Source organism: Streptomyces sp. NPDC056738 (assembly GCF_042790435.1).
Lineage (GTDB): Bacteria > Actinomycetota > Actinomycetes > Streptomycetales > Streptomycetaceae > Streptomyces.
In genome coordinates, this window is record NZ_JBHTZF010000013.1 from 221,635 (window position 1) to 279,305 (window position 57,671).

Annotated in this window: 46 protein-coding genes (2 of these 46 only partly in view); 24 read left to right on the forward strand and 22 right to left on the reverse strand. The window is 72.8% G+C overall.

Annotated elements, in window-relative coordinates:
• Positions 1-267 carry the end of a saccharopine dehydrogenase family protein gene (locus tag ACFRIC_RS31190; protein WP_382792660.1) on the forward strand. 765 nt of this gene lie to the left of the window's left edge, so only the last 267 of its 1,032 coding nucleotides appear in the window; its start codon lies off the left edge, out of view; it ends in the stop codon at positions 265-267.
• Positions 268-334: 67 nt separating this feature from the next.
• Positions 335-1,012, forward strand: coding sequence for a maleylpyruvate isomerase family mycothiol-dependent enzyme (locus tag ACFRIC_RS31195; protein ID WP_382792662.1), 678 nt, complete (start codon positions 335-337; stop codon positions 1,010-1,012).
• 27 nt (positions 1,013-1,039) lie between these two features.
• Here ACFRIC_RS31195 and ACFRIC_RS31200 read toward each other — a convergent pair whose 3' ends face one another.
• The gene (locus ACFRIC_RS31200) at positions 1,040-3,619 is read right to left on the reverse strand and encodes an N-acetylmuramoyl-L-alanine amidase (RefSeq protein ID WP_382792665.1); all 2,580 of its coding nucleotides are present in this window, start codon (positions 3,617-3,619) and stop codon (positions 1,040-1,042) included.
• Positions 3,620-3,778: 159 nt separating this feature from the next.
• Between ACFRIC_RS31200 and ACFRIC_RS31205 the strand changes: the two genes are divergently transcribed.
• Both ACFRIC_RS31205 and ACFRIC_RS31210 read left to right on the forward strand, forming a co-directional pair.
• Entirely contained in the window at positions 3,779-4,483 is a 705-nt protein-coding gene (locus tag ACFRIC_RS31205; RefSeq protein ID WP_382792669.1) for a copper homeostasis protein CutC, read from the forward strand.
• Positions 4,484-4,686: 203 nt separating this feature from the next.
• Entirely contained in the window at positions 4,687-5,901 is a 1,215-nt protein-coding gene (locus ACFRIC_RS31210; RefSeq protein ID WP_382792671.1) for a trypsin-like serine peptidase, read from the forward strand.
• 78 nt (positions 5,902-5,979) lie between these two features.
• Here the strand turns inward: ACFRIC_RS31210 and ACFRIC_RS31215 are convergent, their stop codons facing one another.
• Complete coding sequence (locus ACFRIC_RS31215) at positions 5,980-7,944, reverse strand: HelD family protein (RefSeq protein ID WP_382792887.1); 1,965 nt, start codon at positions 7,942-7,944, stop codon at positions 5,980-5,982.
• Positions 7,945-8,485: 541 nt separating this feature from the next.
• On the opposite strand from ACFRIC_RS31215, the gene ACFRIC_RS31220 reads away from it, so the two are divergent.
• Positions 8,486-8,680, forward strand: coding sequence for a hypothetical protein (locus ACFRIC_RS31220; RefSeq protein ID WP_382792674.1), 195 nt, complete (start codon positions 8,486-8,488; stop codon positions 8,678-8,680).
• A 148-nt stretch (positions 8,681-8,828) separates the two neighbouring features.
• On the opposite strand, the gene ACFRIC_RS31225 is transcribed toward ACFRIC_RS31220, so the two are convergent.
• Together ACFRIC_RS31225 and ACFRIC_RS31230 are read right to left on the reverse strand one after the other, a co-directional pair.
• Complete coding sequence (locus ACFRIC_RS31225; RefSeq protein WP_382792677.1) at positions 8,829-10,475, reverse strand: DNA repair helicase XPB; 1,647 nt, start codon at positions 10,473-10,475, stop codon at positions 8,829-8,831.
• A 75-nt stretch (positions 10,476-10,550) separates the two neighbouring features.
• Complete coding sequence (locus tag ACFRIC_RS31230; RefSeq protein WP_382792680.1) at positions 10,551-13,106, reverse strand: helicase-associated domain-containing protein; 2,556 nt, start codon at positions 13,104-13,106, stop codon at positions 10,551-10,553.
• 343 nt (positions 13,107-13,449) lie between these two features.
• Between ACFRIC_RS31230 and ACFRIC_RS31235 the strand changes: the two genes are divergently transcribed.
• Together ACFRIC_RS31235 and ACFRIC_RS31240 are read left to right on the forward strand one after the other, a co-directional pair.
• Entirely contained in the window at positions 13,450-14,454 is a 1,005-nt protein-coding gene (locus tag ACFRIC_RS31235) for a hypothetical protein (RefSeq protein ID WP_382792683.1), read from the forward strand.
• Positions 14,455-14,506: 52 nt separating this feature from the next.
• Positions 14,507-15,127 (forward strand): HAD family hydrolase, encoded by a 621-nt coding sequence (locus ACFRIC_RS31240; protein ID WP_382792685.1) that lies wholly within the window; start codon positions 14,507-14,509, stop codon positions 15,125-15,127.
• A 57-nt stretch (positions 15,128-15,184) separates the two neighbouring features.
• Here ACFRIC_RS31240 and ACFRIC_RS31245 read toward each other — a convergent pair whose 3' ends face one another.
• Complete coding sequence (locus ACFRIC_RS31245) at positions 15,185-15,436, reverse strand: hypothetical protein (RefSeq protein WP_382792688.1); 252 nt, start codon at positions 15,434-15,436, stop codon at positions 15,185-15,187.
• A 197-nt stretch (positions 15,437-15,633) separates the two neighbouring features.
• Here ACFRIC_RS31245 and ACFRIC_RS31250 point away from each other — a divergent pair, with 197 nt between their 5' ends.
• Entirely contained in the window at positions 15,634-16,017 is a 384-nt protein-coding gene (locus tag ACFRIC_RS31250) for a cold-shock protein (RefSeq protein WP_382792691.1), read from the forward strand.
• A gap of 40 nt (positions 16,018-16,057) precedes the next feature.
• On the opposite strand, the gene ACFRIC_RS31255 is transcribed toward ACFRIC_RS31250, so the two are convergent.
• The 4 genes from ACFRIC_RS31255 to ACFRIC_RS31270 all read right to left on the reverse strand — a co-directional run bounded on the left by ACFRIC_RS31255 (position 16,058) and on the right by ACFRIC_RS31270 (position 19,639).
• Positions 16,058-16,924, reverse strand: a complete 867-nt coding sequence (locus ACFRIC_RS31255) for a 1,4-dihydroxy-6-naphthoate synthase (RefSeq protein ID WP_382792694.1) — start codon at positions 16,922-16,924, stop codon at positions 16,058-16,060.
• A complete protein-coding gene (locus tag ACFRIC_RS31260) occupies positions 16,908-17,606 on the reverse strand; it encodes a futalosine hydrolase (RefSeq protein ID WP_382792890.1) in 699 nt (232 codons plus the stop codon). The genes ACFRIC_RS31255 and ACFRIC_RS31260 overlap by 17 nt, the downstream gene beginning before the upstream one ends.
• Positions 17,607-17,632: 26 nt before the next feature.
• Positions 17,633-18,139 carry a DUF2771 domain-containing protein gene (locus tag ACFRIC_RS31265; protein WP_382792697.1) on the reverse strand — a complete coding sequence of 169 codons (507 nt, stop codon included), beginning with the start codon at positions 18,137-18,139 and terminating at the stop codon, positions 17,633-17,635.
• A 75-nt stretch (positions 18,140-18,214) separates the two neighbouring features.
• Positions 18,215-19,639: an MFS transporter gene (locus tag ACFRIC_RS31270; protein ID WP_382792700.1), complete on the reverse strand. Its 1,425-nt coding sequence runs from the start codon at positions 19,637-19,639 to the stop codon at positions 18,215-18,217.
• Between the two features lie 409 nt (positions 19,640-20,048).
• Here ACFRIC_RS31270 and ACFRIC_RS31275 point away from each other — a divergent pair, with 409 nt between their 5' ends.
• The 4 genes from ACFRIC_RS31275 (at position 20,049) to ACFRIC_RS31290 (ending at position 27,273) form a co-directional block, all read left to right on the forward strand.
• Complete coding sequence (locus tag ACFRIC_RS31275; protein ID WP_382792704.1) at positions 20,049-20,975, forward strand: DUF3027 domain-containing protein; 927 nt, start codon at positions 20,049-20,051, stop codon at positions 20,973-20,975.
• A gap of 574 nt (positions 20,976-21,549) precedes the next feature.
• The gene (locus tag ACFRIC_RS31280; protein ID WP_382792706.1) at positions 21,550-24,711 is read left to right on the forward strand and encodes a sacsin N-terminal ATP-binding-like domain-containing protein; all 3,162 of its coding nucleotides are present in this window, start codon (positions 21,550-21,552) and stop codon (positions 24,709-24,711) included.
• Between the two features lie 337 nt (positions 24,712-25,048).
• On the forward strand, positions 25,049-25,852 hold the full coding sequence (locus ACFRIC_RS31285; RefSeq protein ID WP_382792709.1) for a hypothetical protein: 804 nt from the start codon (positions 25,049-25,051) through the stop codon (positions 25,850-25,852).
• A gap of 485 nt (positions 25,853-26,337) precedes the next feature.
• Positions 26,338-27,273 (forward strand): hypothetical protein, encoded by a 936-nt coding sequence (locus tag ACFRIC_RS31290; protein WP_382792711.1) that lies wholly within the window; start codon positions 26,338-26,340, stop codon positions 27,271-27,273.
• Between the two features lie 15 nt (positions 27,274-27,288).
• Here the strand turns inward: ACFRIC_RS31290 and ACFRIC_RS31295 are convergent, their stop codons facing one another.
• Positions 27,289-29,688, reverse strand: a complete 2,400-nt coding sequence (locus ACFRIC_RS31295; RefSeq protein ID WP_382792714.1) for a cation-translocating P-type ATPase — start codon at positions 29,686-29,688, stop codon at positions 27,289-27,291.
• Between the two features lie 110 nt (positions 29,689-29,798).
• Complete coding sequence (locus ACFRIC_RS31300; RefSeq protein WP_382792716.1) at positions 29,799-30,074, reverse strand: DUF2530 domain-containing protein; 276 nt, start codon at positions 30,072-30,074, stop codon at positions 29,799-29,801.
• A gap of 235 nt (positions 30,075-30,309) precedes the next feature.
• Between ACFRIC_RS31300 and ACFRIC_RS31305 the strand changes: the two genes are divergently transcribed.
• Positions 30,310-31,761 (forward strand): NCS2 family permease, encoded by a 1,452-nt coding sequence (locus ACFRIC_RS31305; protein WP_382792719.1) that lies wholly within the window; start codon positions 30,310-30,312, stop codon positions 31,759-31,761.
• Positions 31,762-31,812: 51 nt separating this feature from the next.
• Here the strand turns inward: ACFRIC_RS31305 and ACFRIC_RS31310 are convergent, their stop codons facing one another.
• Positions 31,813-31,995, reverse strand: a complete 183-nt coding sequence (locus tag ACFRIC_RS31310; RefSeq protein WP_037624226.1) for a hypothetical protein — start codon at positions 31,993-31,995, stop codon at positions 31,813-31,815.
• Between the two features lie 144 nt (positions 31,996-32,139).
• On the opposite strand from ACFRIC_RS31310, the gene ACFRIC_RS31315 reads away from it, so the two are divergent.
• The 3 genes from ACFRIC_RS31315 to thpR all read left to right on the forward strand — a co-directional run bounded on the left by ACFRIC_RS31315 (position 32,140) and on the right by thpR (position 35,021).
• The gene (locus ACFRIC_RS31315) at positions 32,140-32,577 is read left to right on the forward strand and encodes a MarR family winged helix-turn-helix transcriptional regulator (protein WP_103551027.1); all 438 of its coding nucleotides are present in this window, start codon (positions 32,140-32,142) and stop codon (positions 32,575-32,577) included.
• A 365-nt stretch (positions 32,578-32,942) separates the two neighbouring features.
• Entirely contained in the window at positions 32,943-34,304 is a 1,362-nt protein-coding gene (locus tag ACFRIC_RS31320; RefSeq protein ID WP_382792723.1) for an MFS transporter, read from the forward strand.
• A 126-nt stretch (positions 34,305-34,430) separates the two neighbouring features.
• A complete protein-coding gene (thpR, locus tag ACFRIC_RS31325; protein ID WP_382792726.1) occupies positions 34,431-35,021 on the forward strand; it encodes an RNA 2',3'-cyclic phosphodiesterase in 591 nt (196 codons plus the stop codon).
• 408 nt (positions 35,022-35,429) lie between these two features.
• On the opposite strand, the gene ACFRIC_RS31330 is transcribed toward thpR, so the two are convergent.
• Together ACFRIC_RS31330 and ACFRIC_RS31335 are read right to left on the reverse strand one after the other, a co-directional pair.
• Complete coding sequence (locus tag ACFRIC_RS31330) at positions 35,430-36,422, reverse strand: aldo/keto reductase (RefSeq protein ID WP_382792728.1); 993 nt, start codon at positions 36,420-36,422, stop codon at positions 35,430-35,432.
• Positions 36,423-36,501: 79 nt separating this feature from the next.
• Positions 36,502-37,185, reverse strand: a complete 684-nt coding sequence (locus tag ACFRIC_RS31335) for an SGNH/GDSL hydrolase family protein (protein ID WP_382792731.1) — start codon at positions 37,183-37,185, stop codon at positions 36,502-36,504.
• 176 nt (positions 37,186-37,361) lie between these two features.
• Here ACFRIC_RS31335 and ACFRIC_RS31340 point away from each other — a divergent pair, with 176 nt between their 5' ends.
• On the forward strand, positions 37,362-38,360 hold the full coding sequence (locus ACFRIC_RS31340) for a WD40 repeat domain-containing protein (protein ID WP_382792734.1): 999 nt from the start codon (positions 37,362-37,364) through the stop codon (positions 38,358-38,360).
• A gap of 73 nt (positions 38,361-38,433) precedes the next feature.
• On the opposite strand, the gene serC is transcribed toward ACFRIC_RS31340, so the two are convergent.
• The 7 genes from serC to ACFRIC_RS31375 form a co-directional block, all read right to left on the reverse strand.
• A complete protein-coding gene (serC, locus tag ACFRIC_RS31345) occupies positions 38,434-39,552 on the reverse strand; it encodes a phosphoserine transaminase (RefSeq protein ID WP_382792737.1) in 1,119 nt (372 codons plus the stop codon).
• Between the two features lie 146 nt (positions 39,553-39,698).
• Positions 39,699-40,922, reverse strand: coding sequence for a cytochrome P450 (locus ACFRIC_RS31350; RefSeq protein ID WP_382792739.1), 1,224 nt, complete (start codon positions 40,920-40,922; stop codon positions 39,699-39,701).
• Between the two features lie 112 nt (positions 40,923-41,034).
• Positions 41,035-42,255: a cytochrome P450 gene (locus ACFRIC_RS31355; RefSeq protein ID WP_382792742.1), complete on the reverse strand. Its 1,221-nt coding sequence runs from the start codon at positions 42,253-42,255 to the stop codon at positions 41,035-41,037.
• Positions 42,252-42,890, reverse strand: a complete 639-nt coding sequence (locus tag ACFRIC_RS31360; RefSeq protein WP_382792745.1) for an ATP/GTP-binding protein — start codon at positions 42,888-42,890, stop codon at positions 42,252-42,254. Before ACFRIC_RS31360 ends, ACFRIC_RS31355 begins: the two co-directional genes overlap by 4 nt.
• On the reverse strand, positions 42,871-43,227 hold the full coding sequence (locus ACFRIC_RS31365; protein WP_326787105.1) for a DUF742 domain-containing protein: 357 nt from the start codon (positions 43,225-43,227) through the stop codon (positions 42,871-42,873). Before ACFRIC_RS31365 ends, ACFRIC_RS31360 begins: the two co-directional genes overlap by 20 nt.
• Positions 43,224-43,631, reverse strand: coding sequence for a roadblock/LC7 domain-containing protein (locus tag ACFRIC_RS31370; RefSeq protein WP_382792748.1), 408 nt, complete (start codon positions 43,629-43,631; stop codon positions 43,224-43,226). Before ACFRIC_RS31370 ends, ACFRIC_RS31365 begins: the two co-directional genes overlap by 4 nt.
• The gene (locus ACFRIC_RS31375) at positions 43,628-45,418 is read right to left on the reverse strand and encodes an ATP-binding protein (RefSeq protein ID WP_382792751.1); all 1,791 of its coding nucleotides are present in this window, start codon (positions 45,416-45,418) and stop codon (positions 43,628-43,630) included. The genes ACFRIC_RS31370 and ACFRIC_RS31375 overlap by 4 nt, the downstream gene beginning before the upstream one ends.
• Positions 45,419-45,647: 229 nt before the next feature.
• Here ACFRIC_RS31375 and ACFRIC_RS31380 point away from each other — a divergent pair, with 229 nt between their 5' ends.
• The 3 genes from ACFRIC_RS31380 to ACFRIC_RS31390 all read left to right on the forward strand — a co-directional run bounded on the left by ACFRIC_RS31380 (position 45,648) and on the right by ACFRIC_RS31390 (position 50,992).
• On the forward strand, positions 45,648-48,728 hold the full coding sequence (locus ACFRIC_RS31380; RefSeq protein ID WP_382792754.1) for an FAD-binding and (Fe-S)-binding domain-containing protein: 3,081 nt from the start codon (positions 45,648-45,650) through the stop codon (positions 48,726-48,728).
• 46 nt (positions 48,729-48,774) lie between these two features.
• Positions 48,775-49,899: a lipid II:glycine glycyltransferase FemX gene (locus ACFRIC_RS31385; protein WP_382792757.1), complete on the forward strand. Its 1,125-nt coding sequence runs from the start codon at positions 48,775-48,777 to the stop codon at positions 49,897-49,899.
• Positions 49,900-50,035: 136 nt separating this feature from the next.
• Complete coding sequence (locus tag ACFRIC_RS31390; RefSeq protein WP_382792759.1) at positions 50,036-50,992, forward strand: DMT family transporter; 957 nt, start codon at positions 50,036-50,038, stop codon at positions 50,990-50,992.
• Between the two features lie 179 nt (positions 50,993-51,171).
• Here ACFRIC_RS31390 and ACFRIC_RS31395 read toward each other — a convergent pair whose 3' ends face one another.
• Positions 51,172-51,942 carry an SDR family oxidoreductase gene (locus tag ACFRIC_RS31395; RefSeq protein ID WP_382792762.1) on the reverse strand — a complete coding sequence of 257 codons (771 nt, stop codon included), beginning with the start codon at positions 51,940-51,942 and terminating at the stop codon, positions 51,172-51,174.
• A 150-nt stretch (positions 51,943-52,092) separates the two neighbouring features.
• On the opposite strand from ACFRIC_RS31395, the gene ACFRIC_RS31400 reads away from it, so the two are divergent.
• The 4 genes in view from ACFRIC_RS31400 to ACFRIC_RS31415 are tightly spaced (at most 8 nt apart) and all read left to right on the forward strand, a layout consistent with a single transcriptional unit that may run on beyond the window.
• Positions 52,093-52,887 (forward strand): TIGR03084 family metal-binding protein, encoded by a 795-nt coding sequence (locus tag ACFRIC_RS31400; RefSeq protein WP_382792765.1) that lies wholly within the window; start codon positions 52,093-52,095, stop codon positions 52,885-52,887.
• A complete protein-coding gene (locus tag ACFRIC_RS31405) occupies positions 52,884-54,596 on the forward strand; it encodes an acyclic terpene utilization AtuA family protein (RefSeq protein ID WP_382792767.1) in 1,713 nt (570 codons plus the stop codon). The genes ACFRIC_RS31400 and ACFRIC_RS31405 overlap by 4 nt, the downstream gene beginning before the upstream one ends.
• A complete protein-coding gene (locus ACFRIC_RS31410; RefSeq protein WP_382792770.1) occupies positions 54,593-56,191 on the forward strand; it encodes an acyl-CoA carboxylase subunit beta in 1,599 nt (532 codons plus the stop codon). The genes ACFRIC_RS31405 and ACFRIC_RS31410 overlap by 4 nt, the downstream gene beginning before the upstream one ends.
• 8 nt (positions 56,192-56,199) lie before the next feature.
• A protein-coding gene (locus ACFRIC_RS31415; protein ID WP_382792772.1) for an acetyl/propionyl/methylcrotonyl-CoA carboxylase subunit alpha crosses the window boundary here: on the forward strand, positions 56,200-57,671 show its 5' portion. Its footprint extends 409 nt past the window's final position; only the first 1,472 of its 1,881 coding nucleotides appear in the window; its start codon is at positions 56,200-56,202; its stop codon lies off the right edge, out of view.

Below are 57,671 nucleotides of genomic sequence, written 5' to 3' on the forward strand. Positions count from 1 at the left end.
GCCCCGCGCGCGGCCGACGAGCGCGGACGGTCGGAACAGACCTTCGTCGTCGACGTCGTGGTGCGCTCTGGTGAGGCCGAACGCCGGGCCGTGGCGCGGGGCCGGGACATCTACGCCGTCACCGCGCCGCTCGTGGTGGAGGCCCTCGACCGCATCCTCACCGGACGCACCCGGACGACCGGCGTGGCCTCCGCCGGCGCGATGTTCGACGCCCCGGACTTCCTCCGCGCACTGTCCCCGCACATCTCCGTCGAACTGCGCGGGTAGCGGGCGGACGCGCGCCGAGCCCCCGCGGACGCCGGAATTTCCGGACGGCGCCCCCTAGCGTGGAGTCATGATTCCTCAAGACGCACACGATGTACGGGACCCGGAACTGCCCGGTCTGCTCCTGCGCACCGAGCGCGACGCGCTGATCCCGCTGCTGCGGGCCCGCCCGGAGGACGACTTCTCCCGTCCGACGCCCGGGTGCCCGGCGTGGACGGTGCGGGACGTGCTGGCGCACTGCTCGGCCGTGCTCACCCGGGTCGTCGAGCGCCGTTTCGAACCGGGGGTGTTCGAGCCCGAGTCCAACGACCGCGACATCGCCGAGCGCGCCGACTGGCCGACGGAGCGGGTGATCGACGAGCTGGAACGCGGGATGACCGAGGCGGGCCCGGCGATCGCCCGGACCAGGGGCGCCCTCGACGCGGTCGCGCTCGGCGAGTGGATCCACGCCGGAGACGTGCGCGAGGCGTTCGGTGAACCCGGCGCCTACGAGGGCGAGGGACTACCGCACGCCCTCGCCCTCCTGGTGCGCCACAGCCGGGAGAGCGGCCGGGTGCCGCTGCACGCCGACGTCGACCAGCTCGACGACCCGCTGCTCCTGGGCGGCGTCCCCGGCGACCGCCCCCCGGCCCGGTACATCGGCGGCGCCGCGACCCTCGTACGGCTCTGCTCGGGCCGGCCGGTCCCCAAGACGACGGTCTACGAGCTGGTGGGGGCGCGGGAGGAGGAGCTCAACCTGTTCGGGTGACCCGGCCGGAGGCCGACTGGGCCCCGGCTATTTGAGATACACGAGCCCGTCGGCCGTGACCGTGGGACGGCCGCCGGTCCCGACGACCACGAGCTTCACCGTGTGCCTGGCGGCGGCGGTCCAGGTCGTCGCCCAGACGGCGTCGCGGTACTTCGTGGTCGTCGACCTCAGGTCCAGGGTGGTGGTCTTCCTGCCGTCCACGTACACGTACACCTGGCCCGAGGTCGCGGCGCGCGAGACCACCAGGGCCGCCGAGCGCCCGGTGAACGTCCAGGTCAGTGACGCGTTCTTCGCGGAGCTGCCGTACGACCCGCCGCCCAGGTAGCCGCTCGACGACTTGGACGTCCAGGAGCCGGACTTCGTGGCCGCGCTCTCCTGGAGGATCACGGGGGTGCCGCTCACCGAGGCCGAGCGGGCGTTGCCGGCCTTGTCGTACGCGGTCATCCTCCAGGTCGTGGCGGCACCGGACCTGGCGGTGAGGCTCGCGCTCGTGACCGTCGGACCGTACGTCCTGGCGATCGGGGAGGTCTGTCGGACCTCCTTGAGCCCCTTCGTGTCGGTGGCCTTCCACTTCAGGGTGACCGGGACGGCCGTGGTGCTCACCGTTCCGGTGCGCAGGGCGAGATTCGGCTTGGTGGAGAAGACGGGCGGGGTGGTGTCGGCGGGGGTGGTGGCCTTCGCCGTGGGGGAGGCCGTCGGCGCGGGGGTGGTGGCCTTCGTGGTCGGCGAGGCGGTCGCGGCGGGTGTCGTGGCCTTGGTGGTCGGCGTGGCCGTCGCGGCGGGGGTGGTGGCCTTGGCGGTGGGTGAGGTCGTCGCGGCGGGAGGGGTCGCGGTCGTCGTGGGCGGGGCGGTCGTGACGGGGGCCGTGAGGGTCGGGGTGGGCGACGCGGACTCGGCGGCGACGGCGACGACGGTGACGTCCTCGGTGACCGCCGTCCTGCCGGACTGGTGGACGCCCCGCACGGCGACCTTGTGGGTCCCCGGGGCCAGGCTCACCTCGGCGGAGGAGACGGTCCCCGCGGCGGTGGCCGCGGCCTCCCCGTCGACCAGGACGTCGTACCGGCCGACCAGCGCGGCCGGGGTGGTGGCCGACCACTTCACGGTGACGGGGGTGCCGGCGAGGACGGTGCCGCCGGGCGCGCCGGCGCCGGTGACCGAGTCCAGGGTGAGTCCCTCGACCGTCCCGCCCGCCCAGGCGCGGACCGTGGGCAGCAGGGCGTAGTAGGCGTCCCCCGGGCACACGGTGTTGTAGCCGTCGCGATGCCCGTGGATGACGGGGAAGGCCATCCGGGTCCCCGCCGTCCACGTCTGGCGGAAGTAGTTGGGACCGCTCGCGCCCGCGGTGAGGGTGGCGGTGCCCGTCGGGTCGACGCCGTACTGGCCGAGCTTCCACGCGGCGAGCCGGGCGACCGAGGTCATCGCCTCCCTGGAGGGCGCCACGTCGCTGTAGTCACCGATGATCGCGATGCCCGTGGTCTCGGAGTTGAAGCCGTAGGCGTGCGCGCCCATCACCGGCCGGTCGACGCCGCCCTTGCGGCCCTCGTAGATCGTGCCGCACTTGTCGACGAGGAAGTTGTAGCCGATGTCCTTCCAGGTCAACTGCTGCACGTCGTAGGCGTAGACGGCCCGGATGACGGCCGGGGCCTCGGCGCAGGTGTAGTCGTTGGAGGTGGCGGTGTGGTGCAGCACCACCGCCTTGATCCTCCCGCCCGGCAGATAGCCGGGGTCCTCCGGGCTGATGGACTCGTCGGCGCCCCAGCCCGCGCGCGAGGTGATCGGCGGGCGGGGCACGGTGGACTCGGGGGCCGGGGGAACGGTCGGGGTCGCGCTCGGCGAGGCCGGCTCCGGCGCCGATCCGGTCGGCGAAGGGCTCGCGCTCTCGGTGGACGGCCGCGTCTGCGACTCCGTGGGTACGGCGGAGGCCGTCGGGTCGGACGAGGGCCCGGAGGGCTCGGAGGTCAAGGACGGGGACGGGTCGGAGGACGAGGTCTGCGCGGGCTCGTCCGTCGCGGCCGGGTCGGCCGGGTCCGTCGGGTCGGCCGCCTCCGTCGGTCCGGCCGGGTCCGTCGTGCCGGTCGGTTCGGCCGGATCGGCCGGGTCCATGACGAACCCGGCGGGTTCCAGCCGGGAGGCCGCGTCGCCGCCCGGGTCGATCATGTCGAGTCTCAGGTCCGCGGGCAGCCGCCGCGACGGCGCGCCGGACATCCGCACCTGCACCCCGTCGGACGGGCCCACCCACGCCGGAGCGGTCCCGCCGCGGGACGCGCCCTCCTCGCCCTCGCCGCTGTCACCGTCCAGCCGAAGCCACTCGGACCACGCGTGGCGCGCGGTGTCCCGGGTCCGGACCTCGATCGCGCCAGCCACCCGTGCCGACGGCTCGGCCCAGGTGATGCCCAGCATGCTGAAGGGAGCGGTGCCCCGGCGGTCCAGCCGGGCGGAGGTGCCGCCGTCGGCCACCGTCAGCGCGGCGGTCGTCGTACGCGTCCGGATCGGCCTGGACACGCCGTCGCCCCCGCCGGTCCCGGCGCCGGTCCCCTGGACCAGCAGGGTTCCGCAGATCGCCGCGACCGTCACCACGGCCGCCGCACCCCACCCACGTCGTCGCACTGCCCCACCCCTCCACGCCGTCATCACATGATCTTCACATGCGAGGAGGTCATATGAAAGATCAACTACAGCGCCGGACGCGATCTTCTCGCGCCCCCGTCCCCGCCCGCGTACTCTTGGATTGGACTAGACCTATAGCGGCCCAAGGGAAGAGGTCCGATGACTGAGCGGAAGAGCGCGGTCCTGGAGGTGATCGCCCTCGGCGTGGAGGACGCGGTCGCCGCTCAGGCCGGCGGAGCGGACCGGCTGGAGCTGGTCACGGACATGGCGGCCGACGGGCTGACCCCGTCGGTGGAGACCTTCGCCGGGATCCGTGTTTCCGTCGACATCGCGCTGCGCGTGATGCTGCGCCTGTCCGACGGCTTCTCGGCGGGCGGCCCCGCGGGCGTCGACGCTCTCGTCCGGGCCGCGGGCGAACTGCGGGCCGCGGGCGCCGACGAGTTCGTGCTCGGCTTCCTCGACGAGCACGGCGGTCCCGACCTGGCCGCCGTCGAGCGGATCGTCGCCGAACTGGACGGCTGCCGCTGGACGTTCCACCGCGCGATCGACCGCGCCGCCGACCGGGACGCCCTGCGCAAGCAGCTCGCGGACCTGCCCGGCCTGGACGCCTATCTGACCGCCGGGTCCCCGGCGGGTGTCGACGACGGGCTCTCCGTCCTGGCCGCCGAGGCCGCCCGCCGCGGTGAGCCGGGGTACGAGCCGCGGATCATGGTCGGCGGCGGACTGCGCCTGGACCATCTGCCGGAGCTGCGCGCGGCGGGCCTCGACGCCTTCCACATCGGCGGCGCCGCACGTCCGGACGGATGGGCGGGGCCGGTCTCCGCGGAGTCGGTACGGCAGTGGCGGACCGCCGTCGACGCGTAGGCGGCCGCTTCTCCGGCCGGAGAGGTCACGGATCCATCTCCGCCTCGTAGTTGTTGTGTTGTGAGAGTCACGCGTCGATCACCGCGCGGCTTTTTGCGTGCATATTTGATCTGCCCCGATCGGCCGGGGCATGACAATCACACGTATGTGCGTGCCGGCGAACGCGGTGCGGCAGCACAGCAGCATCAGGGGGACAGGGCTTCATGCCATCCATACGCAGCCGCACGCTCGCGGGGGCGGCCGCCGTGATCGCGGCCGTCATGATCACCACCACGGCCTGTGACGGCAAGAAGGACGACGAGGGGGCCGCCGCGCGGCCCTCGTCGTCCGCCCAGGCCGACAAGGGCGTCGACACCGGCCAGGACGACGGCTCCGCCTCGCTCGGCGGCTACAAGCTGCCCGACGGCATTCCCACCGAACTCGGCGGCGCCGCCCTGGACAAGTGGAAGAACGGCGGGTGGCAGGACTACAGCGACTGGGCCTCCAAGGCGGAGGACTTCGCCAACCCCTACATCAAGGACTTCTGGTCGCCGGAGAAGATGGCCCGGGCCAAGGCCAGCATCCCCCTCGTCCGGGCGGGCAGCACCAGTTCGGGCTCGGGCAGCGGCGCCACCTCCTACCTGCCCGACGGCAAGGTCACGAAGCAGACCGCCGCCAAGGTCAGGGGCACCTATCACCACTACGCCCCGCCCGTCGGCAAGATGTTCTTCTCCTCGCCCCAGGGCAACATGGTCTGCTCGGCCGCCGTCGTCACCGACCCGGCGCACCCCGGCAAGTCCAACCTGGTGTGGACCGCGGGCCACTGCGTGCACGCGGGCAAGGGCGGCGGCTGGTACCGCAACATCGCCTTCGTCCCCTCGTACAACAACAGCGCGAGCCTGAGCAGCCGTCAGATAACCGACCCGCGCGCCACGTCGGTCTCCCCGTACGGCGTCTGGTGGGCCGACTGGGCCACCACCTCCTCCCAGTGGATGCAGGGCGGCGGCCACACGGGCAACGCGGCCTCCGGCTACGACTACGCCGTGCTCCACGTCAAGCCGGAGAGCGGCGGCAAGTCCCTTCAGGAGCGGCTCGGTTCGGCCCTGCCGGTGTGGTTCGGCGCCCCGGCCGCCAACAAGGTCAAGTCGATGAAGGTCCGCGGCTACCCGGCCGAGTCGCCCTACGACGGCTCGAAGATGTACGACTGCCACGGCGCCACCAAGCGGTTCGTGCTCGCGAGCAACGTCCCCGCCCAGTACATGATCGGCTGCACCATGAACGGCGGCGCGTCCGGCGGCCCCTGGTTCCTGAGCCACGACGGCCGGACCTACCTGGTCTCCAACAACTCCCTGAGCGACCGCAAGACGTTCATCACCGGGCCACGCCTCGGCGAGAACGCCAAGCAGGTCTACCTGGCGACCAGCCGGAAGTTCAAGTAGCCCCACACGTAGGGCGGTTCGCGGCCCCCGGCATCCGTGCCGGGGGCCGTCGGCGTCCGCGCCGGGGCCGCCGGGCGGTCAGCCGAGTTCGGCCGGGAGCGGCGCCGCGTGGGTCACGATCAGCCCCGAGACCGCCCGGGTGAGCGCCACGTACAGGCGGCGCAGCCCGGTGCGTTCGTCCGGCTCGCCGTCGACGACGGCACCCGGCTCGTCCAGCACCACGTAGTCGTACTCCAGGCCCTTGGCGAGGGAGGCCGGCACCAGCGTCAGCCGGGTCTCGGCCGTCGTCTCCTCGCCCGGACCGATGTACGTCCGCCCGGCCGCCGTCAGCGCCTCGGCGAGCACCGGGACCCGGGCGTCGGCGGCGATCAGTCCGACCGACCCCTCCCGGTCCAGCAGCTCCTCCACCGCGGCCAGGACGTCGGCGTCCGCCGTCCGCGCGCGCACCTCGAAGAAGCCCGGGTTCTCCCGCACCGAGGCGACCGGCGTGAGACCGGGCGCGATGTGCGGCAGCAGCCGGGACGCGTAGGTGATGACGTCCGTGGGGACACGGAAACCCGCGGTCAGCTCCTCGACGACCGCGTCGCCCTTGCCCAGATGTCCGAGGGCCTCCTCCCAGCTCCGGGTCGCCCACGGGGTCGTCCCCTGCGCCAGGTCCCCGAGCACGGTCGCCGACCCCGTCGTGCAGCGCCGGCCCACGGCGCGGTACTGCATCGGGGAGAGGTCCTGCGCCTCGTCCAGCACCACGTGCCCGAGGGAGTGCGTGCGCTGGACCAGATCGGTGGCCTCGTCGATCAGCACGGCGTCGGCGGGCGACCACTTCGCGCTCTTCACGCTGCGCACCGGCTTCGCCCAGAGGATCTCCTTCTGCTCGGCCTCGTCCAGCAGCCCCTCCGCGTGCGCGGCCAGGAACTCCGCGTCGCTCAGCAGCCGCAGCACCAGCTTCGCGGGGTCGACCTGCGGCCAGATCGCCTTCACGGCGGCCTTCACGGCGGGGTTGCGGGCGACGGCGTCCTGCACCCGGTCGTCCGGCGCCTCACCGGAGCGCTCCATCTGGACCAGCACGGCGTGCGCGATCCGCTGCGGAAGGGCCTGGTGGGCGGCGCCGTAGCGGATGTCCCGGTCGAGCAGCTCCCGGACGATCTCCTCCAGCTCGGACGCGGGAACGCGCCAGCGCCGCGACCCCCTGACCACCACCACGGGCTCGGTCGGGACGGTCACGTGCGAGCGCACGGCCCGCCGCAGCACCTCGGCCATCCGGGCGTCGCCCTTGATCACGGCCGCCGGGGCGTCGTCGCTCCCGCGCACCTCGACGTGCGCGACGAGGTCGTCGACGGTCGCCTGCTTGACCTCCAGCTCACCGAGCGCGGGGAGGACCTGCTCGATGTAGTGCAGGAAGGACTTGTTCGGCCCGATCACCAGGGTGCCGGTGCGGGCGAGGCGGTCCCGGTGCGCGTACAGCAGATAGGCGACCCGGTGCAGGCCGACGGCGGTCTTCCCGGTGCCGGGACCTCCCTGCACACAGACCGAACCGGACAGCCCGGACCGTACGATCTCGTCCTGCTCGGGCTGGATGGTCGCCACGATGTCGCGCATCGGGCCGACGCGCGGGCGCTCGATCTCCTGCTGGAGCAGCTTGCTGGTCGCCGCGGCCTCGGCCGGGTCGGAGAGGTGCTCGTCCTCGTACGCCGTGAGCTCGCCGCCGGTGTAGCCGAACCGCCGGCGCAGCCCGACGTCCATCGGGTCCTTCTTCGAGGCCCGGTAGAACGGCTGCGAGACCGGCGCGCGCCAGTCGATCACCATCGGGTCGCCGTCGGCGTCGTGGACATGCCGTCGCCCGATGTAGAACCGCTCGCCCTCGGCGCCCTCCGCCAGGTCGGAGCCCGGGGCGTGCAGATAGTCGAGCCGGCCGAAGAAGAGCGGGGTGTGGCTCAGATCGGCGAGGGCCTTGATGCGCTCGGCGATCTGGCGGTGCAGGACCTCGGCGTTTACCCAGTTCGCGGTGACGTCGCGGATGTCGAGGTTCTCCGCGTCCTCGCGCATCGCGCGGAGCGCCGAACGGGACCGGGTGAGGTGGGAGCGTTCGCGGGAGAGGGGATCGTCGGACTCGGAAGGGGCGCCGGACGGACCGTCGGACAGGGTGGACACGGGGAATTGCCTCCGGGAAACCTGCTGTGGGGGTGCTGCGGAAGTGCCGTGGTGCTTCTGGCGGTGCTGCGCGAGTGATGCAGATCGTGAATCGCCACGGATTCCGTCGGGATTCCGCAGGGAATCCCTGCGGAATCCGCGGTGATTCCGGGTGCCGTCCGGTTTCCGGCCGGGCGGCGGCACTCCGTCGAGGGAGGCGGGCAAGAGCGAAGATTCTAGGCGAAGGATGGATGCCGGGGCCAATGGTTTTTTCCGGCGCCCGCGCACCGCGTTCCTCCGGCGCCCCCGGACGTCTCAGGGTCGGGCCCGGGAATCCCTAGGGGGCGGGGTCCGTCGTGAGGTGTACGGCGGAGTGGCCGAGCCGTACCTGAGGGGTGGGCGAGGTTAGGCCCATGGACCGACGCCGTTCGGGTCGGGGTGGCCGCACCATGGAGATATGAGCGCAGCCACTTTCACCCCAGGTCCTGCCCATCCCGGGCCGGTCGCGCGTGGCGCGACGGCCGTCACCTCCATCCAGCACCGCCATCGCCTCGGCGACGCCCTGAAGGCCGTCAAGGTGTTCGGGCGCGCGGCCATCGGAGTCGTCCTGCTCGGCGAGTACGGCGAAGAAGCGGGCGTACGACGCCGCTGAGGTTTCTCCCCGGGCCCACCAGAACTCCGGTCCGGGCCCCTGACAGCGGGCCCGGCCCCGTCGTTCCACCGCCTCGGGGCTCCGCCCCGGGCCCCGCTCCTCAATCGCCCGAGGGGCTGAATCTTCCCCGGCCGGGGCTGGAAGACCGCTACTCGGTGTCTGTCAGTACCTCGTCGGCGTCCATGATCCGGTAGGCGTAGCCCTGTTCCGCCAGGAAGCGCTGGCGGTGGGCCGCGAAGTCCTGGTCGATCGTGTCGCGGGCGACCACGGAGTAGAAGTGGGCCTGGTGGCCGTCGGCCTTCGGGCGCAGGACGCGGCCCAGCCGCTGGGCCTCCTCCTGGCGGGAGCCGAAGGTTCCCGAGACCTGGATGGCCACCGTGGCCTCCGGCAGGTCGATGGAGAAGTTCGCGACCTTGGACACGACGAGCACGCTGATCTCGCCCTCACGGAAGGCGTCGAACAGCTTCTCCCGTTGCGCGTTGCTGGTCTCGCCCTTGATCACGGGCGCGTTCAGATGCTCGCCCAGCTCGTCGAGCTGGTCGATGTACTGGCCGATCACCAGGATCTGCTGGCCCGCGAACCTGCGGACCAGCGCCTCGGTCACCTTCCGCTTGGTCGCGGTGGTGGCGCAGAAGCGGTACTTCTCCTCGTTCTCGGCGGTGGCGTACGCGAGCCGTTCGGAGTCGGTGAGGTTCACCCGCACCTCGACACAGTCGGCCGGCGCGATGTAGCCCTGCGCCTCGATCTCCTTCCAGGGCGCGTCGAACCGCTTGGGCCCGATCAGCGAGAAGACGTCCGACTCGCGCCCGTCCTCGCGTACCAGCGTGGCGGTCAGCCCCAGCCGGCGCCGGGCCTGGAGGTCGGCGGTGAACTTGAACACCGGGGCGGGCAGCAGGTGCACCTCGTCGTAGAGGATCAGCCCCCAGTCGCGGGAGTCGAACAGCTCCAGGTGCGGGTAGACGCCCTTCCGCCGGGTCGTCAGCACCTGGTAGGTGGCGATGGTGACCGGACGGATCTCCTTGCGGGTGCCGCTGTACTCGCCGATCTCGTCCTCGGTCAGCGAGGTCCGCTTCACCAGCTCGTGCTTCCACTGCCGGGCGGAGACCGTGTTGGTGACGAGGATGAGCGTGGTCGCCTTGGCCTCCGCCATCGCACCGGCCCCGACGAGCGTCTTGCCCGCGCCGCAGGGCAGCACGACCACACCGGAGCCGCCGTGCCAGAAGTTCTCCACGGCCTGGCGCTGGTAGGGCCGCAGCGCCCAGCCGGTCTCGTCGAGCTCGATGGCGTGCGCCTCGCCGTCCACGTACCCGGCGAGGTCCTCGGCCGGCCAGCCCAGCTTCAGCAGGGTCTGCTTGATCTGACCGCGCTCGGAGGGGTGCACGGCCACGGTGTCCGGGTCGATCCGGTTGCCCACGAGCGGTGCGATCCGCTTGGAGCGCAGCACCTCCTCGAGGACGGGCCGGTCGGTGGTGGTCAGGACGAGCCCGTGGGCCGGGTGCTTGCTCAGCGTGAGGCGTCCGTAGCGGTCCATCGTCTCGGCGATGTCCACGAGCAGCGCGTGCGGGACCGGATAGCGGCTGAACTCCACCAGCGCGTCCACGACCTGCTCGGCGTCGTGCCCGGCGGCCCGCGCGTTCCACAGGCCGAGCGGGGTCACCCGGTAGGTGTGGATGTGCTCGGGCGCCCGCTCCAGCTCGGCGAAGGGGGCGATGGCCCGACGGCAGGCGTCGGCCAGATCGTGATCGACTTCCAGCAGCAGCGTTTTGTCGGACTGGACGATGAGGGGTCCGTTCACACCCGTCCCTTTCTGCGTGGCGGCACCCGGCGCGGATGCTCGGCCAAACGTCCAGTGTGCCCTACCGGTGGGCGGTCACGGCTGGTCGTCGGCGAGCTCCGCGACCCCCGTGACCCGGTGCAGCGGATACGTGCGGACCTCGTCCGCCGTGTGGTCGTACGCCGTCACGAAGCCGCCCTCGACCCGGATGGGGGCGATGACGCGCTGGCTGGCGGCGCCCTCGGCGTTCACGTAGCCGATCCACACCGCCTCGCCCGTCATGACGGCGGCCTGCATGGTCGCGAGGGTCTCGGCGGAGCTGGTGCGGGGCAGGGCGCCGTCACCGGGACGCCCGGCGGCCGGGTCCTCCTTGCGCGGGGCCGTGGAGGCGAGGTCCCCGGCGCGGATCGCGCGGATCGCGGCGCCGAGGAGCGTGGCGTCGGGGACCGGCGGGCCGTCCGGGACGGGCTCGGGCGCCGTGCGCGGCGGGGTGCGGTGGGCGTGCGCCCGGCTGATCAGCACATCGCCCTCCGCCGACTCGGCGGCCGGCGCGAAGCCCATCGTGCGCAGACCGGCGAGGAGCGTCGTCGGGTCGGTCTGCGCGACCAGCACCGTCGGCGCGATCCGCCGCGCCCCGAACTCCTGGGAGCGCTTGTCCGCGAGGATCTCGTTGAGCACCGCCTCGTCGTCGCAGCGGACGTACGCCGAGGCGGCCCCGATCCGCAGATGACCGTGCCGGCGGGCCATGTCGTCGATCAGGTAGGCGAGGGGCTGCGGGACCGGCGTACGGGAGTGGGCGGCGAGGAAGGCGTGCAGGTCGGACGCGGAGCGGCCCGCGTCGAGCGCCCGGCGCACCGAGGCCGGGGTGAAGCGGTAGACCGTGGCCCCGCCCTTGGACTCGACGTCCGCGAGCACCCCGAGCGTGTCCGCCAGCGGACGCTCCAGCGGGCCGGGCGCGACCGCCGTCAGGTCCGCCTGGAGCAGGACGTGGTCGAGCGGCTCGGGCAGCAGCGGCGCGAGGAGCGCGGCGGCCCGGGTCGCCGCCGCGGCCCGCTCGGCGGGGGAGGGCGTCACGGCGGCCGTCACGGCGGAGGCCGCGGGGAGGTGCCGCCTGTGCGCGGGAAGCTTGGCGCCCGGACCGTCCGGCTCCGCCGCCCGCGCGCCCGCGGAGGAGGGCAGGCCCAGCAGCGCCCGCCCCTGGGCGGACAGCGCGCCGCGGCCGGTCACCCCGAGCAGCTCCGCCTCGGAGAGCGTCCAGCGGGCCAGCCGGGCCCGCAGGTCCTCCGGTGAGGGCCGGGTGCCGCGCGAGGGCCGCTCCCAGTACAGCCGGGCCAGGAGCGAGTCCGGGTCGGGGGAGGCGCCCTCGGGAAGTTCGGCGAGCAGGGCGAGGACGCGGTGACGGACCTCGGGTGCCGCGGAGCGGTCGAGGTTCGGGCCGAGCGCCGAGAGCGTACGGTCCTTCGCGTCCCGCCCGCCGACGAGACCGGACGTGCGGGTCGCCGCGAGCCAGGCGGTGGCGAGCCGCGCCCAGCGCTCCGCCGCGGGCAGCTCCAGCCACGCGTCGTACACGGGCGTCGCCGCGTACCGTTCGTCCGCCTCGCCGTCCGAGGCCAGCAGGCCCGCCGCGTAGGCGAGTTCCACCCAGAACGCGGCGACCGGTTCGGGGACGTCGAGCGCCACCGCCGTCCGCTTCAGGTCCCGCACGCTCAGACCACCCGCGCGCAGCACGGCGGGGCCGCCCTCGTGCCAGTCCTTCAGCAGCTCCTCGACGGTCGCCAGCGTCGTGTACGCCTGGCCGGCCGCGGCGGCGTCCACAGCCTGTGGACGGTGGGCCGTCGCGGTCCCGACCGCGGGTGCCACCGGTTCGGTCACCCGGTGCGCGCGGCCCGCCCGCAGATGCAGGGCGACCTCCCGGGGCAGCACGACCGTGCCCGGCGCCGTCGGCAGCAGCAGCCCGCGTGCGATCAGCCAGCGCAAGTGCGCCGCGGGTTCGGCCGTCACCTGCCCGTACGGCGGACCCCACACCAGCCGGGACAGCACCTCCACCGCCTCGGCGGGTGCCTCGTCGAGCAGCGCCGACATCCGTCTCCGGTCGTCGAACAGGGCGCTCAGCGAGGCCACCGCCGACACGGAGTCGTGGGTGGACGCGAGCCCCGCCGCGGTCACGATCTCCTGGATGCGCCCCGGCGACATGCCCGCCGTGGCCTCGCCGACCGTCGGCCCGAGCCCCGTGGGGGACGGGTGCTGGGGGGAGGGGGCGAGCAGTTCACGTGCCGTGCGGACGAGCCGGAGCCGGTCGTCGGCCCCCCACAGGAGGGCCTGCTCGCGCAGCGTCCCGAGCGCGTGCGGGAAGGCCGCCGTGACCGCCGGGTCGGCGTCGTCGCCCGCCAGCAGCCCGAGCAGTTCGTCGTACGTCGCCGGTTCCCGCGCCACCGCCAGCGCCTCGGCCGTCTGGAGCGTGAAGCGGTCCAGGCGCTCCAGGGCGCGCACGACCGACGCCCGGGTGCCGGCCCGTGTGGCTAGCTGGGTGAGATCCGTGGGGACGGGGGTGATCAGGTCCGGCCGGGACCGCAGGAGGGCGGACAGCGAGGCGTCGTCCCGCGCGCGGAGTGCTTCCGCCAGGGACCGCGGGGCGGTCGTCTCGGGGCTCATCCTGTCAACGGTAGCGGGTGGCACGCCCGCCGGACCCGGCCCCCGGCCGCCGGACCGCCGGGCAACCACGCGATCCAGGACCTGTCCTCCCATTCCCGCCCACCCCGACACCCCGCCGGCCTCCCGGCGGCGGGCTCTTGGCGTCCGGCGCGCCTCCCGGCGGCGGGCTCCGGCGTCCGGCCCCGTCCCGCCTTCCCCCTCCCGGCTCCGACTCCCGCATCCCCCGGCGACACGGGGTGTCTCGCACGGCAGGCCGAGCCCCGGACCGGACGCTCCCGCGCCGGGGAGAACCGGTACCGTCTCCCCACGGGGTATCCAACGCACGCGCCCCGGAGGGGACTTCGTGGGGATCGAGAGCGACCAGCTTGTCTTCGACTACCTGAGCCGGGTCGGCGACCTGGCCCAGCAGCGCCAGTTGCCGTCGGCCACCCGCATGCGCCTGGTCACGGAACTGCGCGAGGAGATCGGCCGCCGCCGGGCCGGAACCGGCGCCGACACCCCCGCCGCGGTCCGCCGCATCCTCGACCGCCTCGGCACCCCGGACGAGATCGTCGCGGCGGCCGGACGGGGCACGGGCGGCGGGCCGGACACCCCGACCCGGGCCGCCGTGCCCTCCCCGCGCGCCGCCGAACCCGAGGAGCGCCCCAAGGGGCTGCGCCGCGTCGTCCCCCGCCCCCGCCCGGCCCAGGAGCGGCCCGCCGAGAGCACCGGCGCCGACGTGCCGTCCCCGCCCCATCTGGCGAGCGCGGCCGAACTGGGCGACAGCGCCACCCGGCCCGACTGGTGGCGCTCCACCGACAGCCCCTTCGGACTCGGCGACAGCGTGCCCGGGTTCGTCGGCGGCGTGGAGATCCCCGAACTGCTCAAGCCGCCGCCCGAGGACAAGGACGGCGGTCCCGGCAAGGAGACGGGCCCGGCCGAGGAGACGGCGGCACCGGACCCCGAGGACGAGCCGGCCGCCGAGGCCGCCACCGCGCGCCGCCCGCTCCGGCGGCTGCTCCCGCGCCTCGGCGGCTACACCAACCCGCTGCTCCTGCTCGCCGCCGCCCTCCTCGTCGCCGGCGCGGTCCTCGGCAACTGGTTCGCGCTCGGCCTCGGCTGGCTCATCGCCTACGGCTCGCGCCGGCTGAGCCAGGCGGAGTCGAAGTGGGCCGTCCTCGTCCTGCCGGGACTGTCCGCCACGGCCGGCATCCTCTGGCTCTGGGGCCGTTCGGACGGACGGTGGGGCGACCCCGTCGCCGCGGGCCACATGAAGGAGGCGATGGCCGAGACCTGGCCCTTCGTCGTCCGCGGCGCGGCGATCGCCTCGGCCCTGTACCTGGTCTGGCGCTCCCAGCGCAGGCGCTGACGCCCGGCCGCCGCGAAAAGGCGTGGACCGTCCTCCGGGAGGTCTGGGCACAATGGCGCATATGACCTCACCTGCGCTGACCGTCGGCTTCGACCTCGACATGACCCTGATCGACTCCCGCCCCGGGATCCACGCCTGCTTCGAGGCGATGGCGGCACGGACGGGGACGTACATCGACTCCGACCTGGTGGTCACGCGGCTCGGGCCCCCGCTGGAGCAGGAACTCGCCCACTGGTTCCCGGCCGAGGACATAGCGGCGACGGCCGACCTCTACCGCGCGATGTACCCCGAGTACGCGATCACCGGCTCGCTCGCGATGCCCGGCGCCCGCGAGGCCGTCGCGGCGGTCCGGGCGGCGGGCGGCCGCGCGGTCGTCGTGACGGCGAAGTGGGAGCCCAACGCCAGGCTGCACCTGGACCACCTCGGCATCGACGCGGACGACGTCGTCGGCAGCCTGTGGGCCGAACAGAAGGCGGTCGCGCTGCGCGAGCACGGCGCGAGCGTGTACGTCGGCGACCACACCGGCGACGTACGCGGAGCGCGTACGGCCCAGGCGTACAGCGTGGCCGTGGCGACCGGGCCGTGCGACGCGGAGGAACTGCGCGCGGCGGGCGCGGACGTCGTCCTCGGCGATCTCACGGAGTTCCCGGCCTGGCTGGAGAACCACCGCTGAGGGCACGCCGGACCCGGCAACGGCCGGAGACGCCGCTGCCGTGGGGAAAGGCCGCCGTCAGGAACGGGCGGCCCGGGCGCGGCGGCGGCCCTCGGCGGCGGACTGGAGCACGCCCGCGGCGGCCAGCAGGAATCCGACACCCATGAGCATGCTCAAGCCGAACATGTAGAACGGAAAAGGCTTCGTGCCGAGCAACAGCGGGGCCACGGTGACCAGTGTGGCCAACGCTCCGATGAAGAACACGATGGCACCGGCACGGATCAGCCCGTCACCGGCTTCGGCGGAATTCGCTTGGGTTTTGTCACGCACCCCACCAGGGTAGTTCCCTGCGCGAAGGAACAATCCGACGACGTCTTGTCACGAGCCGACGGACCATTAGCCTTGGTACCGGCGGGTCGGCGGACCCGCTGTAGTGCTATCCAGAGGCGTTTAACGGGCAGTTGCCCCTGCAACCACCCGAGCCGTTCCCCGAGAAGTTTCCGACGAGTACGAGGACGAGGACAGACGTGCCCACCGGCAAAGTCAAGTGGTTCAACACCGAGAAGGGCTTCGGCTTTCTCTCCCGTGACGACGGCGGCGACGTCTTCGTCCATTCCTCGGTCCTGCCCGCCGGAGTAGACGCCCTCAAGCCCGGCCAGCGTGTCGAGTTCGGCGTCGTCGCCGGTCAGCGTGGCGATCAGGCCCTCTCGGTGACCCTTCTGGAACCGACCCCGTCGGTCGCGGCCGCCCAGCGTCGCAAACCGGACGAACTGGCGTCCATCGTCCAGGACCTGACGACCCTGCTCGAGAACATCACACCCACCCTCGAACAGGGCCGCTACCCGGAAAAGACCTCCGGAAAGAAGATCGCCGGCCTGCTGCGCGCGGTCGCCGACCAGCTCGACGTGTGATCCCCGGGCGAGGACCTGATCCCCGGGCGAGGACCGGGGATCAGGGAAACGCCAGCGCGTCCGGTCCGAGGGGCGGCACCAGCCCCTCGGCCGCCGCACGGGTGAGCAGTCCGCGGACGGCCGCGTATCCGGGCTCGCCCAGATCGGCCGTGAACTCGTTGACGTACAGGCCGATGTGCTGGTCCGCGACGCCCGGGTCCATCTCCTGGGCGTGCTCCAGGACGTAGGCGCGGGAGGCCTCGGGGTCGTCCCAGGCGGCGCGGACGGAGGCGCGGGCGGCCTCGGCGAGCTCCAGGAGCCGCTCGGCCCCCAGCGACCGCCTGGCGATGATCGCGCCCAGCGGGATCGGCAGCCCGGTGGTCCGCTCCCAGTGCTCGCCCATGTCGGCGAGCTTGTGCAGCCCGTAGTCCTGGTACGTGAAACGCGCCTCGTGGATGACGAGCCCCGCGTCGACCTTCCCGTCCCGCACGGCCGGCATGATCTCGTGGAACGGCATGACCACGATCTCGCCGACCCCGCCGGGAACGGTCTCCGCCGCCCACAGCCGGAACAGCAGGTACGCCGTCGACCGCTCGCTCGGCACGGCGACCGTACGGCCCGTGAGGTCGGTGCCGCCGCCCTCCTTCGTCAGGACCAGCGGACCGCAGCCGCGCCCGAGCGCGCCGCCGCACGGCAGCAGCGCGTAGTCGTCGAGGACGTACGGCAGCACGGCGTACGACACCTTCAGCACGTCGAACTCGCCGCGCTCGGCCATGCCGTTGGTGATGTCGATGTCCGCGAAGGTCACGTCCAGCGCGGGCGCGCCCGGGACGCGGCCGTGCGCCCAGGCGTCGAAGACGAACGTGTCGTTGGGGCAGGGCGAGTAGGCGATCCGCAGGGCTTCGGCGGATTCAGGCAGTGCGCTCATGTGGGTTCCAACTCTCCAGGAGGGGCCCCAGCTTCCCGAATGCCTCGGTGAGGGCCCCGAGGGCTTCGCCGACGCGCCACGCGGCGCGGTCCCGCGGCCCGACGGGATTGGACACCGCGCGGACCTCCAGCACCGGCACGCCGTGCGCGCCGGCCGCCTCGGCCACCCCGAAACCCTCCATCGCCTCGGCGAGGGCGCGCGGGTGCCGGGCGCGCAGTTCGGCGGCGCGTGCCGCGCTGCCGGTCACCGTCGACACGGTGAGGACCGTGCCGGCGCGGGCTCCGGTGACGGCCGCGACCTCTCGTACGAGTGATCTTGGAGGCCGGTGGCTGACGGTCCCGAAGCCGAGCTCGGTGACCGGGAGGAACCCCTCCGGCGTCTCGGCGCCCAGGTCCGCCGCGACGATGTCGTCGGCCACCACGAGCGAGCCCACGGGCGCGCCGGGCTGGAACCCGCCGGCGATCCCCGCGCAGACGACGAGGCCGTAGGGCGCCCCGTCGAGGGCGGCGGCGGTCAGTGCGGCGGAGACGGAGGCGGCGGCGAGGGCGGGGCCGACACCGGCGGCGAGCAGATCGAGCCCGCCGGCCCGGTGGAGCGTCGCCCCCGGAAGCCGTATCTCCCGCGCCGTGCCGGACGACGCCGCGGCCACCGCTTCCCGCTCCGCGGAGACGGCGGTGGCCACGAGCACCCTCGGCCCGGCGGCGGCGATCAGTTGTCCGTGTCCTTCTTGAACTTGAACGTCCACAGGCCCTTGACCGTCTTGTCGCCCTCCTTGATGGAGACGAGCGTCGAGGTGCCGGTGGCGCCGTACTGCTGGTTGAAGAAGACGCTGCCCGGAATGGTCATGTACGTCTTCGTGGAGTAGTCGGGCAGAAGCTGCTGCCCGTTCATGAGGATCGTCCAGCCGCTGTCCGCGATCTTCGGGTCCACGCCGAACCGCACGGTCTCGTCCGGGTCGACGGTGATGGACTTGACGTCCTTGGACCGCAGGCAGTCCGTCAGGTCCGCGGTCTTCACGGGGTCGCCGTCGTTGTAGCAGTCGGTCTCGGTGCTCACCGACTTGTCGCCGACCGTGACGGTGGCCAGCGGGGTCGGCTTGTCGCAGGCGGACAGGGCGAGGAGTCCGGCGGAAACGGCGCCGACAGTGGCGACGGCGCGGCGACGGCGCGCAGCGCCTTGTCCATTGGCGGCTCTGCCGCGGGGCAGGGAGGTCATGACCGAAGGCTATCGGGCACGCCCACCGGTGCCCCCACGTGGGGTGCGGCGTGCCGTGTGTGGCCCCCGCGCGGCTCAGGAGACCCGGTTGCGGGCCGATCCCCCGCGGCGGGCCACCAGGAGCAGTCCCCGCACGGTCGTCAGCCATCCCACGGCGACGATCCCGGCCGCCACGGAGAGGCCGAGCGGGCCGTTGAGGGGCATCGCGATACCGATGGCTCCGCCGAGCACCCAGGCCATCTGGAGCAGTGTCTCGGAGCGCGCGAACGCCGAATTCCGGACAAGTTCGGGGACGTCGCGCTGGATCAGCGCGTCCAGGGACAGCTTGGCGAGGGCCTGCGCGAAGCCGGCGACCGCCGCGAGGCACGCGATCATCAGGGTGCCGAAGAAGAGCGCCGCCGTGATCGCGGCGGCCACCACGACCGCCACCACCGTGACGATGATGATCTCCGGGGCGCGCTGCTTCAGCCAGGCGCCGACGGCCGTGCCGAGCGCGTTGCCCACGCCCGCCGAGACGACCACCAGGCCGAGCGAGACCGCCGCGCTCTTGCCGGTGAGCGGGTGCTCGCGCAGCAGGAAGGCGAGGAAGAAGATCAGGAAGCCGGACAGGCAGCGCAGCGAGGCGTTGGCGCCGAGCGCGTGGGTGACCGCCGTGCCCACCGTCCGCAGTCCCGGGCGCGGGGGTTTCTTCAGATGCGGACCGTGCAGATGTTCCGCGTCGGCGGCGAGCAGCGCCGTGTCCTCGCCCTTGGCGGAGTCGACCTTGGGCGGCAGCGAGAACGACAGGAAGGTGCCCAGGATGAAGATCGTGAAGGCGCCGTAGAGCGGATAGCGCGCGCCCGCCGACTGGAGCAGGACGGCGATGGGTCCGGCCACACCGGTGGCCAGGAGCCCGCCCAGAGTCACCCGGGAATTGGCCTTGACCAGGGAGAACGTGGGTGGCAGGAGCCGGGGTACGACGGCGCTGCGCACCACGCCGTACGCCTTGGAGGCGACGAGCACGCCGAGCGCGGCGGGATACAGCTCGAAGGTGCCGGTGACGACGGCGCTCGCCAGGATCAGCGCGAGCATCGCCCGGGCGAGCATCGAGCCCGCCATCGCGGCCCGCCGGCCGTGCGGCAGCCGGTCGAGCAGCGGGCCGATCACGGGGGCGAGGACGGCGAAGGGCGCCATGGTGATGCCCAGGTAGAGGGCGACCCTGCTGCGGGCCTCGTCGGTCGGCACGGAGAAGAACACCGTGGACGCCAGCGCCACCGTGATCATGACGTCGCCCGCGCCGTTCACCGCGTGCAGTTCGATCAGTTTCCCGAGGCCCGACTCGCCCGCCCCGTGCGCGTGCGTGGCCTTGCGGATGCCGCGGGCGGTCCGCGACACGGGGAAGTGCAGGGCACGCCCCACCGCACGGACGGATCCGGTCACCCGGCCCGATCCGCCACTCCGGTTGCTCCCCTTGGCGCCACCGACACCGGTTGCTCCCTGGGGTGACCTTGCGGACGCCACTCCGTCATAGTGCCCCGAGTTCGGGGTGCGTAGTGCGGTTACCGCGCGTATGGGGGCCGAGTGGGGCCCATCGGACTGGGCGAGACGGGTGGGTGAGGGGGCGATGTCCGGCGCGCGGGGCCGCGGAGCGGGGGACTCCGGGGGGCGCGCAGCGCCAAAGATCCCGGCGCGGAGGACCGAAGACGGCCGCCGGTGTGGGCCCAGGGGCCGGGAGAAGGTAGCGTGCGTAACGCGCCTGCGGCGATTGTTCTCGGCCGCGCGCCTCTCGGCCATCCCGCAGAATGGATGGCGTAGGTGCGCCCGAGTGCGATCGGGCGCGGACGTCGACGCGGCCCACCGGTCCGCTCCGTCCGCACCCCCGCCGAGGACTGGCGCACCCGTGAGACGGCGTAGGAGAGAAGCGATACCTGTGAGCGCAGCGACAACGCGAAGCCGCACCCCGGACCGTCTGTGCGCCGAGGCCGTCGACCTCGCCCGCGCGGCAGCCGAGGAGGCCGCCTACCCCGGCATCGTGGGCGAGCATCTCGGGATGGTCTCCGAGGGGGACCGCGTTGTCACGCACTACTTCGAGTGCAAGGAACCCGGGTACCGCGGCTGGCGCTGGGCGTCGACCGTGGCCCGCGCCTCCCGGGCGAAGATCGTCACCCTCGACGAGACCGTGCTGCTGCCCGGCACGGACGCGCTGCTGGCCCCGGAGTGGGTGCCGTGGAGCGAGCGGCTGCGCCCCGGTGACATGGGTCCCGGGGACCTGCTCCCCACGGACGCCGAGGATCTCCGGCTGGAGCCGGGCTGGTCCGGCGAGGACGAGCCCGCGCCGAACTCCGCGGTCTCCGAGGACATGGCCGAGCTGGTCGAGGCGGAGGACGCCGAGGTGACCGCGGGCACGCCCGCGCATCTGCCGATGGCTCCGCGCCGGGGCTCGATCGCCTCCGTCGCCGAGGAGCTGGGGCTCCGCCGGGCCCGGGTGCTCTCCCGGTACGGGCTGCATGTCGCGGCCGACCGCTGGGAGGACTCGTTCGGCGCCAAGACCGCCATGGCGCAGGCCGCGCCCGCCACGTGCGTGAGCTGTGGCTTCCTGAACCGGATCGGGGGCTCGCTCGGGCAGGCGTTCGGTGTCTGCGCGAACGAGTTCTCGCCCGCGGACGGGCGTGTGGTGTCTCTCGCGTACGGGTGCGGGGGGCACTCCGAGGCCGCCGTCATGCCGACGCCGCCGCGGCCGCCGCTTCCCGTGATCGACGAGACCCAGGTGGACCCCTTCCCGCTCCGCCCGTCCCCCGACTCGGGCTCGGTCCCGTCGACGACGGACGATTCCCAGGCAGAACTGGGCCACTCGTAAACGTCCCCGGGCCCGGGTGACCGGGCCCACCCCTTCCCTTCCCCGGCACCCGCACCGCCCCCCTGCCCGGCACCCGCACCACCCCCCTGCCCGGCACCCGCACCGCCCCCGGCACGGCGCCCGCACTGTCCCCGGCCCGGGTGCCGAGGCAGGCAAGCCCAAGCCTCTCCTCGCCCCCTCCGCCCCTACCCGTCCCGTACCTGGGGCTCCGCCCCAGACCCCGCTCCTCAAACGCCGGAGGGGCTGAAAATCTCGCCGGCCGGGGCTGAAAGCTGACTGGCCGGGGCTGAAGGTTTTGGCGGGCCAGGGTTGGAGGCTTTGCCGGGCGGGGTTGGAACCGTCTGGTCACGCGCCCGCAGTCGGGATCCGGCGTGAGGGGACGTGGCGGTACATCAATGGCCGTCGCCACCGACGGTCACTCCTCACCCGACGGCGACGGGCTGATGTACCGGCGCGGCCCCGACCCACCCACCGGTCGACACCGCGACGGGACCCCCGCACGGCGCGCGGTACCTTCAAGCCGCGCGCCGGTGCAGCATTCGCGGTCGCGTCAGGCGAGAGGGAGAGTGAACCCGTGAGTAAGTTCGTGCGGCCGGCTGCCGAGGGTGCGGACCCGTTCGGCACGGCCCGCCTGCGCCGCGGAGTACTGGACGCCTGGGCGGCCAGCCCGGCCAGGTTCCGCGAGGACGCCAACGCCGAGGAGGACCTCGTCCTCGGCGGCTACCGCGACCGCCTCGTCGTGGAACTCGCCCAGAACGCCGCCGACGCCTCCGCCCGCGCCGGCACCCCGGGCCGCCTGCGCCTCACGCTCCGCGACGGCGTCCTGGTGGCGGCCAACACCGGCGCCCCCCTCGACGCCGTCGGCGTCGAGTCCCTCGCCACCCTCAGAGCCTCCGCGAAGCGGGACGCGCACGACACGGCCGTCGGCCGCTTCGGCGTCGGCTTCGCCGCGGTCCTCGCCGTCACCGACGAGCCCGCCGTCGTCGGCCGCCACGGCGGCGTCCGCTGGGCCCTCGCCGAGGCCCGCGACCTCGCCGCCGGCACCGCCGCCGACAGCCCCGGCCTCGGCGACGAGATCCGCCGACGGGACGGCCACGTACCGCTGCTGAGGCTCCCGTTCGCGGCCGAGGGCACCGCCCCGGACCCGTACGACACCGCCGTGATCCTCCCGCTGCGCGACACCGCCGCCGAGGACCTCGCCGAACGCCTCCTGCGGAACATCGACGACGCCCTCCTCCTGGCCCTCCCCGGCCTGGAGGAAGTGGTCGTGGAGATCGGCGACACCGAGGTCCGCACCCTGCGCCGGACCGCCGCCGAGCACGGCGCCGTCATCGACGACACCCGCGACGGCAGCACCCGCTACCGCACGGTCGCGGCGCACGGCCACCTCGACCCCGCCCTGCTCGCCGACCGCCCGGTCGAGGAGCGCCTGCGCCCGCACTGGTCCGTGACCTGGGCCGTCCCCGTGGACACCGAGGGAGCCCCGGGCCGCCCGAGGACCAGCCCCGTCGTGCACGCGCCGACGCCCAGCGACGAAGCCCTCGGCGTGCCCGCGCTCCTCATCGCCTCCTTCCCGCTCGACACCACCCGCCGCCACGCCGCCCCCGGCCCGCTGACGGACTTCCTGGTGGAGCGCGCGGCGGACGCGTACGCCGAACTCCTCGCCGCCTGGCGGCCGGTGGACACCGGGATCATCGACCTGGTGCCCGGCCCGCTCGGCAAGGGCGAGCTCGACGGAGCGCTGCGCCAGGCGATCCTGGACCGGCTGCCGCGCACCGCGTTCCTGCCGCCCGCCGCCCCGCCGGCCCGGCTGCCGGCCGTCGACACCCCCGAGGACTGGCCCGGGAGCAGCCCCGCGGAGGCCCCCGCCGCCCTGCGGCCGCGCGACGCCGAGGTGGTGGAGGGCGCGGGCGCCGAGACCGTCCGGGTGCTCGCCGAGGTGCTGACCGGCCTGCTGCCCGCCGGGCTCGAACGGCGTGTGGAGCTGCGCTCGCTGGGCGTCGCCCGGGTCCCGCTCACCGAGGCCGTGGACCGGCTGGCCGGTCTGGAGAAGGACCCGGAGTGGTGGCACCGCCTGTACGACAGCCTCGCCGGGGTCGACCCGGACCGGCTGTCGGGGCTCCCGGTGCCGCTGGCCGACGGCCGCACGACGATCGGCCCCCGCCAGATCCTGCTGCCCACCCCCGAGGGCTCCCTGGTGGCCCCCGGCACGCTCGCCAGGCTCGGCCTCAAGGTCGCGCACCCCGACGCGGCCCACCCCCTCCTGGAGAAGCTGGGCGCCCTGCCGGCCTCGCCCCGCGCGGTGCTCACGACGCCGCAGGTGCGGGCCGCGGTGGCCGCCTCGCTCGACGACGAGGGCGGCGCGTGGGACGAGGACACCCTGGACGCGGAGGAGCTCGCGGACACCGTCCTCGCGCTGGTCCGTGACGCCGCGCTCGAACCCGGCGACGAGCCCTGGCTGGGCGCGCTCGCGCTGCCGGACGACGAGGGCGAACTCGTGCCCGCCGGTGAACTCGTGCTGCCCGGCAGCGCGTTCGCCGGGATCATGCGCGAGGACGAACTGGCCTCCGTCGACTCCGAGTTGGCAGAGCGCTGGGGAGAGCAGCCGCTCGCCGCCTGTGGCGTGCTCGCGGGCTTCGCCCTGGTGCGCGCCACCGACATCGTGCTCGACCCGGACGAACTGGAGCCGCGCGAGGGGGACTTCGCCGAGCCCGACGACGCGGGTCTGCTGGACGCGGTGGACGTGTGGTGCGAGGACGTCCTGGACCGGCTGCCCGACTCGCCGGTGCCGCCGGTCGCGACCGAGATCGTGGCCGTACGGGACCTGGACCTGGTGGACGACGACCGGTGGCCGCAGGCCCTGGCGCTGCTGGCCAAGCCGCCGCTGCGGGACGCGATCATCCAGCAGGTGCGCGTCCTGCTCCCGGACGGCACGCACGAGATCGTCCGGCCGTACACGGCGTGGTGGCTGCGCGGACATCCGGTGCTCGACGGGCGCCGTCCGGCCGGTCTGCGGGCGGCCGGCGGGGATCCGCTGCTGCGCGGTCTGTACGACGAGGCCGACGCGACCGGCTTCGACGACGAGCAGGTCCTGCGGGCGCTCGGTGTCCGTACCTCCGTGGCCGCCCTGCTCGACGAGCCGGGCGGTGCGGCCGAGCTGCTCGACCGGCTCGCGGACCCCGGCCGTCCGGTCTCGGGCTCCCAACTGCACGGCCTGTACAGCGCGTTGGCCGACCTCGACCCCGAGCAGGTGACGCTGCCGGACGAGCTGCGGGCGGTCGTGGACGGCGAGGTGCGGGTCGTGGACGCGGCCGACGCGGTGGTCGTGGACTCCCCGGACCTGCTGGCCTTCACCGACGGGGTGCCGCTGCTGCCGGTGCCTCCGGCGCGGGCCGCCGAGCTCGCCGAACTGTTTCAGGTGCGCAGGCTCAGCGAGTCCGTCACCGGCGAGGTGACCTCCGAGGGCACCGAGCACGACGTACCGGAGTCCGTACGGGTCCTGCTGGGCCCGGCGACCCCCGCCTCGTACGTCGAGCACGAGGAGCTCGTGGTGGACGGCACCGAACTCGACTGGCGCCGCACCCGGGACGGGATCCTGCACGCCTCCACCCTGGAGGGTGTGGCCGCCGGACTCGCCTGGGCGGCGGGCCAGTGGCCGCGCCGCTTCGAGGTGGCCGCCCTGCTGGAGGACCCGTCCCGAACAGAGGAACTGGCCCGGGACCGCTGGTTCGACTGAGGTCGGACCGCTCGGAGTCGGACCGGTCGGGCAGGTCGGGCAGGCCACGCGAGCCACGCGATCCACGCGAGCCGGACAGGTCCCACCCCATTCGGCCGGCGCATTTAGCCCGGCCCCCGGAATTCCGGGGGCCGGGCTTTTCTCTGTGTTTCGCCATCCCCGCGTAACGCGAACCTAAAAACTGCGCGTTCTCCACCCCACCCGCACAACCAGCCCCACCCCTCACTAATCTCACCTCTTGAGTCAACAGACTCACCGATCACTTGGGTCCCGCGCAGACGACGAGCCGTGAGGAACGACCATCGCCGGGACCCCCTTTCTCCACTTGGGGAACCCCATGCGCATACGAGCCACCGTGGCCGCCGTGACCGGCGCCCTGGCCCTTTCCGCTCTCGCCGTGCCGGCCGCGCAGGCCGCAGGCAACCCGCTGTCCGGCGTCACCTTCTCCAACGTCGTGATCAACAGCGGCAAGAACATCGTGGTCGGCGCCTCCGCGATGGTCACGGTCAGCGCGAGCTACACCGTGACGCACCCCGCGAGCCTCAGCGCGAGCGCCTTCATGAGCGGTCCGCTCATCTACCGCGGTACCGCGATCTCGGACGAGAACGCGGTCATCCTCGGCGGCGACGAGCCCGGCACCTGCACCGCCTCCTCCTCCACCGTGCTCAAGTGCACGGCCAAGATCCAGTTCCGTCCGGACGCCACCGGCGACCACGACGACCTGGCCAACTCCCACGCCGGTGCCTGGAAGGTCGGCGCCGTCGCCGTCGACAACAGCGATCACTTCAAGTGGCAGAGCGACCTGGGCGCCCAGAAGGTCCAGCGTCTGTCCAAGCTGACGGTCGACGCCGCGCCGGAGCCGGTCAAGAAGGGCAAGACCGTCACGGTCACCGGCGCCCTGACCCGCGCGAACTGGGACAGCCACACGTACCAGGGCTACACGGGCCAGTCGGTGAAGCTGCAGTTCCGCAAGGCGGGCAGCAGCACGTACACCACGCTGAAGACGGTCACGACGGACAGCCACGGCAACCTGAAGACGACCACCACGGCCACCGCCGACGGGTACTTCCGCTACAGCTTCGCGGGCACCACGACCACCCCGGCCGTCAGCGCCGCGGGTGACTACGTCGACGTGCAGTAAAACCTGAAGCAACAGAAATCCCCGGCCCCAGGGCCGGGGATTTCCCTTTTTCCCGATCTCGGCCCGATCTCCGCCCGTTCTCGGCCCCGATCTCCATAGGGGCCGCGCAAGGATTTCGTTTCCCGCGCAACGGTTCGAGCACTCCGGCGATCCTTCTCGAAGTCATAAGACTCCGCCATCCCTCGGGCCGTCGCCGGCGACGACTTCCCGTCCGGTCAACGCCGACGTGCGTCAGGCCGTGTCCACGAACGCGCGCGTGCCCGGCTCGGACTGACAACCGACGCGGCCCGGATCCCCGCCCCCGGACGGGGATCCGGGCCGTTCTCGAAGGCCTGCACGAAAAGTTCACCTGGCGTACAACCTTTTGGGCGCCTCGGCGATCATGTCTTCCGAGTCAACAGACTCCAAGATCATTTGGGCCCCGGGCGACCACGAGCCGTCAGGACCGACCGCCGTCGGGGCCCCTTTCTCCACGTGGGGATCGCATGCGCATACGTGCCACCGTGGCCGCCGTCTCCGGCGCCCTGGCTCTCTCCGCCCTCGCCGTGCCCGCCGCCCAGGCGACGGGTGGCCACTCGTACAGCCACGACGACGTCCAGAAAGCCGCGCAGGCCGCGCGCGCGGCCACCGACGGCAAGTCGGCCTACACCGGCTCCACGGGCGAGGACGGCGAGCCGTACCCGCTGGACGTGACCTTCTCCTCCGTGAAGGTCAACAGCGGCAAGCCGATCGTTGTGGGCACCACCAACAAGGTCACGGTCCCCGTCACCTTCACCGTGACGCACGCCGCCGACGTCGACATCCACGCCGCCGACACCTACCTGGACGTCGAGCTCTACCGCGGCTCCTACGAAACCCAGGACAACTGGCTGGTCGGCCCGGACTGGCCGGTCTGCACCGACGTCTCCGCCACGAAGGCGAACTGCAAGAGCACCATCGAGGTCGACCCGACCTGGGACCTGGTGGGCAACGTGGACGCCACCACCTGGAAGGCCGACGGCTACATCCTGGACTTCAACGACCAGGACCCGCTGGGTGAGGACATCGACTGGAGCCAGGTCGGCTTCGCCGGTGCCGGCGACCTCGCCACCACCAAGCTCCAGCGCTACTCCAAGCTGACGGTCAACGCCGCGCCGGAGCCGGTGAAGAAGGGCAAGACCGTCACGGTCACGGGCAAGCTGTCCCGCGCCAACTGGGACGACTTCGCCTACCACGGCTACACCGTCCAGCCGGTGCAGCTGCAGTTCCGCAAGAAGACCAGCAGCACCTACACCACGCTCAAGACGATCAAGTCGGACAGCACCGGCAACCTGAAGACGACCACGACGGCCACCGTCGACGGTTACTACCGCTACAGCTTCGCGGGCACCTCGACCACCCCGGCGGTCAACGCCACGGGTGACTACGTCGACGTGCAGTAGTCGATGACGTAATCCCTACGCGGGGACGCGGCGGTCGACCCACCTCCAGAGGAACTCCAGGACGGCCGCCGCCGTCACCGATATCAGCACCGCGATCCACGGCATCGTCGTGCCGACCAGCTTCAGCGCGAAGAAGTGCTGGAGCCCCGGCACCACGAGCACGAGCAGGAACGCCCCGCCCATCGAGGCGACGAGGCAGATCCGCCACCAGGTGTACGGCCGGGCGATGATCGCGAGCACCCACATCGAGACCAGGAACAGCGTCAGCGTCGCGGCGCTCGTCTCCGCCTCCAGCGAGCCCTCTCCCGTGTAGTAGTGGCGCGCGATCAGGTACATCGCGAAGGTCGCGGTGCCCGCGACCACACCGCCCGGGATCGAGTACCGCATCACCCGCCGCACGAAGTGGGGCTGGGCGCGCTCCTTGTTGGGGGCGAGGGCCAGGAAGAAGGCCGGGACCCCGATCGTGAGGGTCGACAGCAGCGTCAGATGACGCGGCAGGAACGGGTACTCCACCTGCCAGCACACCACCAGTACGGCCAGCAGCACCGAGTAGACCGTCTTGACCAGGAACAGCGTCGCGACCCGGGTGATGTTGCCGATGACCCGGCGGCCCTCCCCGACCACCGAGGGCAGGGTCGAGAAGCTGTTGTTCAGCAGCACGATCTGGGCCACCGCGCGGGTCGCCTCGGACCCGGAGCCCATGCTCACCCCGATGTCGGCGTCCTTCAGCGCCAGGACGTCGTTCACGCCGTCACCGGTCATCGCCACCGTGTGCCCGCCGGCCTGAAGGGCGCCCACCATGTCCCGCTTCTGCTGCGGGGTGACCCGCCCGAAGACCGTGCCCTTCTCCAGGGACTTGGCCATCTCCTCGCGCTCGTCCGGCAGCCGGCGCGCGTCCACGACCTCACCGGTGAGCCCCAGCTTTCCGGCGACCGCTCCCACCGACACCGCGTTGTCGCCCGAGATGACCTTGGCCTTGACGTCCTGCTCGGCGAAGTAGCGCAGGGTGTCGGCCGCGTCCGGGCGCAGCCGCTGCTCCAGCACGATCAGCGCGGCGGGCCGTGCGGCCTCCGCCACGGCGGGGTCGTCCAGGTCCTTGGTGGTCCGCGCCAGCAGCAGCACCCGCAGGCCCTCCTCGTTGAGCCGCTCGGTCTCGGCGAGAGCGGCGTCCCCGGGCTGCAGCAGTACGTCGGGGGCGCCGAGCAGCCAGGCGCTCGACTCGCCGTTGCCCTCGCTGAAGCCGGCGCCGCTGTACTTGCGGGCGGAGGAGAAGGGCAGGGACTGGGTGCAGCGCCACTCCTCGCTGTCCGGGTAGGCGGCGATGATCGCCTGGAGGGAGGCGTTCGGCCGCGGATCGGACTCGCCGAGCGCGCCGAGGACCTTGCGCAGATACGACTCGTCGGCGCCCTGGAGCGGGCGCAGCTCGGTGACGTCCATGCCGCCCTCGGTGAGGGTGCCCGTCTTGTCGAGGCAGACGGTGTCGATGCGGGCGAGGCCCTCGATGGCGGGAAGTTCCTGGACGAGGCACTGTTTTCGGCCGAGGCGGATGACGCCGATGGCGAAGGCGACGGAGGTGAGCAGCACCAGGCCCTCCGGGACCATCGGCACGATCCCGCCGACGGTCCGCGCGACGGAGTCCTTGAAGCCGTGCTGCTTGACGACGAGCTGGCTGATGATCAGGCCGATGGCCGTCGGGATCATCATCCACGTCACGTACTTGAGGATCGTGGAGATACCGCTGCGCAGCTCGGAGTGGACGAGCGTGAACCGCGAGGCCTCCTCCGCGAGCTGTGCCGCGTACGCCTCCCGGCCCACCTTCGTCGCGGTGAAGGCGCCGCTGCCGGCCACGACGAAGCTGCCGGACATCACCGCGTCGCCGGCGTGCTTGACCACGGGGTCGGCCTCACCGGTGAGCAGGGACTCGTCGATCTCCAGCCCGTCGGCCTCCGCGCAGGTGCCGTCGACCGCGACCTTGTCGCCCGGCCCGATCTCGATGAGGTCCCCGAGCACGATCTCCGAGGAGCGCACCTCGGCGGCGACCCCGTCCCTGCGGACGGTGGGTTTCACCTCGCCGATCACCGCGAGCGAGTCCAGCGTCTTCTTGGCGCGCCACTCCTGGATGATGCCGATCCCGGTGTTGGCGATGATCACGTAGCCGAACAGGCTGTCCTGGAACGGTGCCACGCACAGCATGACCAGCCAGAGCACGCCGATGATCGCGTTGAAGCGGGTGAACACGTTCGCCCGGACGATCTCGCCCACGGAGCGGCTGCTGCGCACCGGGACGTCGTTCACCTCGCCGCGCGCGACCCGTTCGGCCACCTCGGCGGCCGACAGACCCTCGGCCCGCCGGGAGGCGGGTAGGGGAACGGGGTGAACGGGATCCAGTCCGGCGCCCGCGTCGGTGTGGGTCATGCCTTCGACGGTACGTGCGGATATGCGGCTTCACCCGCCGAGTGCGCCAAAGTTCCGACCTGGGGAGGACCGGGGGCGGCGGGTCGTGCTGCCGTGGGTGGAGAAGTCCCCTAGTCCGTCACGGGGGTGGCGGGGGAGCCGCCCGCCTGGGCGCGCTTGATCGCGGCGTCACGCTTGCGGACGTACCAGATGCCGATGAGCCCGAGGCCCGCGCCGGCCAGGCAGGTCCACAGCCACCACAGGTGTCCGTGGTCGTCGAACCAGCCGTAGAACGGGAGCTGCACCAGGAAGAGGACGAACCAGAGGATCGTGCCGCCCGTGATGGTGGCGACGACGGGGCCCTCCAGGGGCTCCGGCGCCTCGTGCTTGGGGGTCCACTTCGCCATGTGCACAGCTTACGAGGGTCGGCGACCGGTTGTGTTCGGGCCCCGTCCCCCTTGTGCCACAGGGGTCTACGCGCGGAGATAGCGATTTCTGACTCATATGTTCATACTGAAACGGTCCGAGTCTGGCCAGTTGTATTCGTAGAAAACACCAACAGCGACCTGGGGGAACCTGCTGGTGCACGACCACTGACCAGGCTCGATCACGTCCCGTCCCCCTGCACGCTTGAGGACCCGCATGTCCACCTCGGCCGCCACCAAGGCCCCCGCCCCGCAGCAGCCGGAGTCCCGGCCCGCTCAGGGCGCTCTCGACCGCTTCTTCAAGATCTCCGAGCGGGGCTCCAGCCTTCCGCGCGAGATCCGCGGCGGTTTCGCCACCTTCTTCGCGATGGCGTACATCATCGTGCTGAACCCGATCATCCTGGGCAGCGCGAAGGACATGTACGGGCACCACCTCGACAACGGTCAGCTCGTGACCGCGACCGCGCTGACCGCGGCCTTCACCACGCTCCTCATGGGCGTCATCGGCAACGTGCCGATCGCGCTGGCCGCCGGCCTCGGCGTGAACACGGTCGTCGCCCTCCAGCTCGCGCCCCGGATGTCCTGGCCGGACGCCATGGGCATGGTGGTCCTCGCGGGCTTCATCGTGATGCTCCTGGTCGCCACGGGTCTGCGCGAGCGCGTCATGAACGCGGTGCCGCTCGGCCTGCGCAAGGGCATCGCGATCGGCATCGGCCTGTTCATCATGCTGATCGGCCTGGTCGACTCCGGCTTCGTCACCCGCATCCCGGACATCGCCCAGACGACCGTCCCGCTCCAGCTCGGCACGGACGGCCACCTGCACGGCTGGCCCGTCCTGATCTTCATCCTCGGCACCCTGCTGACCCTCGCGCTGATCGTGCGCAAGGTGCCCGGCGCCATCCTCATCTCGATCGTGACCATGACGGTCGCCGCGGTGATCATCAACTCCGTCACCACCATCCCGTCCTGGGGTCTGACCACCCCGAAGTGGCCCGGCAACCCGGTCGCCAGCCCGGACTTCGGCCTGATCGGCCAGTTCAGCCTGTTCGGCGGCTTCAGCAAGGTCGGCGTGCTGACCGGCATCCTCTTCGTCTTCACCGTGCTGCTGTCGTGCTTCTTCGACGCGATGGGCACGATCATGGGCATCAGCGACGAGGCCAAGCTGACGGACGCGCAGGGCAACATGCCCGGCATCAACAAGGTCCTCTTCGTCGACGGCATCGCCGTCGCCGCGGGCGGCGCCTCCTCCTCCTCGGCCACCACGTGCTTCGTGGAGTCCACGGCCGGCGTCGGCGAGGGTGCCCGCACGGGCTTCGCGAACGTGGTCACCGGCGCGCTGTTCGCCGTCGCCCTCTTCCTGACCCCGGTCGCCACGATGGTCCCGTCCCAGGCGGCCACCCCCGCGCTGATCGCGGTCGGCTTCCTGATCATGTCCCACTCGGTCAAGGAGATCGACTGGGCGGACTACACGATCGCCATCCCGGCCTTCGTGACCATGATGATGATGCCGTTCACCTACTCGATCACCAACGGCATCGGGATGGGCTTCATCACCTTCGTCGTGCTGCGCCTGGCGGCGGGCCGGGGTCGTGACATCCCGGTCGCCATGTACGTGGTGTCGGCGGTGTTCACCTTCTACTACCTCATGCCGGCCCTCGGCCTGACCTGAGCGGCATCGGCCGTGCGGGGGGCTCACTGACCCCCGGCGGCGCACACGGGATCAGGTGACCCCGTAGAACTTCTCCGTCTCCTCGACGGCGGTCTGGAACCGCTCGTCGAAGTCGTCGCGAATGAGCGTCCGGACCACATAGTCCTGGACGCTCATTCCGCGTTTCGCGGCATGGTCGCGGAGCCGGTCGAGCAGCTCCCCGTCGATACGCAGGCTGAGCACGCTGGTCCCCATGAAGTCGAGGGTCGCCGCTTCCCGACCGGATTCGGGTCACTTTCCGGAGCCATCTCACTCATATGAGTGATCTCCGCGTCCGATGGCGCGTTTCACGCGGGCCCAGTTGTTCTTTAGCGAGAGTAATGAGTTAAGCTAAAGAACATGCCTGACCTCACCCATGGCGACGACGAGGCCGCCGTGAACGCCTTGCGCTCCGCAGTGATGCGGTTGTCGCGTCGACTCAAGCACCAGAGAGTCGACGAGTCGCTGAGCCCCACCGAGATGTCGGTGCTCGGCACCCTCGCCCGTTGCGGCAGCGCCACGCCCGGCGAGCTCGCCCGCAAGGAACATGTGCAGCCGCCGTCGATGACCCGCATCGTCGCGCTGCTCGAAGCCAAGGGGCTGGTCAGGCTGGAGCCGCACCCCGAGGACCGGCGCCAGAAGGTGGTGACGCAGACCGACAAGGCCGAGGCGATGCTCGAGGAGAGCCGCCGCCGGCGGAACGCGTTCCTGGCCGGACTGGTCGAGGCCCTCGACGAGGACGAATGGGCCAAGCTCCGCGAAGCCGCTCCCGTCCTGGAGAAGCTCGCGCACATCTGACCGACGGCGGCCCCTCTCACGCTCCCCGATCCGGCCCGGATCACCGGTCTCGACTCGGATCAGCGGTCTCGACCGAGATCACCGATCTCGGTCCGGATCACCGGTCTCGTCCAGGATCGGCGATCTCGGTTCCGATCGCCGGTCACGGCCCGGACCACTGGTCACCGACCAGATCACCGATCTCGGTTCGGATCACCGGTCACGGTCCGGATCACCGGTCACGACCGAGATCACCGATCTGAAACGGGATCACCGATCTCGACCGGGATCACTGATCACGGAGCAACGGAGGGTCCGCTCTTCCCCGCAAGCGCCGACGCCCCCCATGACGCCGACGTCCACGATCGCAATGGAGGCGAGCCCTTTTGAGTACGGGATCCGGAGCACACTCCGCCCCCGCACCAGCCACCCCCGATTCCCCGGCCACCCGCGACTCCCCCCGCTCCTCCTCGATGTTCAGCTCGCTGAAGATCCGGAACTACCGCCTGTTCTTCCTGGGCCAGGTCGTCTCCAACACCGGCACCTGGATGCAGCGCATCGCCCAGGACTGGCTGGTGCTCAGCCTCACCGGCTCCTCCGCCGCCGTCGGCATCACCACCGCGCTCCAGTTCCTGCCGATGCTGCTCTTCGGCCTGTACGGCGGTGTTCTCGTCGACCGCCTCCCCAAGCGGCCCACACTCCTGGTGACGCAGACGGCGATGGCCCTCACCGGCCTCGTGCTCGCCTTCCTCACGCTCTCCGGACACGTCCAGGTCTGGCACGTCTACCTCGCCGCGTTCGCCGTCGGCATGGCCACCGTCGTCGACAACCCGGCACGCCAGTCCTTCGTCTCCGAGATGGTCGGCCCCGGCCAGCTCCAGAACGCGGTCAGTCTGAACTCGGCCAACTTCCAGTCCGCGCGGCTGGTCGGCCCCGCCGTCGCGGGTCTGCTGATCACCGGCGTCGGCACCGGCTGGGCCTTCCTGCTGAACGGCGTGTCGTTCGTGGCCCCGCTGGCGAGCCTGCTGCTGATGCGGTCCCGCGAGCTGCACGTCGTCGAGCGGGCGCCGCGCGCCAAGGGCCAGCTCCGCGAAGGCCTCCGCTATGTCGCCGGGCGGCCCGAACTGATCTGGCCGATCGTCCTCGTCGGCTTCATCGGCACCTTCGGCTTCAACTTCCCGGTCTGGCTGTCGGCGTACGCGGACGACATCTTCGACTCGGGCGCCGGGGCGTACAGCCTCTTCAACACGCTGATGGCGCTGGGTTCGCTGGCCGGAGCGCTGCTCGCGGCCCGGCGCGGCACGGCCCGGCTGCGCGTGCTGATCGCGGCGGCGGTGGCCTTCGGCGCGCTGGAGGTGGTGGCCGCCACGGCTCCCACGCTCTGGCTGTTCTCGCTCCTGATGGTCCCGATCGGCATCTTCGGCCTGACGGTGAACGTCACCGCGAACACCTCAGTCCAGATGGCCACCGACCCGGCCATGCGCGGCCGGGTCATGGCGCTGTTCATGATGGTCTTCGTGGGCGGCTCACCGCTCGGCGCGCCGCTGATCGGCTGGGTCACCGACGTCTACGGACCTCGCGTGGGCTTCGCGCTCGGCGGACTGGTCTCGATGGCCGCGGCGACGGCGATCGGTCTGGTCCTGGCCCGTCTCGGCGGGCTGCGGGTCGCCCTCGGGTGGCATCACGGCCGCCCCCGGATCCGCTTCGTCCCGCGTGCGCGGAGCGAGGAGCAGCTCGCCACGGTGTGATTCCACCGCGGCACGACCCATCCCGGGTGGGACCAGGAGGCTCGGAGGCGGCCGGCCCGCGTGAAGCGGCCGGCCGCCTCGTCCACTCCGGTGTACCGGACGGCGTTCCCTGGAAGGCTGGGGCCCATGAGACTCTTCGCGGCGGTACTGCCCCCTGCCGGTGCGGTGCGTGAACTGGCCCCGGACGTGGACGCGTTGCGGCGGATGCCGGGAGCGGACGCCTTGCGCTGGACGGGCCGTCCCGGCTGGCACTTCACGCTCGCGTTCTACGGCGAGGTCGCCGACGAGACCGTCCCGGACCTCACGGAGCGGCTGCTGCGGGCCGGCCGGCGCACCGACCCGTTCCCGCTGTCCCTGCGCGGCGGCGGGCACTTCGGCGGGCGGGCCCTGTGGGTGGGCGCGGCGGGGGACGTCGCGACCATGCGGCTGCTGGCGGACCGGGCGGAGGCGGCGGGCCGCAAGGCGGGCGTCGAGATGGAGGAGCACCGCCGCTACCGTCCGCATCTGACCGTGGCCCGCAGCCGCGACTCCGCGGACTTCAAGCCGTACGTCGCCGCGCTGGACGCGTTCGCGGGAGAACCCTGGACGGTGGGTGAGCTGTGTCTCGTCCGCAGCAACCTGCCGAGGTCGGGAGTGCCCGGTGAGCAGCCCCGATACGAAACGGTGGCCGCGTGCCCGCTGGGGGCGGGCGACGGGGCGGGCCCGGCGGACCGTTAACCTCGTTGGCGTGAACCCGAAGACCCGTAACCGGATCATGGCCGGTGTGCTCGTGCTGATGTTCTTCGTCGTGGCCATGGCGGCGGCGGTCAGATAGCGACCGCCACCGCCGGACGCGCGGCGGGGCCGCGAGACGAACGCCCCACGGCCACAGCCACGGCCACGGCCACGGCCCTCGCTCCGAGGCGAACGCCCCGCGCCCGCTGCCCCGGCACGAGGCGAACGCCCGCGATCGCGGCCCCCGCTTCAAGGCGAACGCCCGGCGGGGACGGCTGCGCTGCGAGGCGGACACCCCGCGCCCTCGGCCCCGGCACGAGGCGAACGCCGCGATCGCGGCCCCAGCTGCGAGGCGAACGCCCCGCGGCCGCGGCCTCGCGACGAGGCGAACGCCCTGCGGGAACGGCCCTGCTACCAGGCGAACGCCTCGGGGGACGGACCCGGGCCCGGGAAGATCTCGTCGAGACCCTCCAGGACGTCCTCCGACAGTTCCAGCTCCACCGCGCGCAGCGCCGACGCGAGCTGTTCCGCGGTGCGCGGGCCCACGATGGGTCCCGTGACGCCGGGACGGGTCAGCAGCCAGGCCAGCGCGGCCTCTCCGGGCTCCAGACCGTGCTTCTCCAGCAGATCCTCGTACGCCTGGATCTGGGCGCGTGCGGCCGTGTCGGCGAGGGCGTCGGCGGCCCGGCCGCTCGCCCGGCGGCCGCCCTCGACCTCCTTCTTGATCACTCCGCCCAGCAGTCCGCCGTGCAGCGGCGACCAGGGGATGACACCGAGGCCGTACTCCTGGGCGGCCGGGATGACCTCCATCTCGGCGCGGCGCTCGGCGAGGTTGTAGAGGCACTGCTCGCTGACCAGGCCGATGGTCCCGCCGCGGCGTGCGGCGATCTCGTTGGCCTGGGCGATCTTGTAACCGGGGAAGTTGCTGGACCCCACGTAGAGGATCTTCCCCTGCTGTACGAGGACGTCGACGGCCTGCCAGATCTCGTCGAAGGGGGTGGACCGGTCGACGTGGTGGAACTGGTAGACGTCGATGTAGTCCGTCTGGAGCCGCTTCAGGCTCGCCTCGACCGCGCGCCGGATGTTCAGGGCGGACAGCTTGTCGTGGTTGGGCCACGGGTCGCCCTCGGCGCCCATGTTCCCGTACACCTTGGTGGCGAGGACGGTCCGGTCCCGGCGGTCGCCGCCCTGGGCGAACCAGTTGCCGATGATCGATTCGGTGCGGCCCTTGTTCTCGCCCCACCCATAGACGTTGGCCGTGTCGAAGTAGTTGATTCCCGCGTCCAGCGCCGCGTCCATGATCGCGTGGCTGTCGGTCTCGTCTGTCTGCGGGCCGAAGTTCATGGTGCCGAGGACGAGCCGGCTGACCTTGAGCCCCGTGCGTCCGAGCTGTGTGTACTTCATGGTTCACCAGCCAACGACGTGGAGTGCGCTCTAGGCAAGAGCGGACCGGGCGACGGCGGGGGAGTGCCGGACGCGGTGGTCAGGCCGGCTGGGCCGCGTACGGCTCGCCCAGGTCCCAGGCCTGGTACATCGCCTCGGCGAAACCCTCCGCGATCTTGTGTTCGCCGCTCGCGTTCGGGTGGGTGCCGTCGTAGGTGTCGAAGGCGATGTCGTACGAGGAGGGCGGGGAGGCGAGCAGCAGCGGGGAGCGCGGTTCGTCGAGGTCGGCGACCGTCTTGGCGAGGAGGTCGTTGAACGCGGCCACCTCGGCGGCGAAGGGCGGGTCGTCCTGGGCGCGGACGTTCGGTATCACCGGGAGCAGGACCATGCGGACGCGCGGGTTCGCGGCGCGGGCCTCGGCGACGAAGGCGCGGACGTTGTCGGCGGTCTGGGCGGCGTTGGTGTAGAAGCCGAGGTCGATGAGGCCGAGCGAGACCAGCAGGACGTCGGCGCGCTGGGCGCGGACCGCCTCGCGGATCAGCGGGGCCATGTGCAGCCAGCCCTCGCCCCAGCCGGCCAGGTGGGCGCGGGGGAACTCCGGGTCCGCGTACTCGTAGGAGTCGGCGGACCCGGTCGCCTGGTCGTAGAGCGTCTCGCGCGGGCCGACGATCTTGAACGGGCCCCCGTACGCCGCGCGCAGGTGCTGCCACATCCGGTAGCGCCACGTGTGTTCGCCCGCGCTACCGATCGTCATGGAGTCGCCGACGGGCATGAACCTGAGCATCCGATCATCATGGACGATCGGCCCAGGCGCCATGGGCGCGGACGGTGTGAGGCTGGACACGCCCGCGCGGGGTCCGCGGCGGTGTGCCGGTGCGGGCGGGGAGCGAGGGCCTGGCGGGGTGCGTCCGGGCGGGCCGCGACGACGTGAACGGGCCGGTGGGATGGCAGGCTTGGGCCATGCGCCGATCCCACTCGTACGTGTCCGGAGCCGCCGCCGGAGCCCTTGCCGGAGCGGCCCTCGTCCTCGCCCTGGCGGCGCCCGCCCTCGCCGACGGAGGGGACGGGGGATTCACCATCAAGGACCCCCGGATCAAGGAGTCCAGCGGCCTCGCCGCCTCACGCATCCACCCGGGCGTCTACTGGACCCACAACGACAGCGACGACGGGCCGTACCTGTACGCGGTCGACAGCCGTACGGGCGAGACCGTCGCCAGGATCACCATGAGCGGGGTGGGCGCGCCCCGGGACGTCGAGGCGATCTCCCTCGGCCCGGACGGCGACCTGTACGTCGGCGACATCGGTGACAACCTCGGCGGCAAGTGGGACCACGTGTGGGTCTACAAGCTCCCCGAGCCGAAGGTGCTCAAGGACCAGACGATCCGCGCCACCCAGTACGTCGTGAAGTACTCGGACGGTCCCCGCAACGCGGAGGCGCTGATGGTGCATCCCAAGACGGGGCGCGTCTACATCGCCGACAAGGACGAGGACGGCGGCCACCTCTACGAAGGTCCCGCCGAGCTCTCCGCCGGCTCGACCAACGTCTTCAAGCCGGTCGCCACGATCGACCTGTGGGTCACGGACGGCGCGTTCTCCCCCGACGGCCGGCAGCTCGCCGTGCGCGGCTACTTCGGCGGTATTGCCTACGCGTGGAACGACGGCCGCATCAAACGCCTCGAGCGCCTGAACGTGCCCCTCCAGGGCCAGGGCGAGTCGATCACCTACACGCCCGACGGATCGAAGCTCATGTACGGCAGCGAGGGCGCCGACAGCCCCGTGGAGCCGGAGGACGCGCCGGGTGCCTCGGGGTCCGGCTCCAACTCGTCCTCCAAGGGCGGCGGTTCGGCCTCCGGGGGCGGGAGCGGGGACGGGATGGGCGGTGAGGTGAAGGTCGGCGCCATCGCGGTCGCGGCCCTGTTCGCCGTGGTGTTCGGCTTCAAGCGGCTGCGCCGCCGCTGAACGCGGCCACCCCGTGGACACGGCCGAGGGGCGCCCGGCGGATGCCGGACGCCCCTCGGCCGTCGTCGTGCGGTTACAGCTTCTCGATCACGTAGTCGATGCAGTGCGTCAGCGCCTCGACGTCCGCGGGGTCGATCGCCGGGAACATGGCGACGCGGAGCTGGTTGCGGCCGAGCTTGCGGTACGGCTCGGTGTCGACGATGCCGTTGGCGCGCAGGGCCTTGGCGACGGCGGCGGCGTCGATCTCGTCGGCGAAGTCGATCGTGCCGATGACCTGCGAGCGCTTGGCCGCGTCGGTCACGAACGGGGTGGCGTACTTGCTGTCCTCGGCCCAGCGGTAGAGGCGGGTCGAGGAGTCCTTCGTACGGGCCGAGGACCAGGCGAGGCCGCCCTGGCCGTTGATCCATTCGAGCTGCTCGTTGAGCAGGAAGATCGTGGCCAGTGCGGGGGTGTTGTACGTCTGGTTCTTGCGGGAGTTGTCGATCGCCGTGGGCAGCGAGAAGAACTCCGGGACGTGCCGGCCGGAGGCGTGGATCCGCTCGGCGCGCTCGATGGCGGCCGGGGAGAACACGCCGATCCACAGGCCGCCGTCGGAGGCGAAGGACTTCTGCGGGGCGAAGTAGTAGACGTCCGTCTCGGCGATGTCGACGGGCAGGCCGCCGGCGCCGGAGGTGGCGTCCACCAGGACGAGGGCGCCCTCGTCGGCGCCCGCGACCCGCTTGATCGGGGCGGCGACACCGGTGGAGGTCTCGTTGTGGGTGAAGGCGTAGACGTCGGCGCCCGCCTCGGCGACCGGCTCGGGGTGCGTGCCCGGGTCGGAGGAGATCACGGTCGGGTCGGCGAGCCACGGGGCGAGCTTGGCGGCCTTCGCGAACTTGGAGGAGAACTCGCCGAACGTGAGGTGCTGCGACTTGTTCTCGATCAGGCCGTGCGTCGCGACGTCCCAGAACGCGGTGGAGCCGCCGTTGCCGAGGACGACCTCGTACCCGTCGGGCAGGGAGAACAGCTCGCGCACGCCCTCGCGCACCTTGCCGACCAGGTTCTTGACCGGGGCCTGGCGGTGGGATGTGCCGAGCAGCGAGGCGCCGGTCGCGGCCAGCGCGTCCAGTGCCTCCGTCCGCACCTTGGAGGGGCCGGCGCCGAATCGTCCGTCGGCGGGCTTGAGGTCAGCGGGGATCTGGATATCAGCCACGCCAGGAGCCTAGCCGTTCGGGGAAACCTCGGTGAAACGTCGTCCGTCGGCTGAGACGGCGCGTGTTGACGGGGCGTGGCGAGGGCGCGACCGCCGGAGGGGCCGTGGGGGCTCCTCCGGCGGCCGAGCCGTCACACCTGGTCAGTTCACTCGGCGGTGAGCCGGACCGGCAGTTCGAACAGGTCGTTCTGCGTCACCACCGGCTTGTTGCGCAGGTCCGACACCGGTACGGCCAGGTCCAGGGACGGGAAGCGCTCGTACAGGGCGGGCAGGGCGACGCCCGCCTCCAGGCGGGACAGGGCCGCGCCGGGGCAGACGTGGGGCCCGTGGCCGAAGGAGATGTGCCGGTTCTTGCCGGTGCGGGTGATGTCGAACTCGCCCGCGGTCGGCCCGTGGGCGTTCTCGTCACGGCCGATCGCGCCGTACGACACGATGAGCGCGTCGCCCGCCGGGATCACCTTGTCGCCGACCGGGACGTCCTCGGTGGCGAAACGGATGAGGACGTGGGAGGTCGGGGTGGCGTAGCGCAGGGTCTCCTCGACGACGGCGGACCAGTCCGTCTCGCCGGACAGGACGAGGGCGCGCTGGTCGGGGTGGGCGGACAGGTTGACGACCGCGTTGACGATGAGGGAGATCGTCGTCTCGTGGCCGGCCGCGACCATGAGCTGGAGGGTGGAGACGATCTCCTCGTCGGTGAGGTGGTCGCCGTCCTCCGAGGCCAGGATCAGCGCGCTGGTCAGGTCGTCGCCCGGCTCGGCCCGCTTGGCCGCCACCGTCTCCGCCATGATCCCGGCGAGCTCGGTGAGGGTCGCGATGACCTCGGCGGGCGGGGTCTGCGTCGAGAAGAACTTCTCGAAGAGCTCCTTCAGACGCGGCAGCCGGGACTCCTCGATGCCCATGAGGTCGGCGATCACGTACATGGGCAGGGGGTAGGCGAAGTCGGCCTTCAGGTCGACGACGTCCCCGGTGAGGTTGTCGAGCAGACTCTCCGTCAGCTTCGCGATCCGCTCCCGCATCTGCTCCACCCGGCGCGGGGTCAGCGCCTGCGCCACCAGGGTGCGCATCCGGCGGTGGTCCGCGCCGTCCACGGTGAGCATGGAGCGGCCGGGGTTGGCGAGGCCGATCAGCGGCCAGTCGGCGGCGATCTCGCCGCGCTGCCAGGCGCCCCAGACGTTGATGTCCTTCACCAGGCGGGGGTCCGTGAGCAGGGCGCGCGCCTCGGCGTGGTGGGTGACGGCCCACACCGGGACTCCGCCGGGCAGTTCGACGGCGGCGAGCGGTCCCGCGGCGCGCAGCGCGGCGCTCTCGCCGTCCAGGTCGGCGACGAAGGGGTCCAGGGCTATGCGGGTCTCTTCGGTACCGGTGGTCATGCGGGGGTGCCTCCAAGGGGCTGGGGTGGGGGTGAAGCGTTTTCCCCCGGGGCATGGGGACAGCCCCGGGCCCCGGCCGGGCGGGGTGCGCCGGCCGGGTGCACAGGGCGTCTCAGAGGACGGGTACGGGCGTGAACCGCACGGGCAGTTCGTTCAGTCCCCGCAGCCACGGGGAGGGGCGCCGGGTGAGCGAGTCGGCGGGTACCGCGAGGTCGATGTCCGGCAGCCGGTCCAGTACGACCTCGATGCCGGTCCGCGCGATGACCTCGGCGACCTCCTGGGCCGGGAACGGGCAGCGGTGCTCGCCGTGGCCGAAGGAGAAGTGGGCGTTGTTGCCGCCGGTGAGCGCGGAACTGTCGGTGCGGACCTGGGGGTCGGAGTTGGCGCCCTGGAGCCCGAGCAGCAGCAGGTCGCCGGAGCGGATCCGGCGGCCGCCGAGCTGGGTGTCGCGGGAGGCCCAGCGCCCGGCCACGTTCTGGGTCGGGGTGTCCTCCCACAGGACCTCGTTCATGGCCTCTGCGACGCTGTGCCGGCCGCCGAACAGGGAGGCGGCGAACCGCTCGTCGGTGAGCATCAGCCGCAGCGAGTTGCCGATCCAGTCGGCCGTCGGCTGGTGGCCGGCGGCCATCATGACCATGAGGTCCTGGACGATCTCCATGGCGTCGAAGCCCGCGGTGTTCGCGAGCATGCGGGAGACGACGTCGTCGGCGGGTGTCTCCGTGCGGTCGGCGATCAACCGGGCCATGGAGGAGGCCAGGTGCTGCTGTCCGGCCAGCGCGCCCTCACGCCCGTTGATCATGTCGTTCAGGGCGGTGACCAGTCCGGGGCCCTGCTCGTCGGAGAAGCCGTAGAGCGTCGCGAGGACCCGTACGGGCAGCAGGGCCGCGTAGTCGCCGATGAGGTCCGTCTCGCCCTTGGGGCAGATCGCGTCGATCAGCTCGTCAGCGAACTTCTCGGCCTGGGACCGCAGTTCGAAGGGGTCGACGGCTTCGAGGGCGTCACTGATCATCGCGGCGCGCTCGCGGTGGCGCTCGCCGACGGTGTACAGGATGGAGGGCTGTTTGCGGCCGATCATCGGCAGCAGCGGCCAGTCGTCGGGGATGCGCTCCCACTGGCTCCACAGGTCCGAGTCCCGGCTGAAGAGCTGGGGGTCGCCGGTGACCTGGTGCAGTTCGCGGTAGCCGAGTACGAGCCAGGCCGGGATGTCGCCGTCGAGGACGACCGGTACGACCGAGCCGTGGTCGCGCCGCATCTCCCGGTACAGCTCGGCGGGTTCGGTCTGGAACCGCGGTCCGCCGAGGGGGACGGGCGCGGTGGTGGGGGCGGAGGTCACAGCGCGGGCTCCGGTGATTGAAGGGCGCCTTCCGCGGCCGCGGCGCCATGACGGGCGTAGTGGGTCTGGAGGTGCTCGACCAGCGTGATCAGCACCTGCTTGCTGGACTCCCGGGAGCGGGCGTCGCAGTCGAGCAGCGGTACGTGCGGGTCGAGGTCGAGGGCCTCGCGGATCTGCGCCGGGGTGTGGGCGGGCCCGCCGAAGTCGTTGCAGGCCACGATGAAGGGCGTGCCGTGGTGCTCCAGCCGGTCGATGGCGTACCAGGACTCGTCGATGCGTCGGGTGTCGACGAGGACGATCGCGCCGAGGGTCCCGGAGAACAGCCGGTCCCACAGGAACCAGAACCGCTCCTGCCCGGGCGCGCCGAACAGGTACAGGATGTTGTGCGTGTCCAGCGTGATGCGGCCGAAGTCGAAGGCGACGGTGGTCGCGGACTTGCCGCGCACCTCGCTGATGTCGTCGACGCTCTCGCCGGCCTGCGTCATCGTCTCCTCGGTGTTGAGGGGACGGATCTCGCTGACCGAGCGGACCAGGGTCGTCTTGCCGACACCGAAGCCGCCCACGATCACGATCTTGAGGCCGTTGTCGGCCGACGCGGACAGGGGCGCACGAGCGTCAGAGGTTACGGAGTCCAACGAGCACCTGCTCCAGGATGTCGGGATCGGGAAGACCGGAGGGAACCGTCGTGTGCGGGTGACGGGCGCTGACCCGGCCGGTGGAGAGCAGGTCGGAGAGCAGGACGCGGGTGATCGACACCGGCAGCCTCAGCTCCGCCGCGATCTCCACGACCGCCGTGGGCCGTTCGCACATCCGCAGGATCGCGGCGTGCTCGGACTGCATGCCCACCGCCGGGTCGCACTCGGCGACCACCAGGGTCACGAGGTCGAAGGGGGTGTCCGGGCCGGACCGGGTGCGTCCTCCGGTGAGGGTGTACAGCCGGTCCGGCGCGTCGTCCCTGCCAGGACGGCTCATGACGAACGGGGCGGCGCGGTCAGGTGCTCGCCGAGCTGTTCCACCAGTTCGCTCATGTTGTGGCCCACCAGTCCGGCGTCGGCGTCCTCGGCGGTGACGACGGCCAGGTGCGCGCCGTCGCCGGCCTCGACGATGAACAGGACGCCGCCGTAGAACTCGGCCATGGCCGAGCGCACGCCGCCGCTGCCGTCGCCGAACTCCACGGAGGCGCCGTGGGACAGCGACTGGATGCCGGCGGCGATGGCGGCGAGCTGGTCGGCCTGGTCGACCGAGAGCTCCGGGGTGCGGCACAGCTTCAGTCCGTCGCGGGAGAGCACGAGCGCGTGCCGTGCGCCCGGGGTGCGCTCGAGGAGGCCCTCGATGAGCCAGGTGAGCTTCTCGTCGGCGGTGATGGTGCCGGTCATGAAGTGGTGTCGCCTTCCGGGAGCGCGTGTGTGGGGGTGGTGGGGGTCGGAGTGGGTGCGGTGGTGGACGCGGACGCGTGGTCCTCGGTCCGTGCCGGTGCTTCCGCCGGGGCGGGTGCGTCGGCAGCGACGGGTCCGGGGGCGCCGGGTGCCGTGCCGCGGACCGCCTGGCGGAAGGTGCCGAAGCGGGCCGCCGGTCGGTTCTTGGGGTCCTCGCCGGTACGGGGTTCGGGGGCGGCCGGGGGTGTGACGTGCGAGCGGCTGCGCTCGGCGTGGGCGAGGGTGCGTCCGCGGCGGCGCTTGGGCAGGCCGCCGGTGGCCGCGAGGCCCTGCTCGTGGCGGGGCGAGTCGTGGGCCGGGACGGGGTCCGGGTCGAGGTCGCCGGGCGCGTGGGCCGCCGCGTACGAGACGGGCGACGCGGGCGACACCGGGTACTCGGCGGATTCCCGGTGCGTACGGGACTCCTGCTCTCCCGTCGCCCGCGGGCCGTCCGGGGACCTCGGCGCGGACGGGTGGCCGTCGACCGCGGCCGGGGCGGCGGGGACGGGCTCGGGTCCGGCGGGCGGCGGGGCCGCGGCGAGGGGGAGGTTCGGCTGCGTGAGGATGTCCTGCGGGATCAGGACGAGGACGCCGGTGCCGCCGCGGGCGGAGGGCCGGAAGGACACCTTCAGGCCGTGCTTGCGGGCCAGCCGGCCGACCACCGCGAGACCGAGGCGGGTGCCGGTGAGGCCGCCGAGCCCGCCCGGGCCCGCCGCCTCCCCGGAGACGGCGCGTTCGGCGCGCCGCAGTTGCACATCACCCATGACCAGGCCGCTGTCCTCGACGGAGACGATGACGCCCGCCGGGACCTCCTCGACGTACACGTGCACTTCGGCGGTGGGCGGCGAGAAGTTGGCGGCGTTGTCGAGGAGTTCGGCGAGCGCGTGCATGACGCCCTCGGCGGCGTGGCCGGAGACGGCGGCCTCGCTGGCGGAGTGGACGCGTACCCGCTGGTAGCCGCCGATGCGGCCCATGGCGCCGCGCAGGATGGACTCCATGACGATCGGGCGGGCCCAGCGGCGACCCGAGCGGGCGCCGGTCAGGACGGCGACGGAGTCGGCGAGGCGGCCCGCCTGGGCGGTGCGGTGGTCGAGGTGGAGGAGGTCGGCGAGGACGTCCTCGTCGGAGTGCCGCTCCTCCATGGCCCGCAGGTCGGCGAGCATGCCGGTGGACAGCGCCTGCATGCGGGCGGCGGCGTTGGCTGTCGCGGAGATCGCGGCGGCACGGTCGCCGACGGCACGCCGGGTGCGTTCGGAGAGTTCGGCGTTGCGCTCGGTGAGCCGGGCGCGGTCCCCGGTGAGCAGCTCCCGTTCCGCGGCGAACTGTTCGGTGAGGAGGGCGCGTTCGCGCTCGGCCGTCTCGGTCAGACGGGTCCGTTCGCGGGCCGCGGCCTCGGCGGCGCGGGCGCGTTCGCGGGCGGCCTCGTCGGCGAGCCGGGCCCGCTCCTGGCCGAACTCCTCGGCCAGCCGGGCGCGTTCCTGCAGCAGTCGGCCGGTGTCCTTGGTCACGCTGTCGAGGCGCCGGAGGGCGATCCGTCTGGCCTGCACGGCGTGGGCGGCCACCGCGACGGCGACGCACAGCAGTAACGCGGCGGCGCCGGTGCCCCAGGCGAGGGGCACGCGTGCGGGCTCGGGGGCCAGCAGGACGCCGGCCACCACGGCGGCGGCGGCCGGGACGGCGGCGGTCAGAGCGGCTTTCGCCGTGGCGCGGGGGGTGGGTCGTTCGCCGGAGGGCTGGGGCGGGGTCATCAATCGGTCCTCGGTCGTGTTCCTGGGGGGAGAACGTGTCCTCGGTCGTGTCCTCGGTCGGGCCTGGGCGAGAAGCGACACATGATGCTCAACTCGTCGTCACTATATGAGAGTTCGTGATCCGATTGGGAAGCTTCGAAAAGCGGTTTCATGATCGCCCCCGCATATCGGGGCCTTTCGGGTGCGCGGCCGAAGGGCCGGTGCCGAAGCCCGGCGGCATCCTGGAGACATGACGGATCTGGGTGGACGGCCGGAAGGAAACGCGGACGAGGGGCTCGCCGGACGGCTGCGGTCCGAACTGGCGCGGGCCGTGCGCGGCGAGGTCTCCTTCGACGCGACGGCGCGGGCGCTGACCACGATGGACGCGTCCAACTACCGGCGCGTGCCGCTCGGTGTGGTGGCCCCGCGGGACGCCGACGACGTGGCCGCCGCGCTCGCCGTGTGCCGCGCCCACGCGGTGCCGGTCGTGGCGCGAGGCGGTGGCACCTCGATCGCCGGGCAGGCCACGGGCACCGGCGTCGTCCTCGACTTCACCCGGCACATGAACCGGATCCTCGCCGTCGACCCGGAGGCCCGTACGGCCGTCGTCCAGCCCGGCGTCGTACTCGACCGTCTCCAGGAGGCCGCGGCCCCGCACGGCCTGCGTTTCGGCCCCGACCCCTCCACGCACGGCCGCTGCACCCTCGGCGGGATGATCGGCAACAACTCCTGCGGCTCCCACTCGGTCGCCTGGGGCACCACCGCGGACAACGTGCGAGAGCTCACCGTCGTCGGCGCGGGCGGGGACACCCGCCGCCTCGGCCGCGCCTGGCAGGGCGCCCCGGACGGTCTGAAGGCCCTGGTGGAGGGCGAGTTGGCGTTGCTGCGGACCGGCTTCCCCGAGCTGCCCCGGCGGATCTCCGGATACGCCCTCGACGCGCTCCTGCCCGAGCGCGGCGCGGACGTGGCCCGCGCGTTCTGCGGCACCGAGGGCACCTGGGGCCTGCTCGCCGAGGCGGTCGTACGCCTGGTCGAGGCGCCTCCGGCGCGGGCGCTGGCCGTCCTCGCCTACCCCGACGAGAGCGCGGCCGCGGACGCCGCGGCCGGCCTGCTCGGGTACGGGCCGCTGACCGTGGAGGGGATGGCCGCCGATCTCGTGCCCGCCGACGCGGGGCTGCCGCGCGGCGGGGCCTGGCTGTTCGTGGAGACCGGCGGCGGATCACCGGCCGAGGCACGCGCGCGTGCGGACACGATCGTGCGGGCCGGTGACGTACGGGACGCCCTGGTGGTCACCGACCCGGCCGGGCAGCGGGCGCTGTGGCGGCTGCGGGAGGACGCGAGCGGCACGGCGACCCGGATGCCCCACGCGGGGGACGACGCCCTGCCCGGCCGGGGGCACGGGCTCGGCGGTGAGGCCTGGCCCGGCTGGGAGGACTGCGCGGTGCCGCCCGCCCGGCTCGGCGCGTACCTCCGCGACTTCCGCGCCCTGCTCGCCGCCCACGGTCTGCACGGCACCCCGTACGGGCACTTCGGCGACGGCTGCATCCACGTCCGGATCGACTTCGACCTGATCTCCCGGGAAGGCGTCACCCGCTTCCGCCGCTTCTCGGAGGAGGCCGCCCGCCTCGTCGTCTCCCACGGCGGCTCCCTGTCCGGCGAGCACGGGGACGGGCAGGCCCGCGCGGAACTGCTGCCGGCCATGTACGGCGCCGACCTGGTCCGCCTCTTCGAACGGGCCAAGGACCTCTGGGACCCGAGCGGCCTGCTCAACCCCGGCATGCTCGTCCGCCCGCACCGGCTGGACGAGAACCTGCGCTTCGCGGTGCTGCCGCACCGGCCGGTGGACGTGGAGTTCGGCTATCCGGCGGACGGCGGCGACTTCTCGGCGGCGGTGCGCCGCTGCGTGGGCGTCGCCAAGTGCCGTACGGCAACGGTCCCGGGCGGCGACGAGGTCATGTGCCCCTCCTTCCGGGCCACCGGCGAGGAGGCGCACTCCACGCGCGGCCGGGCCAGGCTGCTGCACGAGATGCTCGCCGGCGAGATCGTCACCGACGGGTGGCGTTCGACGGAGGTCCGTGACGCGCTCGACCTGTGCCTGTCGTGCAAGGGATGCCGGTCCGACTGCCCGGTCGGCGTCGACATGGCCACGTACAAGGCGGAGTTCCTCCACCACCACTACGCCGGCCGCCGCCGTCCCGCCGCGCACTACGCCCTGGGCCGGCTCCCCTTCTGGCTCGCGGCCGTGACCCGCACCCGCTCGGCCCGGCTCGTCAACCTCCTCGTGTCCCTGCCCCCGGTGGCCGCCGCGGCCAAGCGCCTGGCCGGCGTCGCACCCGGACGGGACATTCCGCGGCTGGCCCCGGAGACGTTCAGCCGGTGGTGGTCGGCCCGGTTCCGGGACCGGGCACGGGCCTACGTGCGTGAGCGGCGCCGGGGCGCGGCGGGCGCGGCGGGACGCGAGGGGCGGCCGCCCGGTGCCGGACTGTTCCCGGGGTTCGAGGGCCGGACGGTCCTCCTGTGGCCGGACACCTTCACCGAGCACCTGGAGCCCTCCGTCGGACGGGCCGCCGTACGGGTCCTGGAGGCCGCCGGACTGGCCGTGCTGCTGCCGCCGAGGACGGTGTGGCGCCACGGGCCCGTCGGCGACGGGGTCACCAGGGGCCCCTTCCGGCCGGGCACGCTGCTCCCGCGCCGCCGGCACCGGGTCTGCTGCGGACTGACGTACGTCTCGACCGGCCAGCTCGACCGCGCCCGCGCCGTCCTGCGCCGCACCCTCGACCTCCTGGAGCCCTACCTCTCCATGGACGGCCTCCCGGTCGTCGTGCTGGAGCCGAGCTGCGCCGCGGCCCTGCGCACGGACCTGCCCGAGCTGCTGCCCGGCGACCCGCGCGCGGCGCGACTGGCGGCCTCGGTGGTGACCTTCGCCGAGGCACTGGAACGGCACGCGCCGCACTGGACCCCGCCCCGCCTGGACCGTCCGGTGGTGGGCCAGACGCACTGCCATCAGCACGCCGTCCTCGGCGACGGGGCCGAACGCCGGCTGCGCGAGGCGGCGGGCCTGACCGGCACCCTCGCCGGCGGCTGCTGCGGGCTCGCGGGCAACTTCGGCTTCGAGAGGGGCCACGAGGAGGTGTCGCGGGCCTGCGCGGAGGAACAGCTCCTGCCGGCGGTCCGGGCGGCAGGCGGCGCCGCCGTGATCCTCGCCGACGGCTTCTCCTGCCGCACCCAGTTGGCCCAGCTCTCCGGCCGCCGGGGCCGCCACCTGGCGGAGGTGCTGGCACGGGCGCTGGACGACGGCCCGCGGAACGAGGGGCCCGCGGCGACTCCGTAAGTACGCTGGCGTCTCACCGGCCGAAGGACTCCGAGGAGCGACCCGCATGACCCTCCGCCTGCAGTCGATCACCCGCGACGAACACCTGGCGTTCGTCCGCTCGCGGCCCTCGGCCAGCCATATGCAGGTGCCGTCCTGGGGGGACGTGAAGCCGGACTGGCGGGCGGAGAGCCTCGGCTGGTTCGACGCGGACGGCCGCCTCCAGGGGGCCGGCCTCGTGCTGCTGCGCCCCCTGCCGAAGGTCAAGCGCTACCTCGCGTATCTGCCCGAGGGTCCCGTCATCGACTGGCACGACCCGGACCTCGCCGAACGCTGGCTGCGGCCGATGGTCGCGCATCTGAAGTCACGCGGCGCGTTCACCGTGAAGATGGGCCCGCCCGTCGTCACGCGCCGCTGGAGCGCGGACACGGTCAAGACGGCCATCGCCGATCCGGCGGCGCGGCGCCTCGGCGAAGTGACGGCCTCCTCGCACGAACCGGGCGCCGCCGAGATCGCCGAGCGGCTGCGGGCCATGGGCTGGCAGCGGACCGAGCCGGGCGGCGAGGACGGCTTCGCGGCAGGCCAGCCCCGCTACGTCTTCCAGGTCCCCTTCGCCGGACGCTCCCTGGAGGACATCCACAAGGGCCTCAACCAGCAGTGGCGCCGCAACATCAAGAAGGCCGACAAGGCCGGCGTCGAGGTGGTCAGGGGCGGATACGACGACCTGCCCGCCTTCTACGAGCTCTACGCGGAGACGGCGGAGCGGGACCGCTTCATCCCGCGCCCGCTGCCCTACTTCCAGCGGATGTGGACCTCGCTCACGGCCGAGGACCCCGACCGCATGCGGCTGTACCTCGCCCGCCACGAGGGCGACGTCCTGGCCGCGGCCACCATGCTGACCGTCGGCAGCCATGTCTGGTACTCCTACGGCGCCTCCACCAGCCGCAAGCGCGAGGTGCAGCCCAACAACGCCATCCAGTGGCGCATGATGAGCGACGCCCACGCGCTGGGCGCCGCCGTGTACGACTTCCGCGGCATCACCGACACCCTCGACGAGAGCGACCACCTCGTCGGACTGCTGCGCTTCAAGGCCGGCGCGGGCGGCGAGGCCGCGGAGTACCTGGGGGAGTGGGACCTCCCCATCAACCGGCTGCTGCACAAGGCGCTCGACGTCTACATGTCCCGTCGCTGAGGAGGGCGTCCCGGTCCCGGTCTCAGCATCCAGGACAGCTACATGAGCGGTTCACACTCCTGACGAAGTCCACTACCCTGGACTCGGTAGTGCACCGTGATGAACACCTGACCGTAGCCAGCCCCCAGGACCGCCCGTGAGCACCCCCAGCGCCACCACCTCGCCGTCCGCGCCCGTTCCCGGGACGGACCACGCCCCCGTGTCCCCGGGCGGCGCGCCCGGCCGTCTCGGTTCCCTCGGGCCCGTCGGGCTGGTGCTGGCCGGGGGGATCTCGGTCCAGTTCGGCGGCGCCCTCGCGGTGACCCTCATGCCCAGGGCCGGCGCGCTCGGCGTGGTCACCCTGCGCCTGCTCGCCGCCGCGGTGATCCTGCTCCTGTTCTGCCGTCCCCGGCTGCGCGGCCACTCGCGCGCCGACTGGGGGACGGTCGCCGTCTTCGGCATCGCCATGGGCGCGATGAACGGTCTCTTCTACGAGTCGGTCGCCCGCATCCCCCTCGGCGCCGCCGTCACCCTGGAGGTGCTCGGCCCCCTCGCCCTGTCGGTGCTGGCCTCCCGCCGCGCGGTCAACGCGGTGTGGGCGGGCCTCGCCCTGTGCGGGGTCTTCCTGCTGGGCGGCGGAGGGTTCGGCTCCCTCGACCCGGTGGGCGCGGCCTTCGCGCTCGGGGCGGGCGCGATGTGGGCGGCGTACATCGTCTTCAGCGCCCGTACGGGCCGCCGGTTCCCGCAGGCCGACGGGCTGGCGCTGGCCATGGCCGTGGCGGCGCTGCTGTTCCTCCCGCTGGGGATCGCCGAGTCCGGCACCCGGCTGCTGGACCCGACCACGGTGGCCCTCGGCTCCGCCGTCGCGGTCCTCTCCTCGGTCCTGCCCTACACCCTCGAACTCCTCGCCCTGCGCCGGCTGCCCGCGTCCACCTTCGCGATCCTGATGAGCCTGGAGCCCGCCATCGCCGCGACAGCGGGCTTCCTCATCCTCGACCAGTCCCTGTCCGCCCCCCAGGCGGCCGCGATCGCCCTGGTCATCGGCGCGAGCATGGGCGCGGTCCGCACCCAGGTCGGCCGAGGCAAGGCGACCCTCCCGCTCGACGCCCCCTGACCCGCACGCGTCACGGGGCCTCCGGCCGGGCGGTCCGGCACGGCCGCGGCCCCGCGGTGCGACACCCCGGGCACCCGCACCCCGCCCGGAGCTCCCGGCGCCCCGCTCACCCGGCGCCCCGCCCGCCCGGCGCCCCGGGTGCCGAGCGCCCGGGGCAGGCACCCCGGGGCGCGCCCGGTTCAGGAAGTCGACTCCAGCCATTCGGCGAACGCCGGGCCCGCCAGCCGGGCGTCCGCTCCGGGGAGCAGGCCGCCGTTCTCGAACAGGTCCCGCTCCGGGTTGTCCGGGTCGCTCACGGCGATCAGCTTCGCGGCCGGGTCCCGGCGGGACAGCAGCAGCCGGGCCGCCTCCTCCAGGCTCTCCTCGCGCGGACCGGCCACCTCCGGGAACGGGGCCCGCGCCCCCGGCGCCTCGTCCGCCTCCGCCAGCTCCACCAGCGCCTCCGCCACGGCCCGCGCCGCCACGAGCTGGGTCCGCATCCTCGGGACGTACACGGTGTCGCCCTGGCGCCCCCACTGCGTGAACTGCTCCACGAGCTCGTGGAACTGCGCCGCCCGCAGCACCCGCACCGGCACCGGTCCCGCCAGCACCGCGCGCTCGTGCTCCAGCTTGGCCGCGTTGTAACCGGCGACCGAGGCGTCGATGCCGATGATCGACACGACCACCAGCCGGCCGACCCCGGCCTTCTCCCCGGCCTCGTGCAGACTGCGGGCCGCGGCCGTGAAGAACTCCGTCGCCACCTCCTGGTCCGCCGAGGGCGTGCTGGACGCGTCGATCACGACGTCCACACCCTCCAGCGCCTCGGCCAGTCCGGCGCCGGTGACGATGTCGACCCCGGTGGCCCGGGACATCGGTACGACGGCGTGCCCGCGCTCCGTCAGCACGTCCACGACATGCCGCCCGAGCCGCCCGGTCGCCCCGGCCACCGCGATCTTCTTGGTCTCGCTCATGCTCATGTCTCCCTCTGCGTCCCTCGTGTCGCGTCGTCATCGGTATGACGGACCGGGGGCCGGAGATGTGACGGGTCCGGGGCCGACGGCGGGAAATAAATTGATGCAAGCATGCTTGATTGTTTCTGGGGGCGCTGACATGCTCCCCCCATGTCCGATCCGACGCCCGTGTTCGACGATCTGCGTGACGAAAGCGAAGAACTCGACCGGCTCGTGGCCGAGTTGAGTCCGCAGCGGTGGGCGCTCCCGACGCCCGCGCCCCACTGGACCGTCGCCCATCAGATCGCCCACCTCGCCTGGACCGACCACTCCGCCCTCCTGTCCGTCACGGACGCCGACGCCTTCCACGGCCTCGTCGAGAAGGCGCTCGCGGCGCCCACGACGTTCGTGGACGACGGCGCCGCCGCTGGGGCCCGGCTGCCGTCCGCCGAACTGCTGGCCCGCTGGCGGGCGGGGCGCGCCGCGCTCGACCGGGCCCTGCGGGCGTCCGTGCCGGGCACCCGCTTTCCCTGGTACGGCCCGCCCATGTCCGGCGCCTCCATGGCCACCGGCCGGCTCATGGAGACCTGGGCCCACGGCCAGGACGTCGCCGACGCCCTCGGTGTCGTCCGCGCCCCCACCGACCGGCTCAGGTACGTGGTCCGCATCGGGGTGCGCACCCGGGACTTCGCCTTCGCCGCGCGCGGGCTCGCCGCGCCCGCCGAGGAGTTCCGGGTCGAGATCCTCGCCCCCTCGGGCGACACCTGGGCCTACGGCCCCGAGGACGCCCCCCAGCGGGTCACCGGCACCGCCCTCGACTTCTGCCTGCTGGTCACCCAGCGGGCGAACCGCGCCGACGTCGACGTGCGCGCCGAGGGCCCCGACGCCGAGCGCTGGCTCGGCATCGCCCAGGCCTTCGCGGGCCCGCCCGGCGACGGACGCCCGCCGAAGGAGGGGGCGGCGTGACGCTGCGCATCGGCAACGCCTCCGGCTTCTACGGCGACCGCTTCGACGCCCTGCGCGAGATGCTCACCGGCGGTGAACTGGACGTCCTCACCGGTGACTACCTCGCCGAGCTGACCATGCTGATCCTGGGCCGGGACCGGCTGAAGGACCCCGCCGCCGGATACGCCCGTACCTTCCTGCGGCAGTTGGAGGACTGTCTCGGTCTCGCCCACGAGCGGTCCGTGAAGATCGTGACGAACGCCGGGGGCCTCAACCCGGCGGGCCTCGCCGGCGCCGTCCGGGACCTGGCCGGCCGGCTCGGCATCCCGGTGCGCGTCGCCCACGTCGAGGGCGACGACCTCACCGCCGCACTCCCCCAAGCTCTCGACTCCGCTCGACCAGGGGGGACCCCCATCGGCAGCCTCGCCGCGCACGCCTATCTCGGCGGCTTCGGCATCGCGGAGTGCCTGCTGGCGGGCGCGGACATCGTGGTCACCGGACGGGTCACCGACGCGGCCCTGGTCACCGGGCCCGCCGCCGCCCACTTCGGCTGGCGGCCCACGGACTTCGACCGGCTCGCGGGAGCCGTCGTCGCCGGGCACGTGCTGGAGTGCGGTACCCAGGCCACCGGCGGCAACTACTCCTTCTTCGCCGACGGCGACGTGCGCCGCCCCGGTTTCCCGCTCGCGGAGATCCACGAGGACGGAAGCTGCGTCGTCACCAAGCACCCCGGCACCGGCGGCTTCGTCGACGTCGGCACGGTCACCGCGCAACTCCTGTACGAGACCGGGGGAGCCCGGTACGCGGGACCCGACGTCACCGCCCGCCTGGACACCGTCCGGCTGGTCCAGGACGGCCCGGACCGGGTGCGGATCGAGGGCGTGCGCGGCGAGGCACCGCCCCCCACCCTCAAGGTCGGCCTCAACAAGCTCGGCGGCTTCCGCAACGAGGTCACCTTCGTCCTGACCGGACTCGGCATCGAGACCAAGGCCGCGCTGGTGCGCGAGCAGATGGGCGACGCGCTCGCCAAGACGCCGCCCGCGGAGGTGCGCTGGGAACTGGTGCGCACCGACCGGGCCGACGCGGACACCGAGGAGACGGCCAGCGCCCTGCTGCGGCTCGTCGTCCGCGATCCCGACCAGGCCACCGTGGGGCGCGCGCTGAGCGGGGCGGCCATCGAGCTGGCACTCGCCAGCTACCCCGGATTCCATGTGGTGGCGCCACCGGGCAAGGGCGCGCCCTATGGGGTCTTCGAGGATGTGTACGTCCCCCAGGGCGCCGTGGACCAGGTGGCCGTCCTCGACGACGGGAGCCGCCTCTCGGTGATCCCGGCCCAGGACACGCTCGTCCTGGAGACACTCGAAGAGCCGTCCCTGCCCGAGCCGTTGCCCGCGGGTCCCACCCGCCGGGCCCCGCTCGGACTGATCGCGGGCGCCCGCAGCGGCGACAAGGGCGGCAACGCCAACGTCGGCGTCTGGGTCCGCACCGACGAGGCCTGGCGCTGGCTCGCCCATGAACTGACGGCCGACCGTTTTCGGGAGCTGATCCCGGAGAGCCGCCCGCTGCGGGTCGTCCGGCACGTCCTGCCGGGCCTGCGCGCCCTCAACTTCGTGGTCGAGGGGATCCTCGGCGAGGGCGTCGCCTCCCAGGCCCGCTTCGACCCGCAGGCCAAGGCGCTCGGCGAATGGCTCCGCTCCCGTCACCTCGACATCCCGGAGGTCCTGCTATGACGGTCCTTTCGTCCGCCCTGGACGTGGGCGGCCAGGACTACCAGGCGAACCGCGAGGTCATGCTCGCCAAGCTCGCCGACCTCGACACCGAGCACGCCAAGGCCCTCGCGGGCGGCGGCGAGAAGTACGTCGAGCGGCACCGGAAGCGCGGCAAGCTGCTCGCCCGCGAGCGCATCGAGCTGCTGCTCGACCCGGACACGCCCTTCCTGGAGCTGTCGCCGCTCGCGGGCTACGGCAGCGACTACACGGTGGGCGCCTCGCTCGTCACCGGCATCGGGGTGGTCGAGGGCGTCGAGTGCCTGATCACCGCCAACGACCCGACCGTGCGCGGCGGCGCCAGCAACCCGTGGAGCCTGAAGAAGGCGCTGCGGGCCAACGACATCGCCCTCGCGAACCGGCTGCCCTGCATCAGCCTCGTCGAGTCCGGCGGCGCCGACCTGCCCTCCCAGAAGGAGATCTTCATCCCCGGGGGCGCGATCTTCCGCGACCTCACCCGGCTGTCGGCGGCCGGGATCCCCACGGTGGCCGTGGTCTTCGGGAACTCGACCGCCGGCGGCGCGTACGTCCCCGGCATGTCCGACCACGTGATCATGGTCAAGGAGAAGGCGAAGGTCTTCCTCGGCGGTCCGCCGCTGGTGAAGATGGCCACCGGCGAGGAGAGCGACGACGAGTCGCTGGGCGGCGCGGAGATGCACGCGCGCGTGTCGGGCCTCGCGGACCACTTCGCCGTGGACGAGCGGGACGCGCTGCGCCAGGCCCGCCGGGTCGTCGCCCGGCTCAACCACCGCAAGGCGTACGGCGATCCGGCCCCGGCCGAGCCCCCCAAGTACGACGAGGACGAACTGCTGGGAATCGTCCCCGGCGATCTGAAGCACCCCTTCGACCCGCGCGAGGTGATCGCCCGGATCGTCGACGGCTCGGACTTCGACGAGTTCAAGCCGCTGTACGGGACGAGCCTGACCACCGGCTGGGCGAGCCTGCACGGCTACCCGGTCGGCATCCTCGCCAACGCGCAGGGCGTGCTGTTCAGCGCCGAGTCCCAGAAGGCCGCCCAGTTCATCCAACTGGCCAACCAGCGCGACATCCCGCTGCTCTTCCTGCACAACACCACCGGCTACATGGTCGGCAAGGAGTACGAGCAGGGCGGCATCATCAAGCACGGCGCGATGATGATCAACGCGGTGAGCAACTCGCGGGTCCCGCATCTGTCGGTGCTCATGGGCGCCTCCTACGGCGCCGGCCACTACGGGATGTGCGGCCGGGCATACGACCCGCGGTTCCTGTTCGCCTGGCCCAGCGCCAAATCGGCCGTGATGGGACCGCAGCAGCTCGCGGGCGTCCTGTCGATCGTCGCCCGGCAGTCGGCCGCGGCGAAGGGCCACCCGTACGACGACGACGCCGACGCGGCGCTGCGCGCCATGGTGGAGCAGCAGATCGAGTCCGAGTCGCTGCCGATGTTCCTGTCCGGGCGGCTGTACGACGACGGGGTCATCGACCCGCGCGACACCCGCACCGTCCTCGGCCTGTGCCTGTCCGCGATCCACACGGCGCCCTTCGAGGGCGCGCGCGGTGGCTTCGGCGTCTTCCGGATGTGAGGGATCACGTGATTGCGAGTCTGCTGGTCGCCAACCGGGGCGAGATCGCCTGCCGGGTCTTCCGCACCTGCCGTGCGGCCGGGGTGCGCACGGTCGCCGTGTACTCCGACGCCGACGAGAACGCCCTGCACACCCGCGAGGCGGACGCGGCGGTGCGACTGCCCGGCGCGACCCCCGCCGAGACGTATCTGCGGGGCGATCTCGTCGTGCGGGCCGCGCTGGACGCGGGCGCCGACGCGGTGCACCCGGGGTACGGGTTCCTGTCGGAGAACGCGGACTTCGCGCGGGCGGTGATCGACGCCGGGCTGGTGTGGGTCGGGCCGTCCCCCGAGGCGATCGAGGCGATGGCGTCCAAGACGCGGGCGAAGAAGCTGATGGGGCTCGCGCCCCTGGAGCGGGTCACCGCCGCGGACCTGCCGGTGCTGGTCAAGGCCGCCGCGGGCGGCGGCGGCCGTGGGATGCGGATCGTCCGTGAACTGGAGCATCTGGAGTCCGAGTTGGAGGCGGCCAGGGCGGAGGCGCTGAGCGCCTTCGGCGACGGCGAGGTGTTCGTCGAGCCGTACGTCGAGGGCGGCCGGCACGTCGAGGTGCAGATCCTGGCCGACGCGCACGGCACGGTCTGGCCGCTCGGCACCCGCGACTGCTCCCTCCAGCGCCGCCACCAGAAGGTGATCGAGGAGGCGCCCGCCCCCGGACTGGGGGAGGAACTCACGCGACGGCTCCACGAGTTGTCGGTGCGCGCCGCCCGCGCCGTGGACTACGTCGGGGCCGGCACGGTCGAGTTCCTCGTCGCCGACGGCACCGCGCACTTCCTGGAGATGAACACCCGGCTCCAGGTCGAACACCCGGTGACGGAGGCGGTGTTCGGGGTCGACCTGGTGGCCCTGCAACTGCGGGTCGCGGAGGGGGAGCGGCTGGAGGGCGAGCCCCCGCCCGCGCGGGGCCACGCGGTGGAGGCCCGGCTGTACGCGGAGGACCCGGCGGGCGCGTGGGCGCCGCAGACGGGCACCCTGCACCGGATCGCCGTCCCGGACGGCGTCCGGCTGGACACCGGGTTCGCCGACGGCGACTCGGTGGGCATCCACTACGACCCGATGCTCGCGAAGGTCGTCGCGCACGCCCCCACCCGCGCGGAGGCCGTGCGGAAGCTGGCGGGCGCCCTGGAGCGGGCCACGCTCCACGGTCCGGTCACCAACCGGGATCTGCTCGTACGGTCGCTGCGGCACGAGGAGTTCACCGGGGCCCGGATGGACACGGGCTTCTACGACCGTCACCTCGCCGCGCTGACCGAGCCCGCCCCCGATCCGTACGCCCCGCTGGCCGCGGCCCTGGCCGACGCGCACGGGCGCTCGCGGTTCGGCGGCTGGCGGAACCTGGCGTCGGCTCCGCAGACCAGGCGCTACCGGATGCACGGCTCCGAGCACGAGGCCGCGTACCGGCACACGCGGCAGGGACTCGCGGCCGACGGGGTGCGCGTGCT

Excerpts from the sequence above, each read along its gene's own strand:
- ACFRIC_RS31195 (WP_382792662.1), top strand. The coding sequence starts at position 335 with ATGATTCCTCAAGACGCACACGATGTACGGGACCCGGAACTGCCCGGT.
- ACFRIC_RS31205 (WP_382792669.1), top strand. The coding sequence starts at position 3,779 with ATGACTGAGCGGAAGAGCGCGGTCCTGGAGGTGATCGCCCTCGGCGTG.
- ACFRIC_RS31210 (WP_382792671.1), top strand. The coding sequence starts at position 4,687 with ATGCCATCCATACGCAGCCGCACGCTCGCGGGGGCGGCCGCCGTGATC.
- ACFRIC_RS31215 (WP_382792887.1), bottom strand. The coding sequence starts at position 7,944 with ATGCGCGAGGACGCGGAGAACCTCGACATCCGCGACGTCACCGCGAAC.
- ACFRIC_RS31220 (WP_382792674.1), top strand. The coding sequence starts at position 8,486 with ATGAGCGCAGCCACTTTCACCCCAGGTCCTGCCCATCCCGGGCCGGTC.
- ACFRIC_RS31230 (WP_382792680.1), bottom strand. The coding sequence starts at position 13,106 with ATGAGCCCCGAGACGACCGCCCCGCGGTCCCTGGCGGAAGCACTCCGC.
- ACFRIC_RS31240 (WP_382792685.1), top strand. The coding sequence starts at position 14,507 with ATGGCGCATATGACCTCACCTGCGCTGACCGTCGGCTTCGACCTCGAC.
- ACFRIC_RS31255 (WP_382792694.1), bottom strand. The coding sequence starts at position 16,924 with ATGAGCGCACTGCCTGAATCCGCCGAAGCCCTGCGGATCGCCTACTCG.
- ACFRIC_RS31265 (WP_382792697.1), bottom strand. The coding sequence starts at position 18,139 with ATGACCTCCCTGCCCCGCGGCAGAGCCGCCAATGGACAAGGCGCTGCG.
- ACFRIC_RS31285 (WP_382792709.1), top strand. The coding sequence starts at position 25,049 with ATGCGCATACGAGCCACCGTGGCCGCCGTGACCGGCGCCCTGGCCCTT.
- ACFRIC_RS31290 (WP_382792711.1), top strand. The coding sequence starts at position 26,338 with ATGCGCATACGTGCCACCGTGGCCGCCGTCTCCGGCGCCCTGGCTCTC.
- ACFRIC_RS31295 (WP_382792714.1), bottom strand. The coding sequence starts at position 29,688 with ATGACCCACACCGACGCGGGCGCCGGACTGGATCCCGTTCACCCCGTT.
- ACFRIC_RS31300 (WP_382792716.1), bottom strand. The coding sequence starts at position 30,074 with ATGGCGAAGTGGACCCCCAAGCACGAGGCGCCGGAGCCCCTGGAGGGC.
- ACFRIC_RS31305 (WP_382792719.1), top strand. The coding sequence starts at position 30,310 with ATGTCCACCTCGGCCGCCACCAAGGCCCCCGCCCCGCAGCAGCCGGAG.
- ACFRIC_RS31310 (WP_037624226.1), bottom strand. The coding sequence starts at position 31,995 with ATGGGGACCAGCGTGCTCAGCCTGCGTATCGACGGGGAGCTGCTCGAC.
- ACFRIC_RS31315 (WP_103551027.1), top strand. The coding sequence starts at position 32,140 with ATGCCTGACCTCACCCATGGCGACGACGAGGCCGCCGTGAACGCCTTG.
- thpR (WP_382792726.1), top strand. The coding sequence starts at position 34,431 with ATGAGACTCTTCGCGGCGGTACTGCCCCCTGCCGGTGCGGTGCGTGAA.
- ACFRIC_RS31330 (WP_382792728.1), bottom strand. The coding sequence starts at position 36,422 with ATGAAGTACACACAGCTCGGACGCACGGGGCTCAAGGTCAGCCGGCTC.
- ACFRIC_RS31335 (WP_382792731.1), bottom strand. The coding sequence starts at position 37,185 with ATGCTCAGGTTCATGCCCGTCGGCGACTCCATGACGATCGGTAGCGCG.
- ACFRIC_RS31340 (WP_382792734.1), top strand. The coding sequence starts at position 37,362 with ATGCGCCGATCCCACTCGTACGTGTCCGGAGCCGCCGCCGGAGCCCTT.
- ACFRIC_RS31350 (WP_382792739.1), bottom strand. The coding sequence starts at position 40,922 with ATGACCACCGGTACCGAAGAGACCCGCATAGCCCTGGACCCCTTCGTC.
- ACFRIC_RS31365 (WP_326787105.1), bottom strand. The coding sequence starts at position 43,227 with ATGAGCCGTCCTGGCAGGGACGACGCGCCGGACCGGCTGTACACCCTC.
- ACFRIC_RS31370 (WP_382792748.1), bottom strand. The coding sequence starts at position 43,631 with ATGACCGGCACCATCACCGCCGACGAGAAGCTCACCTGGCTCATCGAG.
- ACFRIC_RS31375 (WP_382792751.1), bottom strand. The coding sequence starts at position 45,418 with ATGACCCCGCCCCAGCCCTCCGGCGAACGACCCACCCCCCGCGCCACG.
- ACFRIC_RS31380 (WP_382792754.1), top strand. The coding sequence starts at position 45,648 with ATGACGGATCTGGGTGGACGGCCGGAAGGAAACGCGGACGAGGGGCTC.
- ACFRIC_RS31385 (WP_382792757.1), top strand. The coding sequence starts at position 48,775 with ATGACCCTCCGCCTGCAGTCGATCACCCGCGACGAACACCTGGCGTTC.
- ACFRIC_RS31395 (WP_382792762.1), bottom strand. The coding sequence starts at position 51,942 with ATGAGCGAGACCAAGAAGATCGCGGTGGCCGGGGCGACCGGGCGGCTC.
- ACFRIC_RS31400 (WP_382792765.1), top strand. The coding sequence starts at position 52,093 with ATGTCCGATCCGACGCCCGTGTTCGACGATCTGCGTGACGAAAGCGAA.
- ACFRIC_RS31410 (WP_382792770.1), top strand. The coding sequence starts at position 54,593 with ATGACGGTCCTTTCGTCCGCCCTGGACGTGGGCGGCCAGGACTACCAG.